The 41,157-nt window shown below is 48.3% G+C and carries 31 protein-coding genes, 1 tRNA gene and 2 pseudogenes; 21 read left to right on the top strand and 13 right to left on the bottom strand.

The genetic code is table 11. The annotated features are described in order from the left end of the window. Positions 1-185 precede the first annotated feature (185 nt). From coaBC to IQ217_RS13065, 9 genes are all read right to left on the bottom strand, one after another. Complete coding sequence (coaBC, locus tag IQ217_RS13105) at positions 186-1,400, bottom strand: bifunctional phosphopantothenoylcysteine decarboxylase/phosphopantothenate--cysteine ligase CoaBC (RefSeq protein ID WP_194020283.1); 1,215 nt, start codon at positions 1,398-1,400, stop codon at positions 186-188. A gap of 12 nt (positions 1,401-1,412) precedes the next feature. Continuing rightward, on the bottom strand, positions 1,413-1,664 hold the full coding sequence (isiD, locus tag IQ217_RS13100; RefSeq protein ID WP_194020282.1) for a protein IsiD: 252 nt from the start codon (positions 1,662-1,664) through the stop codon (positions 1,413-1,415). 103 nt (positions 1,665-1,767) lie between these two features. Continuing rightward, the gene (locus IQ217_RS13095) at positions 1,768-2,094 is read right to left on the bottom strand and encodes a hypothetical protein (RefSeq protein ID WP_194020281.1); all 327 of its coding nucleotides are present in this window, start codon (positions 2,092-2,094) and stop codon (positions 1,768-1,770) included. Positions 2,095-2,122: 28 nt separating this feature from the next. After that, positions 2,123-3,286, bottom strand: coding sequence for a hypothetical protein (locus IQ217_RS19320; RefSeq protein WP_194020279.1), 1,164 nt, complete (start codon positions 3,284-3,286; stop codon positions 2,123-2,125). After that, positions 3,283-5,931 carry an FG-GAP-like repeat-containing protein gene (locus IQ217_RS13085; protein ID WP_194020278.1) on the bottom strand — a complete coding sequence of 883 codons (2,649 nt, stop codon included), beginning with the start codon at positions 5,929-5,931 and terminating at the stop codon, positions 3,283-3,285. Before IQ217_RS13085 ends, IQ217_RS19320 begins: the two co-directional genes overlap by 4 nt. Positions 5,932-6,288: 357 nt before the next feature. Beyond that, positions 6,289-7,107, bottom strand: a complete 819-nt coding sequence (locus IQ217_RS13080) for an Rpn family recombination-promoting nuclease/putative transposase (protein ID WP_190597677.1) — start codon at positions 7,105-7,107, stop codon at positions 6,289-6,291. A gap of 116 nt (positions 7,108-7,223) precedes the next feature. Continuing rightward, on the bottom strand, positions 7,224-10,967 hold the full coding sequence (locus IQ217_RS13075; RefSeq protein WP_194020277.1) for a TIGR03032 family protein: 3,744 nt from the start codon (positions 10,965-10,967) through the stop codon (positions 7,224-7,226). Between the two features lie 76 nt (positions 10,968-11,043). Continuing rightward, positions 11,044-11,943 (bottom strand): MerR family transcriptional regulator, encoded by a 900-nt coding sequence (locus IQ217_RS13070; RefSeq protein WP_194020276.1) that lies wholly within the window; start codon positions 11,941-11,943, stop codon positions 11,044-11,046. Between the two features lie 360 nt (positions 11,944-12,303). Further along, positions 12,304-12,377: transfer RNA gene (locus IQ217_RS13065), tRNA-Val, on the bottom strand. Between the two features lie 51 nt (positions 12,378-12,428). Between IQ217_RS13065 and IQ217_RS13060 the strand changes: the two genes are divergently transcribed. The 10 genes and pseudogenes from IQ217_RS13060 to IQ217_RS13020 all read left to right on the top strand — a co-directional run bounded on the left by IQ217_RS13060 (position 12,429) and on the right by IQ217_RS13020 (position 25,380). Then, the gene (locus IQ217_RS13060; protein ID WP_194020275.1) at positions 12,429-13,301 is read left to right on the top strand and encodes a shikimate dehydrogenase; all 873 of its coding nucleotides are present in this window, start codon (positions 12,429-12,431) and stop codon (positions 13,299-13,301) included. 116 nt (positions 13,302-13,417) lie between these two features. Then, positions 13,418-14,638, top strand: coding sequence for an ATP phosphoribosyltransferase regulatory subunit (locus IQ217_RS13055; protein ID WP_194020274.1), 1,221 nt, complete (start codon positions 13,418-13,420; stop codon positions 14,636-14,638). Between the two features lie 77 nt (positions 14,639-14,715). Further along, entirely contained in the window at positions 14,716-15,042 is a 327-nt protein-coding gene (grxC, locus tag IQ217_RS13050; RefSeq protein ID WP_194020273.1) for a glutaredoxin 3, read from the top strand. Between the two features lie 30 nt (positions 15,043-15,072). Beyond that, on the top strand, positions 15,073-15,960 hold the full coding sequence (locus IQ217_RS13045; RefSeq protein ID WP_194020272.1) for a fructosamine kinase family protein: 888 nt from the start codon (positions 15,073-15,075) through the stop codon (positions 15,958-15,960). A 277-nt stretch (positions 15,961-16,237) separates the two neighbouring features. After that, on the top strand, positions 16,238-17,014 hold the full coding sequence (locus tag IQ217_RS13040; protein WP_190599237.1) for an RNA polymerase sigma factor SigF: 777 nt from the start codon (positions 16,238-16,240) through the stop codon (positions 17,012-17,014). 133 nt (positions 17,015-17,147) lie between these two features. Then, the gene (locus IQ217_RS13035) at positions 17,148-17,489 is read left to right on the top strand and encodes an iron-sulfur cluster assembly accessory protein (RefSeq protein ID WP_190599238.1); all 342 of its coding nucleotides are present in this window, start codon (positions 17,148-17,150) and stop codon (positions 17,487-17,489) included. Between the two features lie 8 nt (positions 17,490-17,497). Further along, positions 17,498-18,685, top strand: a complete 1,188-nt coding sequence (locus IQ217_RS13030) for a glycosyltransferase (protein ID WP_194020271.1) — start codon at positions 17,498-17,500, stop codon at positions 18,683-18,685. A gap of 205 nt (positions 18,686-18,890) precedes the next feature. Beyond that, a complete protein-coding gene (locus IQ217_RS13025) occupies positions 18,891-23,684 on the top strand; it encodes a twitch domain-containing radical SAM protein (RefSeq protein WP_228024101.1) in 4,794 nt (1,597 codons plus the stop codon). A gap of 16 nt (positions 23,685-23,700) precedes the next feature. Further along, positions 23,701-23,913, top strand: a pseudogene (locus tag IQ217_RS19515) (SPASM domain-containing protein); the annotation flags it as partial. Between the two features lie 291 nt (positions 23,914-24,204). Then, a complete protein-coding gene (locus IQ217_RS13020; protein WP_228017280.1) occupies positions 24,205-25,380 on the top strand; it encodes a twitch domain-containing radical SAM protein in 1,176 nt (391 codons plus the stop codon). Between the two features lie 104 nt (positions 25,381-25,484). On the opposite strand, the gene IQ217_RS13015 is transcribed toward IQ217_RS13020, so the two are convergent. Further along, positions 25,485-26,531 carry a WD40 repeat domain-containing protein gene (locus IQ217_RS13015; protein WP_194020269.1) on the bottom strand — a complete coding sequence of 349 codons (1,047 nt, stop codon included), beginning with the start codon at positions 26,529-26,531 and terminating at the stop codon, positions 25,485-25,487. A gap of 399 nt (positions 26,532-26,930) precedes the next feature. On the opposite strand from IQ217_RS13015, the gene IQ217_RS13010 reads away from it, so the two are divergent. Together IQ217_RS13010 and IQ217_RS13005 are read left to right on the top strand one after the other, a co-directional pair. Next, positions 26,931-29,228 (top strand): hypothetical protein, encoded by a 2,298-nt coding sequence (locus IQ217_RS13010; protein ID WP_194020268.1) that lies wholly within the window; start codon positions 26,931-26,933, stop codon positions 29,226-29,228. Between the two features lie 162 nt (positions 29,229-29,390). Continuing rightward, positions 29,391-29,801 carry a hypothetical protein gene (locus tag IQ217_RS13005; protein WP_194020267.1) on the top strand — a complete coding sequence of 137 codons (411 nt, stop codon included), beginning with the start codon at positions 29,391-29,393 and terminating at the stop codon, positions 29,799-29,801. Here IQ217_RS13005 and larB read toward each other — a convergent pair. Both larB and IQ217_RS12995 read right to left on the bottom strand, forming a co-directional pair. Further along, positions 29,769-30,566, bottom strand: coding sequence for a nickel pincer cofactor biosynthesis protein LarB (gene larB, locus IQ217_RS13000; protein WP_194020266.1), 798 nt, complete (start codon positions 30,564-30,566; stop codon positions 29,769-29,771). The two genes, IQ217_RS13005 and larB, sit on opposite strands and share 33 nt — an antisense overlap. Before the next feature lie 51 nt (positions 30,567-30,617). Further along, a complete protein-coding gene (locus tag IQ217_RS12995) occupies positions 30,618-31,283 on the bottom strand; it encodes a M23 family metallopeptidase (RefSeq protein WP_194020265.1) in 666 nt (221 codons plus the stop codon). 351 nt (positions 31,284-31,634) lie between these two features. Between IQ217_RS12995 and IQ217_RS12990 the strand changes: the two genes are divergently transcribed. From IQ217_RS12990 to pgeF, 4 genes are all read left to right on the top strand, one after another. Further along, positions 31,635-32,294, top strand: a complete 660-nt coding sequence (locus tag IQ217_RS12990) for a TIGR00266 family protein (protein ID WP_194020264.1) — start codon at positions 31,635-31,637, stop codon at positions 32,292-32,294. 19 nt (positions 32,295-32,313) lie between these two features. Further along, positions 32,314-32,994: a TIGR00266 family protein gene (locus tag IQ217_RS12985; protein ID WP_194020263.1), complete on the top strand. Its 681-nt coding sequence runs from the start codon at positions 32,314-32,316 to the stop codon at positions 32,992-32,994. 63 nt (positions 32,995-33,057) lie between these two features. After that, entirely contained in the window at positions 33,058-33,912 is an 855-nt protein-coding gene (locus tag IQ217_RS12980; RefSeq protein WP_190599248.1) for a TIGR00266 family protein, read from the top strand. 176 nt (positions 33,913-34,088) lie between these two features. Then, positions 34,089-34,883: a peptidoglycan editing factor PgeF gene (pgeF, locus tag IQ217_RS12975; RefSeq protein ID WP_194020262.1), complete on the top strand. Its 795-nt coding sequence runs from the start codon at positions 34,089-34,091 to the stop codon at positions 34,881-34,883. A gap of 184 nt (positions 34,884-35,067) precedes the next feature. On the opposite strand, the gene remA is transcribed toward pgeF, so the two are convergent. After that, positions 35,068-35,337, bottom strand: a complete 270-nt coding sequence (gene remA / locus IQ217_RS12970; protein WP_010874197.1) for an extracellular matrix/biofilm regulator RemA — start codon at positions 35,335-35,337, stop codon at positions 35,068-35,070. Between the two features lie 304 nt (positions 35,338-35,641). Between remA and IQ217_RS12965 the strand changes: the two genes are divergently transcribed. The 5 genes and pseudogenes from IQ217_RS12965 to IQ217_RS12945 form a co-directional block, all read left to right on the top strand. Next, positions 35,642-37,081 (top strand): cyclic nucleotide-binding domain-containing protein, encoded by a 1,440-nt coding sequence (locus IQ217_RS12965; RefSeq protein ID WP_194020261.1) that lies wholly within the window; start codon positions 35,642-35,644, stop codon positions 37,079-37,081. A 52-nt stretch (positions 37,082-37,133) separates the two neighbouring features. Next, a complete protein-coding gene (locus IQ217_RS12960) occupies positions 37,134-37,448 on the top strand; it encodes a hypothetical protein (RefSeq protein ID WP_194020260.1) in 315 nt (104 codons plus the stop codon). A gap of 33 nt (positions 37,449-37,481) precedes the next feature. Continuing rightward, the gene (scpB, locus tag IQ217_RS12955) at positions 37,482-37,973 is read left to right on the top strand and encodes an SMC-Scp complex subunit ScpB (RefSeq protein WP_194020259.1); all 492 of its coding nucleotides are present in this window, start codon (positions 37,482-37,484) and stop codon (positions 37,971-37,973) included. Positions 37,974-38,239: 266 nt separating this feature from the next. Continuing rightward, entirely contained in the window at positions 38,240-39,928 is a 1,689-nt protein-coding gene (locus IQ217_RS12950; protein WP_194020258.1) for a DUF3352 domain-containing protein, read from the top strand. A 275-nt stretch (positions 39,929-40,203) separates the two neighbouring features. Beyond that, a pseudogene (locus tag IQ217_RS12945) lies at positions 40,204-40,890 on the top strand (transposase); the annotation flags it as partial. Between the last annotated feature and the right edge of the window lie 267 nt (positions 40,891-41,157).

The following is a 41,157-nucleotide window of genomic DNA, read 5'->3' as shown; positions in this document are numbered from 1 at the left end:
TTTCTTCGTCGTCAAGCCGTTAATAGCCCATTGACAGTCTACGAAATATCTCATCAACCATGGTCTGATTTCCTGCGTCAACAGCTTCGTTCTCCTACTCTTAAGTTTTCTTTTGCGTAAGTCCTGTCATTAAGGAAAACTAAGGGGAATTGATCACCATGCCGTCAAAAAAAGTTAGGGATTAATCAACTTCCCACTCTTTCCAACAAATATTGCCAAATCTGATGGGCCATGGCCAATTTCGTACAAGGGGCGATCGCCGTTTGGGAACCGTTCCTGTCAATAATTACCGCCTGATTACTGTCACTACCAAAACCCGCCTGGGGTTGGTCAATGGGATTGGCGACAATGACATCGAGATTTTTTCTCTGTAACTTTTCCTGGGCCGGGGTAATAATATCTCCCGTTTGGGCCGCAAAACCCACTAGCAATTGATGGGGCTGTTTTTGTTTACCAACCTGGGCAATTAAATCCGGCACTGGGGCCAACGGTAAGCTAGCGGGTAAATCCTGTTTAGCCATTTTACCTGTCACAGTTTGGGCTGGTTTAACGTCCGCTACGGCGGCAGCCATCACAATCCAATCCGCCAGGGGAGCTTGGGTCATCAAAGCTTGTTGCATTTGCTCTGCGTTAACTACTGCCACACTGGTTACTCCCATGGGTATGGACAAATCTCCTATGGGGCCATGGATCAGGGTTACCGTCGCCCCCCGATCGCCGGCGGATTGAGCCAGAGTTAAACCCATTTTGCCTGTGGACGGATTACCAATAAAGCGCACTGCATCAAGGTATTCCTGGGTACCCCCGGCGGTGATCAAAATCCTTTTACCCCGTAAATCTTCTTGCCCCTGGGTAAACAGCAGGGCCTGCAGTCGGTTAATAATTTGCGTTGGCTCGGCCAAACGTCCCATCCCTCTACGGTCACAGGCCAACAGCCCCCCATTGGGCGCTAACAAATGGTAACGGCGATCGGTCAGCAACTGTTGTAAATTCCTTTGCACTGCCTCCTGTTCCCACATATCCGTATTCATGGCGGGGGCCAAAAGAATCGGACAACGGGAAGCTAATACCGTATTGCTCAGTAAATCGTCCGCAAAACCATGGCTCAGTTTGGCCAAAGTATGGGCGGTAAGGGGAGCGATCAAGAAAATATCTGCCCATTCCCCCAAATCAATGTGCAGGGGACGGTGGTGTATGGGTTGCCAAAAATCGGCGTCACAGTAGGCGGGATGGCGGGCCAGGGTGGTAAAAGTTAGGGGCGTGACGAACTTCTCACCTCCGGCCGTGAGAATGACCTTTACTTCTGCCCCCTGCTGAAATAGTTGGGACACCACCTCACAAATTTTGTAGGCCGCAATGCCGCCCCCCACCCCAATTAGGATGCGTTTGCCCTTCACCATGGGTGGCTAGATTTAAGCTTCGTCATAGGTTTCATTGTCCAACAGGTAAAGATAGGGTTCCGCTAAGTCTTCCCGCTGAAAGGCGATCGCCCGCAGGAGATGCCAATCCTTCAGCCCTTCAAAAGCATCGGTGTAATCGTCATTTTCCAGGCGTTGGGCCAATTGAGCCACATCCTCGGCAGTGAGGGCGGCTACATCTTGTTTACTCAGGTTTTGGACTGACATGGGCAATGCTCCTGAAGTTGACAACCGTTGGCACCTCATATTTTATTGTGTCTGGGGCTTGGATGGTTTAGTGAGCCGCTACAACTTTCATGGCAGATGACGTACCAAGGCATTTCCAATGTTGTCACCATCAAGTTGTTAACTACTTTATTTTTTTCATCGAAAATCGACGCTTGGCCCAAATTCCAGTTCCCAAAAAGGTCATGCTGACCAGCACTGGTAAAGCATCAGTTTCAAAGGGCACAGGGGTGGCATTAAAATCAAAATCATTGATAGTTAAACCGCCCGCTCCTCCCAAATTACTGGTCGTACTAACCTGGAAACCAAAAGTATCCCCAGCCAAGAGGTTCAGGTTAACAGGACTACTGCTAGATTGGGTTGCACCATTACCAGTCGCCAGGGTGAAGAAATTGGAATTGATAAAGTAACTAGCGGTGTCATCGCCAATAAAATATGATTTGCCATACACTTAATCGTAAAGGCAAATTCAGAGAGATTTAGATCACAACATTAGTCCCCACGGAGAGGCTAGAAGGAAAAACTCCTATTAGGGTGGTCAGGGTGGTGTAGTTGGAGCCATTGCTTAGACCATCAGCGTCAATTTGCACCTGGGTACTAAATCCTAGGCGATTGAAGCGGAGATAACCATCAGCAATGGGGTCTGTGCCAGCGTAATCGAGACTTGTAAATAACTCAGTTAAAATTAACTGATCTTGGTTTCGATTGAAGTCAAGGATTACATCTCCTGCTTCATTTAAAGCTTTATAGACAAACTTATCATTGCCTAATCCACCAATGAGCTTATCCCTTCCCAGTCCTCCAATAAGCACGTCATCACCAAACCCAAACCCGCCATTGAGAATATCATTTCCTTCTCCGCCATAGAGGGTGTCGTTACCGCCATTGCCTAAAAGAATATCATTGCCACCAAAACCTCGAATTAATTCATTTTTTCCGGTTCCAAAGAGAAAATTAGCTGCATCATTGCCATCAATTTCGTTAACATCCGTGACGGTTAACGTGAAATTAGCAGTGGCATCGGGGGTATTGCCTACCGTTGTGTCATCCACTTCTATGGTCACGGAAAAACTGCTTTGGGTTTCAAAGTCGAGGACAGTGCCGGCTTTCAGATAAAGTCCGGTGGCATCGACTTCAAAGAAACTGGCATCGGTGCCACTGACGCTGAGGGTGTTGGTTCCTAGGGCATCATCGGTAATGGCAATATCAGCGACCTTGATGCGGGTTGTGGTGTCAGTGTTTTCAGCGATCGTTGTGACCTGATTATCCAAAGCAACGATAGTTGGGGCTTCGTTCACATCCGTGACGGTCAGGGTGAAGTTAGCTGTCACATCAGGAGTAGCACCAACAGTGGTGTCATCAACGGTGACGGTAACAGCATAACTAGACTTGGTTTCAAAGTCTAAGGTTGTATCCGCTTTGATGTACAACCCAGTGGCATCAGCCTCAAAACTAGCGGCATCGGCACCACTCAGAGCGATCGTGTTGGTTCCTAGAGCATCATCAGTGATGGCAATATCTGCGACCTTGATACGGGTTGTGGTGTCGGTGTTTTCAGCGATCGTTGTGACCTGATTATTCAAAGCAACGATCGTTGGGGCTTCGTTCACATCCGTGACGGTCAGGGTGAAGTTAGCTGTCACATCAGGAGTAGCACCAACGGTGGTGTCATCAACGGTGACGGTAACAGCATAACTAGACTTGGCTTGGCTTCAAAGTCTAAGGTTGTATCCGCTATGAGATAAAGTTCGGTTCCATCGACTTCAAAACTAGCGGCATCGGCACCACTCAGCGAGATCGTGTTGGTTCCTAGAGCATCATCAGTGATGGCAATATCTGCGACCTTGATACGGGTTGTGGTGTCGGTGTTTTCAGCGATCGTTGTGACCTGATTATTCAAAGCAACAGCGGTGGGCGCTAAGTTAGGAACACTCTGGAAGTAAATGAGATTGCCGTCACGTTCCCCCACGATCGCATCAAGGTCGCCATCGCCATCGAGATCCGCGAAGGTGGGAGCGCTCAAAACCCCGATATCAATGCCATCGAAGGGGTTAGCTATGCCGGTTTGCTCGGTGTAGACGGGAGCGGTGCTGCTTCCTGTGTTTTGGTAGTAGTTGAGCGTGCCGTACAATCCACCCACGATCGCATCCAGGTCGCCATCGCCATCGAGATCCGCGAAGGTGGGAGTGTTGTAACGCCCGATATTAATGCCATTGAAGGGGTTAGCTGTGCCGGTTTGTTCGGTGTAGACGGGAGCGGTGCTACTTCCTGTGTTTTGGAAGTAGTTGAGATTGCCGTCACGTTCCCCCACGATCGCATCCAGGTCGCCATCGCCATCGAGATCCGCGAAGGTGGGAGTGCTGTAACTCCCAATATCAATGCCATCGAAGGGGTTAGCCGTGCCGGTTTGCTCGGTGTAGACGGGAGCGGTGCTACTTCCTGTGTTTTGGTAGTATTTGAGATTGCCGTAACGTTCCCCCACGATCGCATCCAGGTCGCCATCGCCATCGAGATCCGCCAAGGTGGGGGCGGTGTAATCCCCGATATCAATGCCATTGAAGGGGTTAGCCGTGCCGGTTTGCTCGGTGTAGAAGCGGGGAGTGGTGGGGAGGTCGTTGTCGGTGATGCTGACGGGTACAGCGTCGATCGCGATGCCATTGAAACGGGAATCGGTGCTGCTGCTGGTGGCGGTAATCACACCCCGGTGAGGTCCTTCGCCAATGCCATCATCCACTGCCGTGACGGTGACGGTTTGGGGAACATTCCAGTTGGCGCTGGTGAAGGTGAGGGTGGTGAAGTTGGTGCTGAGTTGCGTGCCACCATTGAGGGCGATCGTCACATCGGCGCTGGGTTGAACGTTTAGGACTACTGTATAGCTATCCGTGGCTCCGCCTTCGGTGACTTGGGTGTTGCCACCTGTTGGGGTAATGGCGATCGCAGGAACACTCTGGAAGTATTTGAGAGTGCCGTCATTTTCCCCCACGATCGCATCCAGGTCACCATCGCCATCAATATCTGCAAAGGTGGGAGCGCTTAAACTCCCGATATTAATGCCATTGAAGGGGTTAGCTGTGCCGGTTTGCTGGGTGTAGAAGCGGGGAGTGGTGGGGAGGTCGTTGTCGGTGATGCTGACGGGTACAGCGTCGATCGCGATGCCATTGAAACGGGAATCGGTGCTGCTGCTGGTGGCGGTAATCACACCCCGGTGAGGTCCTTCGCCAATGCCATCATCCACTGCCGTGACGGTGACGGTTTGGGGAACATTCCAGTTGGCGCTGGTGAAGGTGAGGGTGGTGAAGTTGGTGCTGAGTTGCGTGCCACCATTGAGGGCGATCGTCACATCGGCGCTGGGTTGAACGTTTAGGACTACTGTATAGCTATCCGTGGCTCCGCCTTCGGTGACTTGGGTGTTGCCACCTGTTGGGGTAATGGCGATCGCAGGAACACTCTGGAAGTATTTGAGAGTGCCGTCATTTTCCCCCACGATCGCATCCAGGTCACCATCGCCATCAATATCTGCAAAGGTGGGAGCGCTTAAACTCCCGATATTAATGCCATTGAAGGGGTTAGCTGTGCCGGTTTGGGCGGTGTAGACGGGAGCGGTGCTGCTTCCTGTGTTTTGGTAGTATTTGAGAGTGCCGTTAAGTTCCCCGATGATCGCATCCAGGTCGCCATCGCCATCAATATCCGCCAAGGTGGGAGCGCTGTAACTCCCAATATCAATGCCATCGAAGGGGTTAGCCGTGCCGGTTTGCTCGGTGTAGACGGGAGCGGTGCTGCTTCCTGTGTTTTGGTAGTATCTGAGAGTGCCGTAAGATTCCCCGACGATCGCATCCAGGTCGCCATCGCCATCGAGATCCGCGAAGGTGGGAGCGCTGAAAGACCCGACATTAATGCCATCGAAGGGGTTAGCTGTGCCGGTTTGCTCGGTGTAGACGGGAGCGGTGCTACTTCCTGTGTTTTGGAAGTATTTGAGAGTGCTGTTACGTCCCCCGACGATCGCATCCAGGTCGCCATCGCCATCGAGATCTGCCAAGGTGGGTTTGCTGTAACGCCTGATATTAATGCCATTGAAGGGGTTAGCCGTGCCGGTTTGCTCGGTGTAGACGGGAGCGGTGTTACTACCTGTGTTTTGGAAGTATTTGAGATTGCGGTCAAATTCCCCCACGATCGCATCCAGGTCGCCATCGCCATCAATATCCGCCAAGGTGGGAGCGCTGTAACTCCCAATATCAATGCCATTGAAGGGGTTGTTGCTTCCTGTTTGAGAAATATATACGTTAGCCACAATAATGAAGTTAAGATTTTTAGGATTGGGGGGATTAATTTAAAATTTAATGGCGTTGAGAGGGGACAGGGATGATTCTCTCAGCGCGATCGCTGGATGGGTGTTTCCGAACGGCATAACTCATAACTAACGTATATATACCCAGGAAGAATATCATTCGTGGAAGCATAGATCCGCAAGGTCACCATAATATAAAACATAGAATTGGCCTATACCTGCAGCGATTTTAGAAGTTTGTGGAGATTTGGGCGCAGGCCTTGTGCCCCTACCGTAATTGTTAATTATCCATTGAAAACGGCGATCGCCATTTTACTTCACGGCAAGAGGGCGATCGCCGACGGACAGGGCATTTAACTTTTAATTATTCTGATTAGCGACAAACTGATTGACTAAAGCAATATCAATATCTAATTCCTCGGCAATGTCGGCGATGGACAAACCCAATTTTTTAAGTAGAGGGATTGTTTTCAGCTTGCCCTCAAGAAGACCTTGCTGGCGACCCTCCTGGCGACCCTCAAGAAGACCTTGCTGGCGACCATCCTGACGACCTTCCTGAAGAATTTCCTGATAGAAAGCTGATTCCTTCATAATGTCACTCCTTAAAATTGTTTTAATCATTTCAGGTTCCATCACTAATCCTGCGAATACTGCCGTTGCAGCCATCAGATTAGCCCTCACCCCTTGATTCTCTATTGTATCCAATCCCTTAGAAACCTCTCCTAATCGTATTGTTGGCTCCTCACTTTTGGTTAATATCGCCAACGGTAATAACCCTGGACTCTGCAAAAATATCTCTGAAGATTGTTCCCAAAGCCGAATCGCCCGATAACGATGGGTGGTTTCACCGAGTTGAAAACTATCCTGATAGACCAATGCGGATTTACTTGGTTTTAGATAAATCACGACTTGGTGCATGGTTTTAGCCGGGAAACGACGATAAACCCGCACCCGATAATCCAACATCCGAAAACCCATTGTTTCATCGGGTTCTGTCTGAAATTCTAGATGTAGAACCAAGTCTTCTGATTGTTCCAGAATGAGGGAATCGGCACGAATGGGTTCTAGGGATAATTCCGTTGGACTCAGTTTAGTTAAGGTGACAGGACGACCGAGCAACCAACTGGCATAGTCTTCGGAAAAGTTTTCCGCTAGAAATTTGCAAACATTATCAAACATCAATGAATTCTAACATTCTGGCGATCGCCGTCTTGGTAATTAAGTCAGAGAAATAAAAGCATGGCGAGATTCATGGGTGGCGGTCATATAGGGCTGTAAATGTCGTCGCAAAAACCTTAAGCTTGTACACAGTTGTCGCCACTACAAAGAGACTGTAAAACCGACTCTAAATTACGAACCCATTGCTTTGGCTGAAATAGGGGCAACTCTCCCTTTGTTTGTAATAAATTATCTCGAATAGCCTGCAATTCTTGAGGATGGGTTCCCCAATAAATAGCTTGTTCTTCATAGGATTGGGGACTCTCGCAAATAAAGTCATCCAAGCCAACGGTATGACAAATGCTGGCTCCCATCCGTGAAGCAAAGGTTTCCCCAGGACAGGTCAAAATGGGTAGTCCCGATTGTAAAGCGGCGATCGCCGTTGAAGCAGCACTGTAATTAAATGTATCCAGAAATAAATCCGCCCGTTGATAGTGGGCAATGAAGTCGTCGGCCAAAGGAATGTTCGAAAGAAATACTAGGCGTTCTGGTGCAACCCCCTGGGATTGGGCATCTTGTCGTAGTTTTTGGGTGATTTCAGGGGAAATATCCTTTAGCCAGAGCACAGAGTCGGGAACCTGTTGGAGAATACGCATCCATACGGTAAATAAGTAAGGATCAAATTTATCAGTGCGATTAAAACAGCAATAGACAAATCCCTTTTCGGGTAATCCCAAGGCCGAGCGGGGGGGCGCTTTTTTGGTGATTTCCACTGGGGAGGCAATAAACGCCTGGGGCAGTTCAATCACCTGTTCAGTGTAATACGGGGTAAGTTCTGGAGGAATAATCTGGCGATCGCTAAGTATATATTGAATAAATTCGGCTCCCATAGTGTTGGGATAACCCAAATATTGCATTTGAATCGGCGCAGGTTGGAGGGCGAGGATTTCTGGGCGACATGAAGTGGTGTAACCCCCTAAATCAATCAAAATATCAATCTCGTCAGCGTAAATACGCCGTGCGCCGGCTTCCACAGAGAGAGAGGCAATATTGACAAAAAAATCACAACCCTTTTGGATAATTTTTGTGGTTTCATCGGTTGTGTCTGCTAGGGAATAGCCATAGACCTCAAACAAATTGCGATCGTGATATTGAAAAATGTCGGCAATGAGGGAACCCACCGCATGACTACGAAAATCGGCGGATAGATAGCCTAGGCGAATTTTTTCTCGGTTAAACCTGCGGGGCGTAAACCCACAGTGGGCTTTCAGTTCCGCCATGGCCTCCGTAATCGTTTGACTCCAATGACGATTGACGGTGGTATGTAAGGCGATCGGGGCCCCAAAGCTATTCAAACTCAGGGGGGTAAGTTTGGCAGAATGGGGCGTTTCTAAATGATTTTGAATGCGTTCAGTTAGGATTTGCATCCGATGATCAAAGTCATCCCAATCACAAAGGATTAACCGTAGATGTTCCCGTTGATAAAAAATCTCCGTTGCTTCGGGATTGAGTTGCAAAGATTGATTGTAGGCATGGAGAGCTTCTAGGAATTTATTTTGGTTTTCCAAGATAAAACCTAAACTGCTGTAAACGAAAGATGGATTAAAAGAAAGCTGATCCAATGGAGTCTTGAGGATTTTTTGCAAGTATTGTTTAGCTGTATTAAGTTGTCCTTTGGTAATCAATAAACACCCCAGACTATAATAAGCTTCACTGAACTGAGGGTTTAATTTAATAGCATTTTTAAAACAACTAATTGCTTCTTCTAGATGGCCCATTTGACGGAGTATATTTCCCAAAAGTTGGTGATTTTCTGGGTCTTCAGGCTGAAATTCTAGAAGTCGCCAAAGCACCATTTCTGCCCGTTGAAATTGCCGGTAACTAGTATAAAGACTTGCTAAATTTCGGTAGGCCAAGACAAAATCAGATTTTAGTTCAATGGCTTTTTGATAGGCGGCGATCGCCTCTTTATATTTTCCTTGCATTTGCCAAATACTACCCAGGTTACAATGGGCAACGGCCATGTTTGGATTAATTTCTAAGACCTGTTGGTAACAGGCGATCGCTTTGTCTAATTCTCCTAACTGTTGCCAAGCATTCCCCAGTTGATTGAGAGCAGGAATATAGTTGGGTTGTTGGTATAGAACGGACTGAAATTGCTCTACAGCCTCTTTTAATTGTCCGGCTTGGGCTAACTGTTTTCCTGCCTGAAAAGCTTGCTTGATAGTGTCATTAACAGCAACATTAGTCGAACTTTTAACAACATCAGCCGCCTTAGCAAAGGTTTTGTGGCTTCCCTTTACCTGGGGACTCAACATAGTTGGCGGTTGCCAGCCCAACTGTTGCAATAACGGTTCTAAGGCAATACAAATATCGGCGATCGGCGGATAGAGGAAGACAAATTGCGTTACCCCTTCTCTTACCAGTTGCTGCTCCAAGATTTGCAACATCCGAAGACCAATACCCTGGCGACGTTGACTGGGATCAACGTTAAAAGAAATAATTTCAACCCGCTCTGGACTGAGCTGTTCTCCAATCACAAAACCGACCAAATCCCCTAACCGAGAGGCTGATACCCCCACCACTTCTCCCCGTTGGGGTTGCTGTTGCCAGCGTTGTTGCAGACTGGGAAAGGTCATATTGTCATAGGGGACAAGGCTTTCTGGGTTGAGGTGATAAACCCGTTGATATTTGACCGGGGCGGCCGCCAGTTCTGCTTGTCGTTCTAAGTCCTCGATTTCCCTAGCTTCTTGGTTTTCCCGCTCCACCCGTTCTTTAGTGGCTAGCCCAGGAATGGGAGCTTTGGGGCCAAGGCTGGGACGTTTGACAGCGGGTTTGGTGGTAATCAGTCCCTGACAACCGGGATAGGTAATCAGCCTTTCAATGTCTTCATCTTGAAAACCAATCACCCTCGGTTTAGTCACTCCAGGGATAACCACCACGTCGTACAGTTCTTCAATCACGCCAGCAAAAATCAGGGAATGGGCAATTTCCCCTGTCCGTAGGTCAATCACCATTACCCCACACTGGGGAGTTTGACCGATTTCATTTAAGCGCTCCTCTAGTCTTAATCCCCCAAAATTCTTGGAGCGCAGTTGCGATAAACCGACGATCGTCCAGTGTTTCCAGAAAGTAAGTCCTCGCACAAAGCCAGGACAGAAGGTAACCGGCACAAACTTTTCCGCTTCGATGTAACCCAGTTCCCCTGTGCCGGAGTTGAGTAACCAGAGTTTGCCGTCATGCCAGCGGGGGGAGTGGGGCATAGATAGCCCAGTGGCAATGATTTCACTACTGGAGATGTCCAGGATGATGCCACCATTTTGCCGATGGTTACGCCAACCCGCCGGTTTATTGGTTTCACCGCAGGCGGTCATATAGCGGGGTTCCCCATCCACCATCGCTAAGCCATTGAGGTGACAACTATCTTGGGAAACCAATTTTTTGATAAAGGGAGGTTGCCACAGGGGTTTAAAGCTATGCCCTTCTTCGAGGGTGGCAAGGCAACTGTAGTCAGTATTGACGAATAAGAGGGAGCCGTTTTTATCCAGCACCAGGTCATGGACATTAAGACCGCCAGTGATATAACTTTGGCTCGGTCGATAAAGGCGATCGGCTTCTTGGTAAGTTTCTCTCGGTTGCAGGCAGTTATCGAAGCGCCAAATTTGGTAGCGGGTGCTCATGTAAAGGCTCTGGTTCTTCACGTACAACCCCATGGGTTTATCAAACAGTCGTTCATTCAGTGCCAGTCTGCCTTCGCTGTTACTCCCCACCATCATTAACCGATTGGTTTGGTAAGTACTCAGTCCCAGACTTAGCTGCTCTGTTTGTAACCAGTTGCCTAGTTCGGCTGATATTTGTAGAGGCAATGCTGGTTGATTCATCGTGGATCTTTTTTTGAAACGTTTACGGTGAAGGGGTTTACCCCAACGGCGATCGTCCTATATCGTGCCATTTTGTCTAGGAATCCGCTGTATCTTGGCCTAGTAGCTCGAATAGAGCCTGAGGCGTGTGAAACAACTGGAGCTGACAGGCAATGTTAGTGTCTTCCCGCATATCCAGAAAGTAAATTAACTCTCCGTTGCTGGAGTAGAGAAAAGGCACACGGTAGCCCCGCCAATTACCAACCCCATCGAATGCCCCCTTAGAGTAACGTTTAGCCTGCTCCAGGGCAGAGTGGGGATTGAAAGATGAACTTGATAAATGTTTAGCTTCCACTATCCCCAATAGCAAATCATTAACGAAAAGAGCATAGTCTGCCCGGCCGGTGGCGAGGGGATACTCCCTAACCGCATGGGCACTGCGCCTGTCCATCCGTATCCCAAGTTTCATCGAGACAATCTCCCACCCAACAGAACTTAAGTGTTGATCTATGTGCTTGCGGGCTTCATCTTCGGCCCGTTGGGGTGGGTGATTTATGTCAGGCATTTCAGTACCAGACATATCCCTTAATTTTCGACTTAATTTTAGGTGAATTTGGTCTAACCAAAGGGGCACTACAAGCTGCCCCGCATACATAGCCATCTGCACTGCATCTAAGTCAAAGCATTCAAGAATAAGAGCTTTATCTTCTGGGTTTCTGGTCACGATATAGCGACTTTCCACAGCCATATCAGCAAACCCTGGCTCCTTCTCCCGCAATAAGTTCAACACCTCAACGGCTTGGGTATATTCCAGACCAGTGCCAAGAAGGTGTTTCATCACCATTAACTCACAAAGGTCTACTTGGTTGTAGTAAACGGTTCTGCCTCTACCCGTCGCGTCCACCGTTGGACTTACCACCCTCTTCTCACGCCAATACTGCAATTGGCGTAGGGTACACCCGGTAATTTCTGCTGCCTGGTGGCTGGTAAAAAACATTCGCTTAGCAATTTAGTTAGGTTGTCCAACTATATTACGACTCTCGTCATTCAACTCCAGCACAGAATAAAAACATAGTGTTATTATCTGGAGATGAGTATCATTACAATTCATTGTGACCTGATCGCACCGGAAGCAACCCGGCGGCAACTCTGGGAGTTAATGGCAGAAAAGAACACGCCATTAATCAATGAGCTTTTGCGTCTAGTGGCCGAGGAGAAAGATTTTGATGTTTGGTGCCAGAAGGGTTATCCTCTCTTAGGGCTTGTTACAACAATCTGTCATCACGACACGAAATTTGGCATGATGACATCAATGTGTCACCAATGACAAAGATTGTGTCACTGTACAGCAAATTTATGGACGTAACTGGATTCGAACCAGTGACCCCATCGATGTCAACGATGTACTCTAACCAACTGAGCTATACGTCCTAGCGATTTAGTAATATAGCATGGCTCCATTTAAATTAACAATTGTCCCCCATGCTCCCCATTACCGGTAAAACTAAGCTTCTCGGTGTGATTGGTCATCCGGTGGCCCATTCTCTCTCCCCGGTGATGCACAATGCAGCTCTCCAGGCGATCTCCAGTGACCATGTGTATGCCGCTTTTCCCATTGCCCCGGCGGATTTGCCAGTAGCCATTGAAGGTTTGGGGGCCAGTGGAGTCCAGGGGTTAAGCGTGACGATTCCCCATAAACAGGCGGTGATGCCTTTATTAACCCAGATAACTGAAACCGCTCAGCAAGTGGGGGCCGTGAATACTCTCTGGCGGGATGGCCATGGTTGGCAGGGAACCAATACCGATGTTGAGGGTTTTTTGGCTCCTCTATTGGAGTTAAAGCGAGATTGGTCAGGGGGGAAGGCGGTGGTCCTCGGTCACGGTGGGGCCGCCAGAGCAGTGGTGGTGGGTTTAATCCAATTGGGTTGTCCAGAAATTATTGTGGTGGGTCGCAGTCCAGAAAAACTGGCCCAGTTTGCCGACAGTTGGACAGATCAGGAAATCAAACAAGCTTTGCAAGTCCTGCCCTGGGAAGAGTTATCCAAGGTTATCCCCCAAGCGACTTTATTGATTAACAGTACCCCCGTGGGCATGGTTCCCCATCCCGAGCAATCCCCCCTAGATCAATACCTGGTGGAAAAATTACCGCCCACGGCGATCGCCTATGACCTAATTTATACTCCCCGCCCCACCAAGTTTTTACAACAGGCCCAAGAGCGAGGCTTAGTGACCATCGACGGAGCAGAAATGCTCGTGCAACAGGGGGCTGCGGCATTGAAAATTTGGTTACAACGGGACGTACCAGTTGATGTGATGCGCCAAGCCCTACTCCATCACCTAGAAAAATCCGCCTGATCACCTGGAAGTAAAGGTTTTGAGAATTTTGCCAACCAAGGAAAACCGGGGAAATATTCCTTGGGGTTGCGGGAAAACATTATATTTAAATTTGCCCCCGCCGAAACTAAGCTGCCATGATTCACCATCCCCCCGCTGGAGCCAGGGACTTACTTCCCCTAGAAGTTGCCCAAAAAGCCTGCATCAATGACCAACTGCAACAAACTTTTCACCGCTGGGGCTATCAGCGCATTGTTACCTCCACTTTGGAATGGCTGGATACCCTTGTGGCCGGGGGAGCAATTTCCGCCCATAAAGTTATCCAACTCCAGGACCGGGGGGAAGGACGGTTGGGTTTACGGCCAGAATTGACTGCTTCCATTGCCCGGGCAGTAGTGACCCGCATGACTGACAATCAGCCCCAAAGATTGTGTTACCGGGCCAACGTCTTTCGCAATCCTCCAGAAGGCTACCACGGGAAGCAAATGGAGTTTTTCCAAGCGGGCATAGAATTACTCTTTGCTGGAGGCGTCCGGGCCGATGCGGAAATTCTTCTGCTGTTGACCGATTGCCTCACCCAATTGGGCCTAACCGATTGGCAACTAATTTTGGGTGACGCTGGCCTGACTAGAAGTCTATTGGCCAAATTACCTACCCCTCTCCAAGCCTCTGTCCGGGATTGCATCACCCGTTTGGACTATGTGGAGCTCTCCCAACTCCCCTATCCCGATGACGCAGCTAAAAACTTGGCCTTACAACTGTTTGACCTGCGGGGCACCGTGGAGGAAGTGTTGGGAAGATTAGCCCAATTAAACTTGGAAGGAGAATGTTTAGCTCGGGTCGATCGCCTGCAGGCATTGTTGTCCTTGGTGGCGGCCAGTGGAGATGGGCCCTCCAATTTGGTACTAGATTTGAGTTGGCTCCAGCCGTTTGATTATTACACTGGGATGGTTTTCCAAGCGGTGAGCCGCCAAACTGATAACTGTTACGTGTTGGGCCAGGGGGGGCGTTATGACCAACTCCTCAGTCAATACCATCCCCAACGGCAATCCTTTCCCGGTACGGGCTTTTCCTTGAACATTGAAGAACTGCACCAATGTTTACTCGAATTGGGCACTTTGCCCACCAGCACCGCCACCATCGATTATCTAGTTTGCCCGGTGGATGATGCCGCTGAGGGAGCCGCCTTTCGCCATGCCCAACAGTTGCGCCGCCAGCATCCCGATCGCCGGGTGGAATTGGACCTTGGTGGGCGATCGCCGGAGGAACTGCACACCTATGCTGAGACCACGGCAGTGGGGCAAATCGTCTGGGTTGGGGCCGATGGCCAGGTTGAGGCTACACCGGCCGATCTGTAATGCTTGAGGAGAAGGACCAAGACAATCCCGTTGCAGTCCCCATTTGAAATTCCCAGTTCCAATCTCCAGGTAATGTCATGGCTAATTTGTTCAACTGGCTCCCCCTCCTCAGTGGCCGCCAAGCGGATGGGATCAAAGCCAAAGTGGAAGTATATACTTGGCAAACTTGCCCTTTTTGCATCCGGGCCAAGCTTTTACTGTGGTGGAAGGGAGTTAAGTTCATCGAGTATAAAATTGACGGCGATGACCAAGCCAGGCAAGCTATGGCGGCAAGAGCAGAGGGACGACGCACTGTACCCCAAATTTTTGTCAATGACCAGGGCATTGGTGGCTGTGACCAACTGTATAGCCTGGACAGCCGGGGCCAGTTAGACCCCCTGTTAGCAACTCCCCCCCCAGCTTAGGAATTTGTACTCTCTATCCCTACTTTCCATTTGCCTGTGAATTCCCCTGTCCTTTGGCAAACCATTGCCCAACAAATCAGTCAGACCACCGGCCAACCCTTCCATGGGCAGGAACGGCGATCAGTGAGTGGTGGTTGCATAAACCAGGGCTATTGCCTGATGGATGGGGAACAGAAGTATTTTGTCAAACTTAACCAAGCCCAGCAGTGGCCCATGTTTCAAGCGGAGGCCCTCGGGTTAGAAGCCATGGCGGCCACCCATACCATTAGGGTTCCCCGGCCCATTTGCCACGGTAGTTCCGCCGGCCATAGTTACCTGGTGTTGGAATGGCTAGAGTTTGGCCAGGGCAACCATGATAGTTGGTATCGCATGGGGCAAAATTTGGCGGCATTGCATCAAGCGGGGGGCAGCGCCCAATTTGGTTGGCAGACTGATAACACCATCGGGGCCACTCCCCAGCCCAATCCTTGGACCGATAGTTGGGCCGACTTTTTTGCGGAGCATCGCCTCGGCTATCAACTGGCCCTAGCCCGACGACGGGGAGGCAACTTTCCCGATCCAACGGCGGTGGTGCCCAAAGTGAAGGATTTACTAGGCGATCGCCAACCGACACCGGCTTTAGTCCACGGCGATTTGTGGTCTGGCAATGGTGCGATTTTAACCACAGGGGAACCGGTAATTCTCGACCCGGCCACCTACTACGGCGATGGGGAAGTGGATATTGCCATGACAGAATTATTTGGCGGGTTTCCAGCGGGATTTTACCAGGGTTACCATGCCATTCATCCCCCAGAGCCTGGTTATCAACAACGGAAAACCCTCTACAATCTCTATCACATCCTCAACCATTTCAATTTGTTTGGGGGCGGTTATCAACAGCAAGCTCAGCAAATGCTTAAACAATGCTTAAGGATTTAGTTGAAGAATTGTTGACTTTTTCCCCATATTATTGTCCAGATTTTGAATTAGTCTTATAATTACTCTGGGTTCTTCGCCATATCTCTCCGTTGCTAACGATTCAAACGCAAACTAGTTTCCCGGACAGAGCAAGGGGGAGAATGATGCCCAAACTCAAACAAAGCGTATTTGCTGGGGCATCGGTTGGCAAAAAGTTTTTATTTTCTCCATATATTTGCTGATGTAGGCAGAGCCTGACCATCGGTAGAATTGACTAGAGTCGTCTAAACCCAAAACCATGACCAATGCCACCAGTGAAAACCTCAAACTTGAGACTCTGAGACTATTCAAAATCTACGCAGAGTCCCACAACGTTGACGTGCGTAATCAGATTATGGAAGTCAATCTGGGTCTGGTGAGGAAAGAAGCGCACCATTGGACAGCCCAATGCAATGAAAGTTTTGAAGATTTATCCCAGGTGGGTTGTTTGGGACTAATCCGGGCCATTGAAAGATTTGATGTGAGTAAGGGCAATGCTTTTAGCTCCTTTGCTATCCCCTATGTCCGGGGGGAAATCCAGCATTTTCTGCGGGACAAAAGTAATTGTGTTCGCATTCCCCGTCGTTGGTTAGATCTGGGTCGCCAGGCGATCGCCGTCCAGCAAGAATTTCGCCTCAAATATGACCGGGCTGCCACCGATGAGGAAATTGCCCAAATTTTAGCGGTGCCCCTGACGGACTGGCAGGAAACCAAACTAGCATTGCAAAATCGTGAGCTGGTGAGTTTGGACACCAAGGTAAACGGCGACGATGACGGGCAGGTTAACCTGGGGGATTGTTTAGCCCACCACGAATTCCGTAGTTTTCAGCTTAGCCCAGAGGATCAAATCCGCCTGCAACAGGCCCTGGCCGGTTTGGAAGAACGTACCCGCCGCATTGTGGAATTTGTTTTTCTCCATGACTTCACCCACAAGGAAGCTGCTGAAATGATGGGGGTGAGCGTGATCACCGTTTCCCGTCGTATCAAACAGGGCATTGGGGCATTGAAAAAAGCCTTGAATACGGAAATTTTCTAACTCTTTATCTTTAGAATGGCTCTCCGGCAGTTAACGGAAAATTTCATCCAAGGTCGGCGATCGCCCTGGTAGTATGGCAGATGGAACTTTATGTCTAATTTCTCGATTTCTTTTTGAGCCATTGCGTTAGCCTATGCTGCAATTGACTGCCAGTGCCGCCCAGGAAATTAAACGATTGCAACACAGTCGCCAACTAACCCGCCACCATTTTCGCCTCGCGGTTAGGCCCGGAGGGTGCGCCGGTTGGTTATACCATTTGGATTTTGTCCCGGAAATTACCGCTGACGATTTGGAGTATGAAAGTGACGGGGTGACGGTGTTGGTCGATAGCCAGAGTGCAGGTTACCTCCACAATCTCAAATTAGATTATGCCGAAGATTTAATGGGGGGAGGATTCCGCTTCACCAACCCCAATGCCGCCCAGGTGTGTAGCTGTAGCTTGTCCTTTGCTCCTAATTTAGAAAAGAATTTGTAGGTGGACAAATGGTCACCTTTGTCTTAGCAATTACCGTAATCTCCTGCCTGATTTGGTGCTTTTTGCTGGGGGGCTGGGGAAATTTTTGGCGCTGTGACCAGGTTTTAAACTTTGATCAGCCATCGCCGTTAAAGGACTATCCCCCCGTAGCGGCCATTATTCCAGCTCGGGATGAGGCCAGCGTCTTGGGTCAAAGTTTGCCCAGTTTGTTGCAACAGCATTATCCTGGCCCGTTAAGAATCATTTTGGTGGATGACCAAAGTAGTGATAACACCGGCACTGTGGCCCAACGTATCGCCACCGATTTAGGCTATGGCGATCGCCTGGAAGTGGTGTCGGGGCAACCGCTACCCCCTGGGTGGTCAGGAAAATTGTGGGCAGTGGAACAGGGCTGGCAAACAGTGCAGTCGGACAAGCAAAGTCCAGAATCCTGGCCCGAGTATATTTTCCTCACCGATGCGGATATTACCCATGGCCCCCAAACCATTAAAGCCTTGGTGGAAAAGGCCCAGCGGGAAAATTTAGCCCTGGTATCCCTGATGGTGCTGTTGCGCTGTGAGAGTATTTGGGAAAGATTACTGATTCCAGCCTTTATTTTCTTCTTCCAAAAGCTCTATCCCTTCCCATTGGTGAATAATCCCCACCATAAAACGGCGGCGGCGGCGGGGGGCTGTATTCTTATTCAACGGTCATCTTTACAAATCATTGGGGGCATTGAAGCTCTGAAGGAAGCACTAATCGATGATTGCACCCTCGCCCAGAAGGTAAAAACCCAAAAATCACCTATTTGGTTGGGGCTAACTAGGGAAAATTGGAGCTTACGGCCCTACGATCGCCTAGAAACCATTTGGCAGATGGTTAGCCGCACTGCCTATACCCAATTGGATTACAATCCCCTGCTGCTACTAGGCACCCTTCTGGGCATGGCTTTGGTTTATTTAACCGCCCCCATTGCTCTAATGCTGGCAATCATCTGGGGCGATTTACCTCTGGCTTTATTAGGATCTTTTACCTGGGTCTTAATGGCGATCGCCTATGGCCCGACCTTAAAATTCTATGGGTGCTCCCGGTTTTGGGGTTTATCCCTACCGTTAATTGCCCTGTTATATAGCCTCATGACCCTCGATTCCGCTTGGCAACATTGGCGAGGTCGGGGGGGCAGCTGGAAAGGCCGGGTTTATCCCCAGGGGTCTTAATTATTTTTTAAAACCTATTAAGAAATTTGGGAATATTATTGAGTTAATTGATGGCTGGGGTTAGTTTTGTGGTAATTAATATTCTCGAAAAACCCCAGAATATTTGATGGTCAAAGATCTGCTCATGGTCGGTAAAGTGGCAGTCTGATTCGCCGTTGGATGGGGGGCTTATTTTGTCAAAGTCATTCCCCATATTTACTCGGCAATGAAATTCATTATTCTCTGCTATCCTCGTACCGGCTCTACTCTACTCATCACCGCCCTTGGCACTCACCCTAATATCTGTCAGGGTATGGATATTTTTAATCCCGAACAGGAAGGGGACGATCCCTGGGTGCATTGGCGTCGGCAAACCCTAGAGAATCTTTACGGCCATCAAGATAGCTATTTAAATGATCAAAAAAAATTAGATGGCGATTGCCTCGACCTCAGCCTTTTGGCCCAGACTTTCTTTAAAGATTTCGATGGCACCAAATTAATGTATGACCATTTGGGGCACAATTCTTCAGTTTGGGATTATCTCCGCTCAAAACAAGATCTACGGGTCATTGTCTTGACTAGAAATATTGTTGAAGCAGCTATCAGTTTTCGGGTAGCAATGACAACTAATATTTGGTTTTCTCCCAATGTCCACTCCCCAATTTGGTATGTTCCCGGTTCCTATAATCCTCCCCCTTCTCCCAGTTTGACCTACGAAACTTGGTATTTTGATTGGTTTTATCAATACTACTGCTCTGGTCAGAATTACTTTACGGGACTTTTTGCCCAAGAAGCACAACTCTGGGTTGATTACACCGATTTAGTAACTAATTGGGATGCGACACTAACTAAAATTCAAGCCCATCTCGGAGTGGATCCTATTGTCATTCCCAAAATGTTTGAAAAAAGAACCCAAGGCAATCTAACAACCCTAGTGGAAAATCACGAACAAATACTTAAACATTACCAAGATCATCCTATCTTAGCTTCCCACTTTCAAAGTGCTTTCCAAATTCAGGATTTTAATTCGAGCCAGAATTTAACACCAGACTCCCCCCGCTCCTTAACTAGAAATCAAGCTAACCCTGTCGCGTTAGATTTTTCGAAAACTTTTTGTATTTTGCCCTTTTATCAAACTGTGATTGATAACAAAGGCAAAATAAAGTTATGCAGTCAAACTTTGGCTCTAGATTTAGAATCGGAAGGAGAAATTCTTTCCCTCGAAAATATGAATCTGGATAAAGCGTGGAATTCTGCCTACTTCCGGAAACTACGCCATACACTAGTGACTGGAGAAAAGGCTGCTTCTTGTCAAAAATGTTACCAAAAAGAACAGGACGGCGGGACGAGTTTACGCCAGGTTTGCAATGCTCACTTCCCGACTAGAACGATTCCCCAAACTAGGGAAGAATTGGAAGCTGAAATAGGGAATATTATCACAAATGAACAAGGACAAGCGCCATTTCCTTCCGCTTTGCATCTCTGGTTGGGTAATACCTGTAATCTCAAGTGTCGTATGTGTTCCCAACAATATAGCTCCAGCATTGCCCAGGATCCGGTTCATTCCCGCTGGTATGGAGGCAACTCCCAAGGAGAAAACTCAGTGGCTTGGTCTGGACAAGAAGCAACCGTTTTTGAACAAGTTCTTGCCCATCCCGAAAACCTACGCTTTATTAACTTTTCAGGAGGAGAGCCATTAATTAATCCCTCCTTTATCCCTATTTTGGAATGGCTGATTAAACAAGATGCTGCTTCCCATATTTCCCTTTATATCAACACCAACGGAACTAAATATAGTCAGAAAATATCCCGGTTATTACAACAGTTTCAAGATGTGGAATTAGCCGTTAGCGTTGATGGGTTTGAATCTGTACAAAATTATATTCGTTACCCTTGTCGTTGGGAAAAAATTTGCTTTAATATTTTAGCTTTTAAACAGGATAATTTACGGGTTTCTATTCGACCAACAATTCAAGCTTATAATATTTTTAGTCTGCTTGATTTAGTCCGCTGGTGCGATGATAAAAAACTCTCATTTTATTTGGATCATATTCTAACGGAACCTCGTTTTCTTTCCCTAGATATGCTTCCCCAGGGAGTTATCAATGAAGCTTTAGAGGAATGGGAAGGCTATTTAAATAAGCAATGCGCTCCGGCCAATCTCTGGCACGTAGAAACTCTCATTGCCGCCCTTAATCGCCCTCGTCCAAGCCAAGAACAATTACAGATTTTACAAAATAGTTTTAGCCGTTTCACGAAAGAAATAGATCAATCTCGTCAGCAATCCCTAGCTGTGGCTTGTCCAAGACTATATCAATCTCTGGTTGCTTACGGAGTCAATTTCACTTTTTTACCCGCTCTAGACCAATCTAAAACTATGGCTCAACCCCTTACTCAAGCCTTGGCCACTGTTACTTCCTGTGAAGTTAATAATCAACATGGAAGCGGTTCTCTAATCGCACGCTTATTGACTGATGCACAACAAATTATATCTTTGCGCTCCCTGAACTTGTATGGCGGTATTCAGGAATTTGGAGATTTAGATTTTTGCGTTAATGTCAGGGACTTATCCCGAGAGGAAGCCTTAAATATGGTTGCTCAAAAAATTTCTGGACATTGGGTAAAGCAAATTTACTGTGTTCCTTATTTTTCTGAAGATATTATTTTGGCCCTCAGTCTTCAGAAAATTTGTGGAGCTCCAATGGCGATTCATTTGATGGAGGATCGCAACATCAATTTTAATGATATTGGGGACGACTTAATGACCGAATTTCTGTCTCAAGCAAGTCTCCGTCTAGTAACCCATCCAGAAATCCGAGAAGCCTATGAAAATAAGTATGGCTTGAAATTTTGGCTACTACCTTCGGTTGTCAGTCCAGCATTGATGGCTGATCCCCCAGTTCTCCCCAAAGATGCCATTCTTTATCCCAACTCCGTTGGCGCTTTAATCGGTGCTCTAGAACCTACAGAATTAATAGAATCGCTAAAAATAACCCTGACTACCGCTGGCATTAGTCTGGATTGGTACAATGGAGCTTCTGGGATTCCGGAAGAAGATCCCTTCACTGATCTGCAAACACATCCTGAATGGGTTCAGCAATGGGGTTTGCATCCTCGGGGGATTTTGGCCGAATCAGAACTGGTGGAAAATCTGAGGAGCTACCCCTATTTGGTTATTCCGGTGGGGACTAGGACTGTCGGATCTTCAGATCAAAATCCCCGCCTTTGGCGAGTTCTATTGGCGGTGGCAGCTGTTCATCGCCCGGTCATTGTTCTGGGCAACCTCGATTCTAGCTGTGCCCACTTCATAAAAAAATTTCAACTAGGTTTGGTCTGTAACTACGACGGGGAAGAACTCAAACAGGCAGTGGAGAAGCTCTGTCAACCAGAAATTCGTGATTTTATTTTTCATCAAAGTAGAGAACTTGCTCCCCAGTTGACATCCGATGGTCTTTCCCTTTGGTTAAAGCAATCTCTGGCGATCGGGAAACCGAAGGATTTTCGCTTTGAAAAACTTTTGGCTTATTCTCCAGGAGAAGGTTATCAATTTTCGCCGCCATCTCCCCCTGTTCTATCACCGGAAGAGGTCTATCGGGATTTTCCCCATACCATTGTCCACGCCTATGAGGGTCATATTGTGGGAGCCAATCATGTGGACTACGTTGATATGATGTCGGCCTGGGGTTCCAATATTTTAGGTTACGGCCATCCGAGGGTGGCGCAGGCCATATCGGAACAGTCTGCCAAATATGCGAATACAGGATGGGTAGGGCCAGAATGGTATCAGTTAGAATCCTTGTTATTGCGTCTAGTTCCAGGTGTTGAGGCTATTCATCTGGTTAAAAATGGTTCTGATGCCACGGCCGCAGCGGTACGCTTAGCCCGTCACATTACCAAAAGGGACATTGTTCTCCATAGAGGTTACCATGGCGTCCAGGATTGGTATATGGCATCTCTTTGTTGTCCTGGGGTACCAGAAAGCCAAAGAGCTCAGATTGTTACACTAGACACCCTCGACGTCCAGACTGTGGCAGCAATTTTAAAAGCCCATCCCCAGCAAGTGGCCTGTTTGATCATCGATCCTATGGTCTGGCCCATTCCTGACCGAGAAACCCTGACAGTAATCCACACCCTATTGCAAGAAGCAGGAACACTGCTAATTTTTGATGAGGTCGTTTCTGGATTTCGAATTGCCCCTGGGGGAGCTCAGGAATTTTGGCAAATCCAAGCGGATTTAGTCTGTTACGGCAAGTGCCTTGCTAACGGTCTGCCTTTAGCAATTCTAGCAGGTGGTAAATCCCTGATGGCAAAGGCATCTGAAATTAATTACGGTCTGACTTTTGGTCTAGAGGCAGTATCCATTGTGGCGGCAGTGGCCACTATTAGTGAAATTGTAGAACGAGAAATTTGCTCTGAGCTGGCTGAGAAGGGGCGATTTTTGAAACACTCCTATGATCAACTTTGTCAAAACTATGGCATAGAGTCGGCATTAGTGGGCCATGATTGCCGTCCTGAGCTTTGGTTCTCACTCACCTGTTCCCTAAGTCCAGACTTTTGCAAAAATCTTTTGATCCGCGAACTAAGTACTCAAGGAGTATGCACCTACGGAATTTTTAATCTTTGCTATGCCCACACTCAAAAGGATTTAGATCAAGTAGTCATTGGCCTACAGAAGGGTTTGGAAATTCTTGCTTCCTTATGGCAGGCACCCCAAAATTGGGATCGAAAGCGAACAGAAATTTTGGGGCAGAAGGTTGAGACGCTCCAAGACCAATTAAAACAATCCGAGCAAACTATTAAAGCTCTCAATGAGCAGTGGAAAAATTCCCAATATACTTTGCACAAAACCCTAACAGAGAAACAGGAATTGGCCCGAGAGTTAGACAGTCAATTTCAACAAGCTCTTCAAAATTTGACTGAGGCCAGAGCGGAAATTGAAGCTATGCAGACCAGCAAATTTTGGTGTCTTCGAACCCAATGGTTTCGGCTAAAACGAAAACTAGGGCTCCCGATTACCTGACGCTACTTTATTTTCAATGCTTTCATCTACATTTTGCGTATTGCCATTTACTCAAGCCATGTTGCTCAACGATGGCCGGGCTCGCTTGTGTTGTCGTAGCTACCAGGATCTTCAAGTTCAGGGAAACTCCTTGTCGATCCATCATCACACTCTGGAGGAAATTTGGAACTCTCCTATCTATCGAGAGATTCGAGACCAGATGCTGGCGGGACAAATTGTGCCTGCTTGCCGACTATGCGACACCGTTGAGGAGGAGGGCGGTACTAATCTGCGTCAGTTAATGAATGATTCTTTACATCTGCAATCTTTAGGGTTAGCTAATCAGGATGACCTGTTAGCAATGGTCAAAACTATGGCTAGTTCCGATAATCGAATATCGCCTCCAAGGGCTTTACACCTCTGGCTAGGGAATCGATGCAATCTAAAATGTCGGATGTGTTCTCCCCACTTTAGTTCCCAAATTGCCCTTGATCCTGTTCATCACCAATGGTCTGGTGGACTGGCCCAGTCTGAGCAGTTGTTGCCTCATTATCGCAGAGGTGTTTACTACTGGGGTTGGGGAGACTGTCAACTAAAGGGAAGTCAATGTACGAGAAAACTTGCGAGTGGCACCGCTGGAATAAGTTTTCCAGATCAAGGAGGGGCTACGATTGGTTTAAATCTTCAGGGCTGGAATTATGGGCAGGAAACTCTCACTTTGTCGTTGCAAAATAAGTCTGGTGATTTGTCTGAAAGAGCCTTGCCTTCTGGGCCCTGGCAAGTCCACTGGAATTTGGAGCCAAAGCTCAACAAGGACAATGTTGAATTAGTTCTATCCCTAAGGGAAGAGGGTTGTTGGGTGGAGGTTGATAATCTGACAATCACTAGGCAAAGCTATGGTCAAAACGGAGAATATGAGCCATTTTGCAGTCGGCTCCCTTACCCGAATTCCTGGAGCAGCAACGAAGAAGTTTTAGAAGAGCTCTTTCGCTCTCCTCAAGAGTTAAGACTTTTGCAATTTTCCGGCGGAGAACCATTATTACAGCATCGTTTTTATGAAGTTTTAGAAAGATTAATTGAAGGAGGTCATGCTTCTCAAATTGAACTATATATTTCGACCAATGGCATGGTTTATGCTAAGAAGCTTCCGACAATGTTAAAAGAATTTAGGGTTGTGGAATTAGCTTTTAGTCTTGATGGTTACGGAGCATTGCAAGAATATATTCGTTATCCTTCCCAGTGGAAGTTGGTTGAGAAGAACATAATCGCCTATTATCGAGCAGGTATAAGGGTCTCCATCCGTGTTACCCCTCAAGCTTACAATATTTTTGGATTACTAGATTTAGCTGATTGGTGCCAAAGAAATCAATTTCCTTTTTATTGTGAAAACATACTTTGGTCACCACAGTTTTTATCCCTAGACATGTTGCCACAGGTAGTAGTTAATGAAGCTTTAAAAAATTTATTAAACTACAAGCAGAACAATGGCATGAATAGAGCTTTAATTCAACAAATTGAGGCCGTAATTTCAGTTCTCAAACGTCCCCGATCGCCCCTTGAGCAATTAACACAACTCCAGAGTCAATTCATAGATTTTACTAAGGCGTTGGATAGCTCTCGCTCCCAGCAGTTGGCCGTGGCTTGCCCTCGTCTATACGAGCAACTGCCCTATTTTGCCAACTCACCCCACCCTACCGTTGATTGCCCTGTTATATAGCCTCATGACCCTCGATTCCGCTTGGCAACATTGGCGAGGTCGGGGGGGCGGCTGGAAAGGCCGGGTTTATCCCCAGGGGTCTTAATTATTTTTCAACCTCTAAGTTAGCGGGCAAGGGTGCTCAGGTCCCAGATTTTCACGGTTTTATCCTCCGCACCACTGTAGAGAGTATTGCCGTCGGGACTAAAAGCCAGGGAAAGAACCCAACCTTGGTGTCCCCTCAGGGTTGTAACCTGTTTGCCGTTGACTAAATCAAAGATCATGATAGTCCCTTCCTTATTGGCGGTGGCTACCCAGCGATTATTGGGGGAAACGGCGATGGTATTAATTTCTAAGCTGGGGCCTTTGACGGTGAATAACTCTTTGGCATCGGCTAAGTTCCAGGCTTTGACAAAATTCCGTACTGCCCCCACCAGTTTTCTCCCATCGGGGGTCACAGCTAAACCGTTAATGAAGCCAGGCTGCTTGGGAGAGGTGCCCAATAATTGGAAAGTGTTGGCATCCCAAAACTTAATGGTGCGGTCCTGGCCGATCGCCCCGGTGATGAATTGACCACCGTCGGGGGTGAAAACAACACTGGTGGTGGGACCGAGGTTATCCGCTAGGGTTTGTACCAGATTGCCGGATTCCCGCTCCCAAATGCGAATGGTACGATCGCCACCGCTAACGCTCACAACGGTTTCCCCATCAGGGCTAAAGGCCACACCACTGACCTTCTCTGTATGCCCGGCCAGGGATTTCACCCTCATGCCGTCCCGCACCCGGCGTATATCAACATTATTGTCAGCGGCGATCGCCAACCATTGACCGTCGGCACTAACGGCCAAATCGGCAAAATTATTGACCGGACTCCTTTGGCTATAAACTACCTCTTGGTTAGCTAAATTGAGCAGGGTGATTTGGTTGTCCGCCGTAGCCACGGCTAGATATTTACCGTCGGGGGTAACATTGAGAGCGGTAATAATTCCTTGAAAACCGCTGAGATTCTCCACTGTTACCGATGGGCTGGCCCCAGTTTGAGCCACCACATAGGGGTTAGGGACGCTACCGTTGGCGCGGGCACTCTCGCCTGGGTAGACTAAACAGGCAACAGTCAAAAAAAATGTAACGGGGCCAGAAAGTTTTTTCAATCGGGAGAAATAGTTATCCATCTTAAAAAATAGTTAAGTTACTAAAATTTGTGTTTACTTAATTATAATAGGCGTTACTTAGGGTCCTTTTATAAGCTTTTAGTCCGCCTTTTAAACCGACCCACTGGAGCTCCAGTGATAGCAAGGAATTTTTGTTGATCTTCCCTCTTAATAAGATGCCTGGGGACAATTAATTCTCATTTTTCGCCTTTTAGAATAGACTCTCAGGTAATTTATATTAAAAATACCGTGCTGAAAAAATGCCACTAAAATACATAAAATTGGTCACATTCGCACTAGCCATGTTTTACCACAAAACCGATAAACAGTTTGTCATTAGTTGACAAATTAGCTTATATTTAGTTAATTTATTAAGACTATTTTTAATTCCTTTCGATTTATCTTGGATTATTAAAATATATGAAGGTGTTTCGCTGGCTACTTTATTTCGCTACGCTTAGTTTGCCAGGAATAATTCCCTGCTCTGTTTTAGCTAATGAAATTCTCGATTTTGCCAACTTTACCCCTGCTACGGCGGAACTAAATGATGCCTTACTATTGGAAAATTCAATTCAATTAGAGCCCTTTGTAGTAGAAAATCTTGCCGATTCGAGCACTGCTGAACTAAATCAGGAACCAGGGCAAACCTCTCTCGATTCCAAAGATAACCTGAATGCCAGTGCCTCAATTGCCGAAGATTTAAAGAGCCAGCCGTCACAATTAAAACAGCCTACAACCCAAGCGTTAATCGAGTCTACAAAGAAGGAAGAACAAACTCTTTTACCAGCAATAAATCCAGAAAAAAATTCCTATCCGGAGGACATTACCCAACAGTTGACTGACACAGAGAATAGTGAACAGCCCATCCCTAGTCCAACAGCCAGCACTGACCAAAATAGCGGTTGGCAAATTTTTATTACCCCCGGTGCAGTCCTGCCTATTAACGCCTATGGATCAGCCAGAATTAGGGGAGTTCATGGTGATTATCACCTTACCACTGCGGACATATTGGAGAGATTAACAGTTTATGCTGGGGGCAGAGTCGAAGCTTGGCACGGTAATTGGGGCATTATTTTAGATGGGTTTTATTACAATTTAAAAGGAGCATCCACCGGTCAGCGGGACAATTTTCCCGGTTTAGCATCTTTTAGCCCAATCAATTATTTACTCAACACAGATATAAATAATCGTTTGAATGGAATTAGTGGTATTCTTACCGATCAGTCGGTCATTTTGCAGCAAAAGAAAAGTGATATTAACCAAAGTCTCACCCAAATTCAATCTGAGTTTGAACAGGTGCGTAATGCAGCTCCCGATCGCCAAGAGTTGATGGCGGCGATCGCCTCAGCTTCGGCCAAAATTGAAACGCTGCAAGCCCTAGGTAATGCTGTTGATCGACAGGCCATCGGAGCCTGGGCGGAAAAAATTAATGAACTGAAAAAAATGGTGGAGGAGGGGAACCTTGGTGAACGGGAAATCGAACAAAAGTTAACCCAACTCCAGACCGCCTTGGGCACCATCCAGGGTTTTCGGGACAGTGCCATCGGTTCCATTGATCGTTTAGAGGACCGGGTGCAACAACGGGTGACGGAAATCCAAACCTTTGCTTCCCAGTTGCAAAACCTGCGGGAAGAGACTAGACAATTGCTGGCCACATTACCCCTAGAAGAAATTGACCGCCGGGATTTGGCCAAAATTGCCCTGGGGGGACTGGATAAAATAAAACAAATTGAGGGCGATCGGGACCGTTCCACTTTGGAAAATATTATTGACCGGGTCGAAACAGCCCAGGATAAGTTGGAGGCGGTGCGTACCCTACAGACGGAAATTCAAAGCCGCATTGCTAATCTGCGTTCCAGGGAAGATCTCGGAGCATTGCAGAAAAAATTGGCGGAAACCAGGGAGAGGGTGGGTCAAGTGCGGGAGGCGATCGCCAATCTCGAGGAAATTAAGGATTCCCACCTGGGGGAAATTATCCAAACCCTCCAAGACAGTAATGCCAAAGAAAACCTAGTGCAACTACAAACCGCATTAAATACGTTGCAATCCCTCAAAAATAATGCAAATTTTGCTGACACATTACAAGATTTAGCCGAATTAGACCAAATTTTAGCCAACGAAGAGGAGGTAATTGCCGCCATTCAGGCTGAACTTTACGGGGCAGGGCAACGGGATTTAAGCATTGATACCAACACTGATTTATCCGTTAGCGAAACCACTGTTGATCTAGCCATTAGCTACCATTTTGGCAACGCCCGTCCCGTCTACGGTTCAGGGTCCCAAAATCGAAGTTATCCCCAGTGGTGGTTTGAACCCTACATCGGAGCAAGGTTAATCAATCTCAGCCTCGCCTTGGACCAGACTACTAACTACAACTACAACAGTTCTCTAATTTCCCTGGGGGGACAATTCCAAATTAATGAAACCGCTAGCCGTACCTGGATTAATCCCTTGGTGGGGGGGAAATTGGGGGTGCAGTTAACGGATACCCTGGCCCTTTGGCTCCGGGGGGATGTGTCCGGCTTTGACCTATCGGGGGATGCGGATTGGAACTGGAAAGCTATTTTAGGACTAGATTACTATTTAAGGGAAAACGTGGCTATCCAGTTGGGCTACCAATTTTATAGTTTGAAATACGGGCAGGGTAATGGCAACAATGGTTTTGACTTTTCCCTGAATTTAAATGGCCCCTATGTGGGTTTGACCTTGCGGCTTTAGACGTTGTGGAGTTCGTTGATTTTTCCCAGGAAATTTATCCTGAAAACGGAGCTTTCTGCCCGACGAAATCCCCTTGAACACCGTTGTAATTCCCCCCGGATATGGCCACTGGTACCATGGCAGGGAAGGGTTTAGTCCCAAGCATTTTAATCTATCGAACTAATGAAACCTGAATTTGCCACAGTCCAGGCCTGGGAACAGGCGGATTGCCTCATGCAACCAGCCCTAATCCGCACCATTGACCATCTGCGGCAAGGCTTGGAAAGCTGTTCTTGGCGTAGTCGCTACGAAGAGGTGGAGGAACCCATACCGGGGCATCGGTTAATTCTGGAAAATGAGGAGCAAACCTATGGGGTCAACATTTGGGATTTATGTTTTCAAGTGTGTTTTGCCAATTACCAGCCCCAGCCCTTTGGGGATCAGCTGCCGGACGAGGATGAAGTTTTCACGGCGGAAATAGACCAACAATTGTTCAATGACCAAGGGGAGGTGGATTGGACTAAATTAGACGACAAAGCTCGCCATTGCGTCACAACCCTCCTAGCGGCCCTGCCCACCGTGGGGCAAAGCTGATTTTAGGCGATCGCCGGTGCGGAGAATTTGTCCGGCCAACATGGCCGCCCCAAAGCCGTTATCAATATTGACCACCGCTACCCCCACCGCACAGGAATTGAGCATGGTTAACAGGGGAGCCACGCCGCCAAAACTAGTGCCATAGCCGACGCTGGTGGGTACTCCAATCACAGGGCAGTCCACTAACCCCGCCACTACACTAGGCAAGGCCCCCTCCATACCCGCCACCACAATCAACACATCCATGGACTGAATTAAGGCCCGATGGCTTAATAACCGGTGCAGGCCTGCCACCCCCACATCCCAGATTTTTTCCACTTTGAAACCGCACAGACTCGCTGTAGTGGCCGCTTCCTCTGCCACAGGTAAGTCTGCGGTACCCGCACTGAGTATGCCAATGGTGCCGGGATGCTTAACCTGTAAAGGGGTTTGCAGTAATGCGCAGATTTTGGCCTGGGCGTAGTAGTGCAACAGGGGAATGCGCTCCCCTAAAATATCCGCCACCGCCGGCTCCACCCTAGTCACCATCACCACCGGATTATGCACCGCTAAGGCTTGGACAATTTGCTCAATTTGTTCTGGAGTTTTACCGGGGCCCCACACCACCTCCGGAAAGCCCGTCCGCAGTTGCCGTTGGTGGTCCACTTTGGCAAAATCATCGATCGCCTGGAAGCTGAGATGTTTAAGCTGCTCAAAACCCTCTTGGCTACTGGTGTGGCCGCTGGCGATCGCCGCGAGTAATTGTTGGAGGGAGTCTGGGGTCATCGGTGCAGAAAACTGAAAAACAGGGCCATTGACCATTCTGGCCTATTTGGGCTAGATTGCCCCGCCGTACATGGCCTGTAGCACTAGGGCCGGATCTACTAAAACTCCGTTATGGCGCAGTTCCCAGTGCAGATGGGGTCCCGTCGTGCGGCCCGTCATCCCCACCCGACCAATGCGCATTCCTGCTACCACCTGTTGCCCCTGTTGAAGCACAATGCCCCCCTGGCGATCGACCAAATACCTTTGGCCTTGGTGGACCTCCACCCGTCCCATTAAATGACAGTAAGTATGCTGCCAAGCACCGGATTGAATCCGTACCATAGTGCCACAACCGGTATGGTCCGACATTTCCACCACTGTGCCATGCCACCAATTACGAATATAACTTCCCAGGGGAGCAGCCAAGTCTAAACCATTGTGGAAAGTGCTAGCTCCAGCAGTGGGGGCCCGGCGGGGACCAAACCCAGAAGTATATTGCTGGAAATTTTCCACTGGAAAAGAAGCGTACTGCCAGGGATTACCGGAACTGGTCGCCACCGGAGCATATTGGGCAGTGGCCTGGTTATTGGGAGCCAAACCAATGGTTAAGGCGCTACTGGCTAGGACCAAAGCAAGGAGAACTATGAACGGCCGTCGCCGACGTTTTTTGCCCAAGGATTTGGGTAAATTTCCACTTAACCAATGCTTTTGACGACAAGTCCCCCAGAAAGAATTCATGGCACAATCCTCACACGTTTCACACTGCTCCCTAGTGTATGCCCAGAATTGTCCCCTGGCGACGGTTAACCTATCTCTGGAGACATACCCGGGTATGTTGAAAAAGCCCAAAAATGATCATTAATGCTTCCACCGCCCCTGATGGGGAAGCATTTGGCAAAAGTCTCCTCAGTAAATGGAGGATTGCAACGAGATTTTTCTGTGGAGAATTTCACTTTTACAGCGCGCCCCTAGGCTACTGACTTTAAGTTTTAAGCCCCGTCAAATTAGTCTTGGTTTGGTATAGATTGAGGCTAATTGGTTCAAAATGGAATCAATGTTGCTCCGTTGTTGTTCTTCCCCTGCTGAGCCGTGCTCTACAAAATTCGCCACTATCCCAACTCGGTGTTGGCCGTTACCCTCAAACCCAAGGAACGGCTCTACATTAACCCCGGTTCCCTAATTAGCATGGATGGGGGACTGATAATTAGTCGGCTGTGTGGAGGAGGCTGGCTGAGGGCCCTGGCTAGGTTTTTATTGGGCAAGGAAAACTTAATGGTCAACGCCATCCATAACCCCACCGATCAACCGTTGAGTTTTACCTTAGGCAAAGCCCTACCAGGAAATTTGACTCGCTTAGAATTACCCAAAAATGGCATATTCATCAACCCTGGAGTGCATGTTGCCCATACCAGCGGCGTCAATATGGGGGTGCATTGGCTTGGTTTCTCCAGTTGGTGGGCGGGGCAGGGTTTATTCGGTTTGAAACTCCAGGGCAAGGGCCGCGTCTTCCTTGGTAGTTACGGCACCCTCAACCAGTTATCCTGCCCCCAGAGTTTTGTGGTGGAACATTCCCATTTACTGGCGTTTCAGCCCAAGCTTAAGCTCAAAGTTAATTTCCCCAGGGGAATTATCGGTGATCTGCAGTCCGGTCGGGGGCTGAGTTCCCGTTTACAGGGCACCGGCAACATCTATTGGCAATCCCGCAGTTTAAGTAGTTTAGGTCGTTTTATCCGGCTACGACTGCGCTGATTTTTCCCCTGCCTGCCCTATGAAAATTAAACTTCTCAATTCCCCCCAAACGGCGATCGCCAGGGTAATCCTGGAGGCCAACGAAGAATTAGCGGCCCAGAATGGCTCTTTAATTGCCATGAGTCAAGATATCTCGGTGCAAAGTTCCGTGCGGCGCACCAGCGATGGGGGAGGGAAACAGACCAGCCGGGGCAATCAAATTAAAACCATGTTTTTAAACAATTATCAAGCCGGGGAAAATGGCGGCGAAATTTACTTAGCCCCTGCGCTGGTGGGCAACCTGGGGCACTATCAACTGGGGGGCAGGAAATTAATTGTGCGCCAGAGCTCCTACCTGGCATCCGATGGTAAGGTGGACATTTTCATGGGCTACAAATCCGCCGCCAAAAAAGAACCCTATTCCTGGCTAAGTTTGGTGGGCGTTGGAGATGTGTTAATCAGTTCCTTTGGGGCCATGTATTCCCTGGAAGTGAATGGCAAACAAATTGTCAACTCTGACCATGTGGTGGCCTTTGATAATAGCCTCAAAGTCAAGCAATATCAGGAGTTGCGTCCATGGCCCAAACGTCTGGTGCCCAAGCAAGAAATTCTCTATGAATTTAGTGGCACAGGTACAATTTTTTGCCAAACCCATGGTCCCCGCAGTTTTGCCCAGGAAGTGGGTCACCAGCTCAAACCGGAAAACTTCAAACTGCGCTAAATCAGTAAAATCACAAGTCGGAACCACTAATGCCATTGCCCTGTAACTAAAACCTGTCCCGCCATGATGGAAGAAGAATCCCTAGAAAAGCTCGAACAAAGTCTGGAACAGATTGATCCTGAAGAGGATTTGGAAGAGGATTACACCCAGCATCTCTTTGCCCATCCCCGGGAAGCAGGGGCGGACAGTCAAGGGCGTCCCATGGATGATGAATTTAATCTTCCCTACAGTATTAATGGCCATGCCCTGTACGCTACCCTGGAGCTGACTATAAAGCCCGGGCAAATTGTCTTTGTCGATGCCAACGTAGTCACCACCATGGACCGTTATATTCTCTTCGTTAACAAATTACGGGGAGGGCTACTGGATATTTTACGCAAAGCTCTCGGTACGGATGCCCTATTTCTCAATCAATTTACGGCGGAACAAAACGTTGGTCACCTCCAATTGGCACCGGCTCTACCAGGGGATATTTGCCATCACTTTTTAACTATAGAAAAGGGGATTTATTTGCGGGCAGATAATTTCCTCGCTTGTCAACCAACGGTGAAAATTGACACTAATTTCGCCAGCATGAAGCATTTTTATAACGATAGCGAGAGTTTTTTATTGCGTTTAGTCGGACAGGGGGATTTGTGGTTTAGCCTCTACGGTGGTTTGGTGGAGATTTCCATCGATGGCAACCTGGCCTATAACCCTGATTATATTGTTGCATTTGAAGATACCCTGGATTACGAAATGACTAAACAGGAAGGGCTAGCTACCGATCGCCTACGGGGGGATGTGTGGGGCGGTAAGGGCCGACTGTGCCGCTTCACCGGCCAGGGGAAAATTTGGCTCCAGGCCCGCCAGGCCAATAGCTTTTTGAACTATATCCAATCAATTCTGCTCAATTTACGTTTCCCCCGACTTAATTAGGGGGATCAACGGATTTACGGAAAACTTAGGCCATGCTAGGATGACCAGGTGAAATTAGGTTATGGGCACTAAGAATAGGCTTTTGAGCCAACAAATTAGGGCGGAAACCTCCACCACTTCCGATCCGCCGTCGAAATTAAAACCACTCAAACATCACAACTTTTTTGGCTAGACCGATGACAATGGGGGACAATCTCTGGGGATGGCAAAACATCAAGGGTTCACCCTATCTCACCTGTGCTTTGTTGGATCCTTGGTCCCATGGCTTTTTCACTAGGGCCTTCTATCCCCAGCTACCCGAAGTACTAATCAATTATCTTGACTCCCAAGGAAAAGCGTTGCGGGTCAAACAAGTGCATGGGGACGTGGCCCTAACGGCGACGGAAATTAGTCAAACACCCCCCGCCCCTGATAGTGTTCATCCCCCAGCCGATGGCGTGATTAGTGACGCTCCCCACCAGGGGGTCTGGGTGGCCAGTGCGGACTGTACTCCGGTGTTGATCGGTGATTTGACTAGTAAACGGGTGGCGGCGGTTCATGCGGGCTGGCGGGGTACCAAAGCCAGAATTGTGCCCAAAACCATCGACAGGTTTCTCGCCCTAGGTAGTGATTTAAGGGATTTACGCATTGCCCTTGGGCCGGCGATCGCCGGAGAGGTCTACCAAGTGGACCCCTGGGTGGCCTTGGAAGTGGGTCAGAGTGTGCCTGCGGTGCAAAGGTTAACCACAGAAGCACAGCAATGGGATTATTTATCCACCATGGCCAATCCGCCGGTATTGCCCGATGGACAACCAGAAAAATGTCGCCTCGATGTGCGCCGTATTAATGAGTTGCAACTGTTGGATTTAGGTTTGGCCCCAGAACAAATTGCGGTGGCCCCCCACTGCACCTTCCAAATGGAAGAACTTTTTTTCTCCTATCGCCGTACCCACACCAAAGAAGTGCAATGGTCGGGCATTGTCAGCCGCTGACGTGGAGACAAAATAGCGTTGACTAACATCCAATCTCAATTTCCTTCTTTGCCAGGGCTTAGAGGGGATATTCGTCAAGCTAGGATCGATAAATATTTCGATCCCCTTTCCGATAGCATCACCCCCTTTTAAACGGAGTTGGGGGCTGGCCAAAATTACCGCAGGAGTTCGGCAAATCAGCGGGTTACTTTTTCGCGTTTTCTTTAAAATCCTTATCCACCACAAAACGGTTAGCCACAGTTTCTGGTTGAATAGCCGAGAGAATTACTTGATTAGAGTCCATAATGATCACAGCCCTAGTGCGCCGGCCGTAGGTGGCATCAATCAACTGACTACGTTCTTTGGCATCGCTGATAATCCTTTTAATGGGGGCCGATTCCGGACTGACAATGGCAACAACCCGATTGCCAGAAACGATGTTGCCAAAGCCAATGTTGATGAGTTGAATTTCCATAGAGTAGGGTGGATGGGAAAGGAGAGGAGAAGGGGAAATGATCGCTTAGGTATTTATTAGAAGCAATGGTTAGCCTTCAAGAGGAAATAGCTGTTAGTTCCGTAATTTAGCTAACTAAGTTAAATTATGGCGAATTTCAGCCCATGCCTTCCTTTACTTTCGACTTTCAAGTCTTTTTCCGCGTCTATCCAGAGATAGATTAATCGGGAAAACTAGGTCTAACCAGCGGATTTGTCGTCAATTTGCCAAATATTTATGGCTGTCCCCACGGGAACTTGCCTTTGTCAACTTTCATGGAATTTTCATGCCCTTTGTTGCCATTGCTTTCTCCAAAATTTTTGATACCCTCGACGCCACCACTCTGAATTTTGGGCGCACCCAACTTTCCCTGTTGGACTTGTTCCAGTTAGTCCTATCGGCCCTGGCCATATTCGTTTTAACCCACTACCTCAACCGGGTTCTGCGGGGCATTATTCTGCGGCGTTTTATCTATGAGCAAGGCATCCGCTACATTGTGGCCAATCTGTTGAGCTATGGCATGGGTTCTTTTTTGTTTATTGCCATGCTCCAAACTAGTGGCGTTAACCTATCTTCCCTCACGGTGGTGGGGGGCACCCTGGGGCTAGGGATTGGTTTAGGCCTGCAAAATGTCACCCGTAATTTTGTCAGTGGGGTAACCCTACTAGTAGAACAGAAGGTGAAAATTGGTGATTACATCCGTTTCCAAAACATCCAGGGCTATGTGCGGGAAGTGTCCACCAGGGCGGTGGTGGTGGGACTCAAGGATGGTTCCAAGGTGATTTTGCCCAGTAGTCTACTGATCGAAAATCAGGTGATTAACTATCACTACGAAACGGAAACGGTGCGTTTGACCGTATCTGTGGGGGTAGCCTACGGCACGGAGCCGGTATTGGTGACAGAAACCCTGTTGATGTGTGCCTATAGCCAAGCCTGCGTGGTCAAAACTCCCCCGGCCCAGGTTATTTTCCAGAATTTTGGCGATAATGCCTTGGAATTTGAGCTCTGGGTTTGGATTGAGGAAAGATACATGGGCCAGCACCCGGAAATTCTCAGTGCCCTGCGCTACACCATCTGTTTTTACTTTAAGCGTAATGGCATTGGCATTCCCTGGCCCCAACGGGAACTGTGGCTAAAAAATCCCGAGGCGATCGCCAAATATCTGCGGCCAGATTTAGATTTACCAATTCCGTCTGACCAGGGGAAACAAGAGCCAATGATTTCCCTCAGTCAAGTCTTAAAATCCAGCGATTACTTTGGTAGTTTAAACGAGTTGGAAATTCGCCAGTTGGTGGAAATTGGGCAGTTGCAATCCCTCAAACCAGAGGAAGTGCTCTTTCGGGAACAGGAGCCCGCCGACGGTTTTTACATTGTCATTTCCGGGCTGGTGGAAGTGTACACCGACAAGTTAGGCCGGGTGCTGGCCAGCTTGGGCCCCGGTAGTTTCTTTGGTGAGTTAGCCTTGATGTTGGGCATTCCCCGCACCGCCTCGGTCAAAGCCAAGGAAAAATGCCTCTTGTTTGTGGTGCGGTTTCCCCAATTTGAACAGTTACTACAAACTAACCCTGATTTCCGTGAAGCCATTATCAATGCTTTGGGGGAACACCAAGGGGAGTTAATGCGCCGCAAAGAAGAACTGGCTACCAAGGGCCTCCTTGCTTTGGAGGAAGAAGATAGTAATATTATGAACTGGGTGCGTAAGCGTCTCCAGCGGCTATTTGGTTAGGGGCTTGATGGCCACGGATGGACGAGTTTTCCCAACTATTTCTGAGGTTATTATGGGCAATCGATCTCGCCTTGGGGCATTGACATCCCTTGGTTTAACTGTTGTCGCTCCCCTTGTCCTTAGTCCCACTTTTTCAGCCATGGCCGCGGAACCAACCCAAGCTCAGATACAAACGGCGGCCAGACTAATCTGCCAAGCTCTCGGTGAAGGGAAATCCCCCGATGTGGCTAGGGATGCTGCTAGGGCCTATTTGATTACGGAAGTGGGTAGTAGAGATTTGTTGAATGCTGACAATGTGCGCCAAAAGTTGCGCCCCGAAGTGGTGAAGCAATGCCCTGGCCAAGCCATGAAGCTAATTGGCCGCTGATGTTCTCTTCCCCCAAATACTTCTCCTTGTCCAATGCGTCTTGCCACCACCATTGAAGCGATCCTTTATCTCCAGGCTAAACCGGTGGCGATCGCCGATTTGGTCAGCATTAGTGGCCAGGAAAGGCCTTTAGTGGAGGATGCCCTGATGGAGTTGATGGAGGACTATGCCCACCGGGACAGTGCCCTGGAAATTATCGAAACAAACCAGGGTTACAGCCTGCAACTGCGGGCCGCCTTTCAACATTTGATCCAAGATTTTGTCCCCGCCGACCTCAGCACCGCTAGCCTCCGTACCCTGGCGGCGATCGCCATGAAATCCCCCCTACTGCAAACAGAATTGATCGAACTACGGGGCAGTGGGGCCTACCAACAGGTGCAGGAATTGGTGGAAGCGGGTTTTGTTCGTAAAAGAAAGCAAACGGAAGGGAGATCCTATTGGTTGGAGATCACCGACAAGTTTCACCAATACTTTGAAATTGATCGTTTACCAGCGGATTTTGCTGAAAAAAATTCAAATAAGTAAAAAAGTGAATATTCCATATCCAAAAACCAGTGTTGTGCCTGATCCGGATCGACTGATCCCGTAGTTGCCAATGAAGACCCCTGCGACAGAAACTCTGGCAGGAAGCTATAAGCAGGAAGCCAACTTTGCTGAACCGGCTTCGGGGAGGTTTTCACAACCGGTTTTATTTAGCGATTTTTCCCGCTCAAACAGCTAAAAAGATCGGGCAAGGCCGCCGACAGCCCCGATAATGGGAAGGAATTGTCGCAAGAGGGTATCAGTCCGTTGTGAAACCCCGTTCTTTTTTCGTTCTACTGGCCGCCGTTGCAATCTTCTTATTGACTTTAGCCGGCTGGGGCACTGCCCTGGTGCTCGGCCATAGCCCCCTTAATTTGACCCAGGGAGGGGTGAACCGTGGCCCCATGGCCCCAGGGTTAATTCCTGGCCAATCACCAATTATGGTGTCTTTGCTGGTCAATCCCGATCGCCTGGAGGCCTTTACCCAATTGGCAGTTAATCCTGGGCGGCGGCGTCGATCCCATCGGGAGTTGGCGGATTTGGAGCAGAGTTTACTGGCTAAAACGGGGCTGGATTATCGCAAAGAAGTGAAGCCCTGGTTGGGGGAGGAAGTTACCCTGGCGGTGACCGATTTAGATTACGACCACAATGGGGCCAATGGGGCTCAACCAGGGTATCTATTGGTGGTTCACAGCCAAGATCCAGAACTGAGTCGGGAATTTTTGCAACTGTCCTACGCCACTGCGGCGATCGCCGGAGATACGGATCTGGTATTTGACCGTTACCAGGGAGTCAAGATTACCTATAAACACCCCGTTAGCCCGGTGCCCAACGGCAATTTACTGGCCAGTGCAGTGGTGGGAGACTATGTCCTCTTTGCCAATCATCCCCAGGTTTTGCGCCAGGCATTGAATAGCTTGCAGGCCCCTTCCCTGAGCTTGGCCCAAACCGAAACTTACCAACAGGCCCTAGCTAGTTTGAGCGAACCAAAGTTGGGCATAGTTTATGCTAATTTTCCCGCCCTTTCTGCTTGGCTTGGCCAGCGACCGGCCATAGAGAAAAATTCTGACCAAACGGCGATCGAGCAAACCTTAACGGTGGCCTTGTCTCTCCAAGCCCAGGGATTGGTGGCCCACAGTGCTTTAACGGGGGTACCAAGGGGGGGAGCAGAGCCGGAAACAGCCAATGGCTCTTCTGTCGCGACTGATTTAGTTAATCTTCCCCCCAGCAGTAGCTTAGTCATTAATGGGCAAAACCTAGCTCAACAATGGCAACAGTTGGCCACTGGCTTAGCCCCCCATAGTCCCCTCCAACAGGCATTGAGCAAGTTAGTTAATGATTGGCAACAGCCCCTAGGTTTGGATTTAGCCACTGATATTTTTCCTTGGGTGCAGAGCGATTATCAATTAATCTTTTTGCCCAAAACTAATCCCAGCCAAAGTGATTGGGTCTTTGCCGCTCGGGACAGAGATGCCGCCACCACTGACTTAGCTTTAGAACACTTAGATCAATTGGCAATCGCCGCTGGTTACCAATTATCAACTTTGGATCTACAGGGACAACGGATATTGGCTTGGACTAGTCTCCAAACCCTGGCCAAGCGGAATATTACCAGCCTACAAACTCAGGTTAGGGGCGTCCATTGCCGAGTCGGTGATCGGGTGATTTTGGCTAGTTCCCTCGAAGCCTTGTCCCAAGTGTTAGACCAAACCAGTCCTTCCTTGGCCGATCAACCGGAATTTCAACAGGCATTGTCCACTCTGCCCGATGACAGTTACGTTTACCTCGATTGGCAAAGGGGAGAACCATTTTTTAGTCAACAACTGCCGGTGCTGAGGGTATTAGAGTTGTCCCTCAAACCCCTGTTTAAAAATTTACGATCCCTGACCATTAATCAAGAGCCTGGCTCCACCTCCATTAGTAACAGCACTATTTATCTCAATTTGGGAGTTGATTAGGCTGAAACACTGGTTAAAGTCCCTGGTTTCTCTAAGCTCGACTTTATCCATAGGGAAAGAAATGGGTGGAAGGTCGGATTAAATAATGAATCGAGGCGTGAAAGCAATGATACCACAGACATTTTTACCTCTGATTTTTGCTTTCCGATGCTTGTTCTCTGGGCAAATGTGGTCCTCAGCCGTAGTCTTACTGATATGAGCTATCCTTGCCCCAGGAAAGCGGACGGTGACATCAATTTTGTGGGTGATGGGTTTGGCTACAAGACAAACAATTTCAACGCTATCATCGGGTCTTAAATCGTGCCATCTGGTCCAGTCGCCAAGCCAGCCAAATACTGGCAAGATATCTGGTCTCTTTGTTCGCCCCCAATGGTCCCCTACTTCTGGGGTTAGACGACACGATAGAACGTCGTTGGGGAAGACGGATTGCGGCACGAGGCATCTATCGAGACCCAGTACGCTCCAGTGATAGCCATGTTGTCAAGGCAAGTGGACTACGTTGGTTGTGCTTAATGCTGTTGGTGCCAATTCCCTGGGCTCAGCGTACTTGGGCTCTACCCTTTAACACCGCTGTCTGGTACAAAACGGGCATGCCCCCTGTTCCCATTCGCTGGGTATTAGTCCGGGCTCCTCAAGGACAATATCAATCTCAAGCTCTACTCTGCACTGATTTAGACATAACCCCTTTAGAAATTCTCCAATGGTTTCGACAACGCTGGCAGGTGGAGGTTACTTTTGAGGAGGCTCGGGCACATCTTGGCATTCAAACTCAGAGGCAGTGGTCCGATAAAGCCATACTCTGCACCACTCCGGCTCTGTTAGCGTTGTTTGACCTTGTGACCGTCTTTGCTCACCACTCTCAGTCAGACTCTCCCTGGATTTTTCCTCAAGCCACCTGGTACTCCAAGCAGTACCCTACTTTTGTCGATGCTCTGGCCTTGGTTCGGCGACAGTTTTGGTGATTTCAGACTTTTCCCACATCCCCCGGAAACACCCATGTAGTAAAAATTTCCCCCCAATTGTTTGATACTTGGATTCATCTATTTTGCTATGCTCCCTGAATGGATAAAGCCGAGCTTAGTTGATGATGTTTTTGTTATTTTACGGCGGATTCTATGACGAGGTGGTACAATGAGGGACAAATATTCAGGGGAGTTCATCGAAAAGTAAAATGCCAGCTCTATCAGTTGATCTAAGAGAAAGGATAGTCAAGACCTATGAAGGTGGTG

Origin of the sequence: Synechocystis salina LEGE 00031 (genome assembly GCF_015207985.1) — a bacterium.
GTDB classification, from domain to species: Bacteria; Cyanobacteriota; Cyanobacteriia; order Cyanobacteriales; family Microcystaceae; genus Synechocystis; species Synechocystis salina.
The sequence above is the reverse complement of the archived record's forward strand: the minus strand, read 5'-3'. Positions and strand labels throughout refer to the sequence as shown.

Excerpts from the sequence above, each read along its gene's own strand:
- coaBC (WP_194020283.1), bottom strand. The coding sequence starts at position 1,400 with ATGGTGAAGGGCAAACGCATCCTAATTGGGGTGGGGGGCGGCATTGCG.
- isiD (WP_194020282.1), bottom strand. The coding sequence starts at position 1,664 with ATGAGGTGCCAACGGTTGTCAACTTCAGGAGCATTGCCCATGTCAGTC.
- IQ217_RS13080 (WP_190597677.1), bottom strand. The coding sequence starts at position 7,107 with ATGTTTGATAATGTTTGCAAATTTCTAGCGGAAAACTTTTCCGAAGAC.
- IQ217_RS13075 (WP_194020277.1), bottom strand. The coding sequence starts at position 10,967 with ATGAATCAACCAGCATTGCCTCTACAAATATCAGCCGAACTAGGCAAC.
- IQ217_RS13070 (WP_194020276.1), bottom strand. The coding sequence starts at position 11,943 with ATGTTTTTTACCAGCCACCAGGCAGCAGAAATTACCGGGTGTACCCTA.
- IQ217_RS13060 (WP_194020275.1), top strand. The coding sequence starts at position 12,429 with ATGCTCCCCATTACCGGTAAAACTAAGCTTCTCGGTGTGATTGGTCAT.
- IQ217_RS13055 (WP_194020274.1), top strand. The coding sequence starts at position 13,418 with ATGATTCACCATCCCCCCGCTGGAGCCAGGGACTTACTTCCCCTAGAA.
- grxC (WP_194020273.1), top strand. The coding sequence starts at position 14,716 with ATGGCTAATTTGTTCAACTGGCTCCCCCTCCTCAGTGGCCGCCAAGCG.
- IQ217_RS13040 (WP_190599237.1), top strand. The coding sequence starts at position 16,238 with ATGACCAATGCCACCAGTGAAAACCTCAAACTTGAGACTCTGAGACTA.
- IQ217_RS13035 (WP_190599238.1), top strand. The coding sequence starts at position 17,148 with ATGCTGCAATTGACTGCCAGTGCCGCCCAGGAAATTAAACGATTGCAA.
- IQ217_RS13030 (WP_194020271.1), top strand. The coding sequence starts at position 17,498 with ATGGTCACCTTTGTCTTAGCAATTACCGTAATCTCCTGCCTGATTTGG.
- IQ217_RS13025 (WP_228024101.1), top strand. The coding sequence starts at position 18,891 with ATGAAATTCATTATTCTCTGCTATCCTCGTACCGGCTCTACTCTACTC.
- IQ217_RS13015 (WP_194020269.1), bottom strand. The coding sequence starts at position 26,531 with ATGGATAACTATTTCTCCCGATTGAAAAAACTTTCTGGCCCCGTTACA.
- IQ217_RS13010 (WP_194020268.1), top strand. The coding sequence starts at position 26,931 with ATGAAGGTGTTTCGCTGGCTACTTTATTTCGCTACGCTTAGTTTGCCA.
- IQ217_RS13005 (WP_194020267.1), top strand. The coding sequence starts at position 29,391 with ATGAAACCTGAATTTGCCACAGTCCAGGCCTGGGAACAGGCGGATTGC.
- larB (WP_194020266.1), bottom strand. The coding sequence starts at position 30,566 with ATGACCCCAGACTCCCTCCAACAATTACTCGCGGCGATCGCCAGCGGC.
- IQ217_RS12995 (WP_194020265.1), bottom strand. The coding sequence starts at position 31,283 with ATGAATTCTTTCTGGGGGACTTGTCGTCAAAAGCATTGGTTAAGTGGA.
- IQ217_RS12985 (WP_194020263.1), top strand. The coding sequence starts at position 32,314 with ATGAAAATTAAACTTCTCAATTCCCCCCAAACGGCGATCGCCAGGGTA.
- IQ217_RS12980 (WP_190599248.1), top strand. The coding sequence starts at position 33,058 with ATGATGGAAGAAGAATCCCTAGAAAAGCTCGAACAAAGTCTGGAACAG.
- pgeF (WP_194020262.1), top strand. The coding sequence starts at position 34,089 with ATGACAATGGGGGACAATCTCTGGGGATGGCAAAACATCAAGGGTTCA.
- remA (WP_010874197.1), bottom strand. The coding sequence starts at position 35,337 with ATGGAAATTCAACTCATCAACATTGGCTTTGGCAACATCGTTTCTGGC.
- IQ217_RS12965 (WP_194020261.1), top strand. The coding sequence starts at position 35,642 with ATGCCCTTTGTTGCCATTGCTTTCTCCAAAATTTTTGATACCCTCGAC.
- IQ217_RS12960 (WP_194020260.1), top strand. The coding sequence starts at position 37,134 with ATGGGCAATCGATCTCGCCTTGGGGCATTGACATCCCTTGGTTTAACT.
- scpB (WP_194020259.1), top strand. The coding sequence starts at position 37,482 with ATGCGTCTTGCCACCACCATTGAAGCGATCCTTTATCTCCAGGCTAAA.